The sequence below is a fragment of the Pseudoalteromonas sp. OANN1 genome (assembly GCF_024124685.1).
GTDB classification, from domain to species: Bacteria; Pseudomonadota; Gammaproteobacteria; order Enterobacterales; family Alteromonadaceae; genus Pseudoalteromonas; species Pseudoalteromonas piscicida.
In genome coordinates this window covers 1-57671 of record NZ_JAMXSE010000008.1, presented here as the reverse complement: position 1 = coordinate 57671, position 57671 = coordinate 1, and the positions used below count along the sequence as shown (strand labels likewise).

48 protein-coding genes, 5 tRNA genes and 1 other RNA gene (1 of these 54 running past the window's edge) are annotated in these 57671 nt (G+C 43.4%); 25 read left to right on the top strand and 29 right to left on the bottom strand.

Annotation, left to right across the window (positions count from 1 at the left end; all coding sequences use genetic code 11):
• Window positions 1–1936, top strand: partial view of a DNA repair ATPase gene (locus NH462_RS09030; RefSeq protein ID WP_253105461.1) — the 3' end only. Its footprint begins 3563 nt before the window's first position; only the last 1936 of its 5499 coding nucleotides appear in the window; the start codon falls outside the window, past its left edge; it ends in the stop codon at window positions 1934–1936.
• A gap of 272 nt (window positions 1937–2208) precedes the next feature.
• Here the strand turns inward: NH462_RS09030 and NH462_RS09025 are convergent, their stop codons facing one another.
• From NH462_RS09025 to NH462_RS09010, 4 genes are read right to left on the bottom strand one after another with little or no spacing between them, the layout of a single operon-like run.
• On the bottom strand, window positions 2209–3123 hold the full coding sequence (locus tag NH462_RS09025) for a Dyp-type peroxidase (protein ID WP_010372296.1): 915 nt from the start codon (window positions 3121–3123) through the stop codon (window positions 2209–2211).
• A 30-nt stretch (window positions 3124–3153) separates the two neighbouring features.
• Entirely contained in the window at window positions 3154–4185 is a 1032-nt protein-coding gene (locus NH462_RS09020) for an ABC transporter ATP-binding protein (protein WP_253105459.1), read from the bottom strand.
• A complete protein-coding gene (locus NH462_RS09015; RefSeq protein WP_253105457.1) occupies window positions 4185–5816 on the bottom strand; it encodes an iron ABC transporter permease in 1632 nt (543 codons plus the stop codon). The genes NH462_RS09020 and NH462_RS09015 overlap by 1 nt, the downstream gene beginning before the upstream one ends.
• Window positions 5816–6769 (bottom strand): Fe(3+) ABC transporter substrate-binding protein, encoded by a 954-nt coding sequence (locus tag NH462_RS09010; protein ID WP_086009217.1) that lies wholly within the window; start codon window positions 6767–6769, stop codon window positions 5816–5818. The genes NH462_RS09015 and NH462_RS09010 overlap by 1 nt, the downstream gene beginning before the upstream one ends.
• An 827-nt stretch (window positions 6770–7596) precedes the next feature.
• On the opposite strand from NH462_RS09010, the gene NH462_RS09005 reads away from it, so the two are divergent.
• Window positions 7597–7773 (top strand): hypothetical protein, encoded by a 177-nt coding sequence (locus NH462_RS09005; protein WP_017216422.1) that lies wholly within the window; start codon window positions 7597–7599, stop codon window positions 7771–7773.
• 372 nt (window positions 7774–8145) lie between these two features.
• On the opposite strand, the gene NH462_RS09000 is transcribed toward NH462_RS09005, so the two are convergent.
• Complete coding sequence (locus NH462_RS09000; RefSeq protein ID WP_017216423.1) at window positions 8146–8811, bottom strand: DTW domain-containing protein; 666 nt, start codon at window positions 8809–8811, stop codon at window positions 8146–8148.
• A gap of 137 nt (window positions 8812–8948) precedes the next feature.
• Here NH462_RS09000 and NH462_RS08995 point away from each other — a divergent pair, with 137 nt between their 5' ends.
• On the top strand, window positions 8949–9491 hold the full coding sequence (locus tag NH462_RS08995; RefSeq protein ID WP_010372310.1) for a GNAT family N-acetyltransferase: 543 nt from the start codon (window positions 8949–8951) through the stop codon (window positions 9489–9491).
• Window positions 9492–9542: 51 nt separating this feature from the next.
• On the opposite strand, the gene NH462_RS08990 is transcribed toward NH462_RS08995, so the two are convergent.
• The 3 genes from NH462_RS08990 to zntR form a co-directional block, all read right to left on the bottom strand.
• Complete coding sequence (locus tag NH462_RS08990) at window positions 9543–10637, bottom strand: 1-acyl-sn-glycerol-3-phosphate acyltransferase (RefSeq protein ID WP_253105455.1); 1095 nt, start codon at window positions 10635–10637, stop codon at window positions 9543–9545.
• Between the two features lie 167 nt (window positions 10638–10804).
• Entirely contained in the window at window positions 10805–12079 is a 1275-nt protein-coding gene (locus tag NH462_RS08985; RefSeq protein ID WP_010372316.1) for an SO_0444 family Cu/Zn efflux transporter, read from the bottom strand.
• On the bottom strand, window positions 12072–12479 hold the full coding sequence (gene zntR / locus NH462_RS08980) for a Zn(2+)-responsive transcriptional regulator (RefSeq protein WP_010606066.1): 408 nt from the start codon (window positions 12477–12479) through the stop codon (window positions 12072–12074). Before zntR ends, NH462_RS08985 begins: the two co-directional genes overlap by 8 nt.
• Before the next feature lie 91 nt (window positions 12480–12570).
• Here zntR and NH462_RS08975 point away from each other — a divergent pair, with 91 nt between their 5' ends.
• Window positions 12571–13518 (top strand): D-2-hydroxyacid dehydrogenase, encoded by a 948-nt coding sequence (locus NH462_RS08975; protein WP_253105453.1) that lies wholly within the window; start codon window positions 12571–12573, stop codon window positions 13516–13518.
• Between the two features lie 197 nt (window positions 13519–13715).
• Window positions 13716–14096, top strand: coding sequence for a DUF3192 domain-containing protein (locus NH462_RS08970; RefSeq protein ID WP_010606064.1), 381 nt, complete (start codon window positions 13716–13718; stop codon window positions 14094–14096).
• A 68-nt stretch (window positions 14097–14164) separates the two neighbouring features.
• Here the strand turns inward: NH462_RS08970 and NH462_RS08965 are convergent, their stop codons facing one another.
• The 4 genes from NH462_RS08965 to NH462_RS08950 form a co-directional block, all read right to left on the bottom strand.
• Window positions 14165–15067 (bottom strand): diguanylate cyclase, encoded by a 903-nt coding sequence (locus NH462_RS08965; RefSeq protein WP_010372328.1) that lies wholly within the window; start codon window positions 15065–15067, stop codon window positions 14165–14167.
• Between the two features lie 9 nt (window positions 15068–15076).
• On the bottom strand, window positions 15077–18718 hold the full coding sequence (locus tag NH462_RS08960; protein ID WP_253105451.1) for a response regulator: 3642 nt from the start codon (window positions 18716–18718) through the stop codon (window positions 15077–15079).
• Between the two features lie 122 nt (window positions 18719–18840).
• Window positions 18841–20241, bottom strand: coding sequence for a PhoH family protein (locus NH462_RS08955; protein ID WP_010372335.1), 1401 nt, complete (start codon window positions 20239–20241; stop codon window positions 18841–18843).
• 89 nt (window positions 20242–20330) lie between these two features.
• Entirely contained in the window at window positions 20331–20537 is a 207-nt protein-coding gene (locus NH462_RS08950) for a hypothetical protein (protein WP_039493807.1), read from the bottom strand.
• On the opposite strand from NH462_RS08950, the gene rapA reads away from it, so the two are divergent.
• The 4 genes from rapA to NH462_RS08930 all read left to right on the top strand — a co-directional run bounded on the left by rapA (window position 20536) and on the right by NH462_RS08930 (window position 26520).
• Window positions 20536–23433, top strand: coding sequence for an RNA polymerase-associated protein RapA (gene rapA / locus NH462_RS08945; RefSeq protein WP_253105450.1), 2898 nt, complete (start codon window positions 20536–20538; stop codon window positions 23431–23433). The two genes, NH462_RS08950 and rapA, sit on opposite strands and share 2 nt — an antisense overlap.
• A 103-nt stretch (window positions 23434–23536) precedes the next feature.
• Window positions 23537–24190 carry a bifunctional tRNA pseudouridine(32) synthase/23S rRNA pseudouridine(746) synthase RluA gene (rluA, locus tag NH462_RS08940; RefSeq protein ID WP_253105448.1) on the top strand — a complete coding sequence of 218 codons (654 nt, stop codon included), beginning with the start codon at window positions 23537–23539 and terminating at the stop codon, window positions 24188–24190.
• Window positions 24191–24584: 394 nt separating this feature from the next.
• Window positions 24585–24767, top strand: a non-coding RNA gene (gene ssrS / locus NH462_RS08935) — 6S RNA.
• 394 nt (window positions 24768–25161) lie between these two features.
• Complete coding sequence (locus NH462_RS08930; RefSeq protein WP_253105446.1) at window positions 25162–26520, top strand: L-cystine transporter; 1359 nt, start codon at window positions 25162–25164, stop codon at window positions 26518–26520.
• Between the two features lie 42 nt (window positions 26521–26562).
• Here NH462_RS08930 and NH462_RS08925 read toward each other — a convergent pair whose 3' ends face one another.
• Window positions 26563–27012, bottom strand: coding sequence for a response regulator (locus tag NH462_RS08925; RefSeq protein WP_017216435.1), 450 nt, complete (start codon window positions 27010–27012; stop codon window positions 26563–26565).
• A gap of 79 nt (window positions 27013–27091) precedes the next feature.
• On the bottom strand, window positions 27092–29422 hold the full coding sequence (locus tag NH462_RS23010) for an ATP-binding protein (RefSeq protein ID WP_253105445.1): 2331 nt from the start codon (window positions 29420–29422) through the stop codon (window positions 27092–27094).
• A gap of 156 nt (window positions 29423–29578) precedes the next feature.
• Here NH462_RS23010 and yacG point away from each other — a divergent pair, with 156 nt between their 5' ends.
• Window positions 29579–29821, top strand: coding sequence for a DNA gyrase inhibitor YacG (yacG, locus tag NH462_RS08915; RefSeq protein WP_026000869.1), 243 nt, complete (start codon window positions 29579–29581; stop codon window positions 29819–29821).
• A gap of 83 nt (window positions 29822–29904) precedes the next feature.
• Here the strand turns inward: yacG and NH462_RS08910 are convergent, their stop codons facing one another.
• Window positions 29905–30213, bottom strand: coding sequence for a helix-turn-helix transcriptional regulator (locus NH462_RS08910; protein ID WP_017216438.1), 309 nt, complete (start codon window positions 30211–30213; stop codon window positions 29905–29907).
• Window positions 30214–30584: 371 nt separating this feature from the next.
• Complete coding sequence (locus tag NH462_RS08905) at window positions 30585–31046, bottom strand: Spy/CpxP family protein refolding chaperone (RefSeq protein WP_253105443.1); 462 nt, start codon at window positions 31044–31046, stop codon at window positions 30585–30587.
• Window positions 31047–31253: 207 nt separating this feature from the next.
• On the opposite strand from NH462_RS08905, the gene NH462_RS08900 reads away from it, so the two are divergent.
• The 3 genes from NH462_RS08900 to NH462_RS08890 are packed head-to-tail and all read left to right on the top strand — an operon-like array spanning window position 31254 to window position 34270.
• Window positions 31254–31940: a response regulator gene (locus NH462_RS08900; protein ID WP_253105441.1), complete on the top strand. Its 687-nt coding sequence runs from the start codon at window positions 31254–31256 to the stop codon at window positions 31938–31940.
• A gap of 3 nt (window positions 31941–31943) precedes the next feature.
• On the top strand, window positions 31944–33305 hold the full coding sequence (locus tag NH462_RS08895) for an ATP-binding protein (RefSeq protein WP_045963353.1): 1362 nt from the start codon (window positions 31944–31946) through the stop codon (window positions 33303–33305).
• 2 nt (window positions 33306–33307) lie between these two features.
• Window positions 33308–34270 carry an alpha/beta hydrolase gene (locus NH462_RS08890; RefSeq protein ID WP_253105439.1) on the top strand — a complete coding sequence of 321 codons (963 nt, stop codon included), beginning with the start codon at window positions 33308–33310 and terminating at the stop codon, window positions 34268–34270.
• Here the strand turns inward: NH462_RS08890 and NH462_RS08885 are convergent.
• Entirely contained in the window at window positions 34222–35067 is an 846-nt protein-coding gene (locus NH462_RS08885; RefSeq protein ID WP_290442393.1) for a cation diffusion facilitator family transporter, read from the bottom strand. The genes NH462_RS08890 and NH462_RS08885 overlap by 49 nt on opposite strands.
• Before the next feature lie 325 nt (window positions 35068–35392).
• Here NH462_RS08885 and trmL point away from each other — a divergent pair, with 325 nt between their 5' ends.
• The gene (gene trmL, locus NH462_RS08880) at window positions 35393–35857 is read left to right on the top strand and encodes a tRNA (uridine(34)/cytosine(34)/5-carboxymethylaminomethyluridine(34)-2'-O)-methyltransferase TrmL (protein WP_017216443.1); all 465 of its coding nucleotides are present in this window, start codon (window positions 35393–35395) and stop codon (window positions 35855–35857) included.
• A 103-nt stretch (window positions 35858–35960) separates the two neighbouring features.
• Here the strand turns inward: trmL and NH462_RS08875 are convergent, their stop codons facing one another.
• Both NH462_RS08875 and NH462_RS08870 read right to left on the bottom strand, forming a co-directional pair.
• Window positions 35961–36554 carry a CBS domain-containing protein gene (locus NH462_RS08875; protein ID WP_010606047.1) on the bottom strand — a complete coding sequence of 198 codons (594 nt, stop codon included), beginning with the start codon at window positions 36552–36554 and terminating at the stop codon, window positions 35961–35963.
• A gap of 47 nt (window positions 36555–36601) precedes the next feature.
• Complete coding sequence (locus NH462_RS08870; protein ID WP_045987718.1) at window positions 36602–36877, bottom strand: hypothetical protein; 276 nt, start codon at window positions 36875–36877, stop codon at window positions 36602–36604.
• Between the two features lie 417 nt (window positions 36878–37294).
• Between NH462_RS08870 and cysZ the strand changes: the two genes are divergently transcribed.
• On the top strand, window positions 37295–38020 hold the full coding sequence (cysZ, locus tag NH462_RS08865; RefSeq protein WP_010372387.1) for a sulfate transporter CysZ: 726 nt from the start codon (window positions 37295–37297) through the stop codon (window positions 38018–38020).
• Window positions 38021–38098: 78 nt separating this feature from the next.
• Window positions 38099–39316 (top strand): glycerophosphodiester phosphodiesterase family protein, encoded by a 1218-nt coding sequence (locus NH462_RS08860; protein ID WP_253105435.1) that lies wholly within the window; start codon window positions 38099–38101, stop codon window positions 39314–39316.
• Window positions 39317–39423: 107 nt separating this feature from the next.
• On the opposite strand, the gene NH462_RS08855 is transcribed toward NH462_RS08860, so the two are convergent.
• The 6 genes from NH462_RS08855 to NH462_RS08830 form a co-directional block, all read right to left on the bottom strand.
• A tRNA-Phe gene (locus NH462_RS08855) sits at window positions 39424–39499 on the bottom strand.
• A gap of 72 nt (window positions 39500–39571) precedes the next feature.
• Window positions 39572–39647, bottom strand: a tRNA-Thr gene (locus NH462_RS08850).
• Window positions 39648–39659: 12 nt separating this feature from the next.
• Window positions 39660–39735, bottom strand: a tRNA-Phe gene (locus NH462_RS08845).
• Between the two features lie 151 nt (window positions 39736–39886).
• Window positions 39887–39962: transfer RNA gene (locus NH462_RS08840), tRNA-Thr, on the bottom strand.
• Window positions 39963–40025: 63 nt separating this feature from the next.
• A tRNA-Phe gene (locus NH462_RS08835) sits at window positions 40026–40101 on the bottom strand.
• 306 nt (window positions 40102–40407) lie between these two features.
• Window positions 40408–41616 (bottom strand): serine hydrolase domain-containing protein, encoded by a 1209-nt coding sequence (locus NH462_RS08830; protein WP_253105434.1) that lies wholly within the window; start codon window positions 41614–41616, stop codon window positions 40408–40410.
• A 266-nt stretch (window positions 41617–41882) separates the two neighbouring features.
• Here NH462_RS08830 and NH462_RS08825 point away from each other — a divergent pair, with 266 nt between their 5' ends.
• From NH462_RS08825 to NH462_RS08800, 6 genes are all read left to right on the top strand, one after another.
• Window positions 41883–44765 (top strand): ATP-binding protein, encoded by a 2883-nt coding sequence (locus NH462_RS08825; protein WP_253105432.1) that lies wholly within the window; start codon window positions 41883–41885, stop codon window positions 44763–44765.
• Between the two features lie 577 nt (window positions 44766–45342).
• A complete protein-coding gene (locus tag NH462_RS08820; RefSeq protein ID WP_017216449.1) occupies window positions 45343–46779 on the top strand; it encodes a peptide MFS transporter in 1437 nt (478 codons plus the stop codon).
• Window positions 46780–47197: 418 nt separating this feature from the next.
• Window positions 47198–48244, top strand: a complete 1047-nt coding sequence (hppD, locus tag NH462_RS08815) for a 4-hydroxyphenylpyruvate dioxygenase (protein WP_045987722.1) — start codon at window positions 47198–47200, stop codon at window positions 48242–48244.
• Between the two features lie 132 nt (window positions 48245–48376).
• A complete protein-coding gene (fahA, locus tag NH462_RS08810; RefSeq protein ID WP_010372399.1) occupies window positions 48377–49690 on the top strand; it encodes a fumarylacetoacetase in 1314 nt (437 codons plus the stop codon).
• 142 nt (window positions 49691–49832) lie between these two features.
• Entirely contained in the window at window positions 49833–50915 is a 1083-nt protein-coding gene (locus NH462_RS08805; RefSeq protein ID WP_253105430.1) for a M23 family metallopeptidase, read from the top strand.
• A gap of 37 nt (window positions 50916–50952) precedes the next feature.
• Window positions 50953–51348, top strand: coding sequence for a polymer-forming cytoskeletal protein (locus NH462_RS08800; protein ID WP_253105428.1), 396 nt, complete (start codon window positions 50953–50955; stop codon window positions 51346–51348).
• Here the strand turns inward: NH462_RS08800 and NH462_RS08795 are convergent.
• The gene (locus NH462_RS08795) at window positions 51345–51815 is read right to left on the bottom strand and encodes a hotdog fold domain-containing protein (protein ID WP_253105426.1); all 471 of its coding nucleotides are present in this window, start codon (window positions 51813–51815) and stop codon (window positions 51345–51347) included. The genes NH462_RS08800 and NH462_RS08795 overlap by 4 nt on opposite strands.
• 163 nt (window positions 51816–51978) lie before the next feature.
• Between NH462_RS08795 and NH462_RS08790 the strand changes: the two genes are divergently transcribed.
• From NH462_RS08790 to yghU, 3 genes are all read left to right on the top strand, one after another.
• Window positions 51979–53157: a multidrug effflux MFS transporter gene (locus tag NH462_RS08790; RefSeq protein WP_253105424.1), complete on the top strand. Its 1179-nt coding sequence runs from the start codon at window positions 51979–51981 to the stop codon at window positions 53155–53157.
• A gap of 241 nt (window positions 53158–53398) precedes the next feature.
• Window positions 53399–55237: a S8 family serine peptidase gene (locus NH462_RS08785; RefSeq protein WP_253105422.1), complete on the top strand. Its 1839-nt coding sequence runs from the start codon at window positions 53399–53401 to the stop codon at window positions 55235–55237.
• Window positions 55238–55448: 211 nt separating this feature from the next.
• Complete coding sequence (yghU, locus tag NH462_RS08780) at window positions 55449–56321, top strand: glutathione-dependent disulfide-bond oxidoreductase (RefSeq protein WP_017216456.1); 873 nt, start codon at window positions 55449–55451, stop codon at window positions 56319–56321.
• A 234-nt stretch (window positions 56322–56555) separates the two neighbouring features.
• Here yghU and NH462_RS08775 read toward each other — a convergent pair whose 3' ends face one another.
• From NH462_RS08775 to NH462_RS08765, 3 genes are all read right to left on the bottom strand, one after another.
• Window positions 56556–56921 (bottom strand): hypothetical protein, encoded by a 366-nt coding sequence (locus tag NH462_RS08775; protein WP_253105420.1) that lies wholly within the window; start codon window positions 56919–56921, stop codon window positions 56556–56558.
• Window positions 56922–56945: 24 nt separating this feature from the next.
• The gene (locus NH462_RS08770) at window positions 56946–57116 is read right to left on the bottom strand and encodes a hypothetical protein (protein WP_253105418.1); all 171 of its coding nucleotides are present in this window, start codon (window positions 57114–57116) and stop codon (window positions 56946–56948) included.
• A 91-nt stretch (window positions 57117–57207) separates the two neighbouring features.
• Window positions 57208–57555: a TIR domain-containing protein gene (locus NH462_RS08765; protein ID WP_253105416.1), complete on the bottom strand. Its 348-nt coding sequence runs from the start codon at window positions 57553–57555 to the stop codon at window positions 57208–57210.
• Window positions 57556–57671 lie beyond the last annotated feature (116 nt).

Sequence of the window (57671 nt, the reverse complement as noted above, 5' to 3'; positions counted from 1 at the left end):
AATGGGCCAACACCCACGTATCGAGAACCAAGTGCTACGCCTAGATTATGCAGACTTTTTTGCCCGTAGTAACGAGTATCTCACGGTTCATGTTCCGGCCTACAAACAGTATCAACAGTTAAAAGCACAAGTGCTTGAGGCGCAAAAGCAGCGCTTGCAATTGGATGAGTTTAAACCTAGACCGCTAAGCTCATTTGTACGTAACCAGCTGATTGATAAAGTCTACTTCCCTATTATTGGCGATAACTTAGCAAAACAAATAGGGGCTGCAGGAAACAATAAACGCACCGACTTAATGGGCATGTTGCTGCTTATCTCCCCACCGGGCTATGGTAAAACCACGTTAATCGAGTATGTGGCTAACCGCTTAGGACTCACCTTTGTTAAGGTCAACTGTCCATCCATTGGTCACGACCAAGTCTCTTTAGATCCTGCTCAAGCCATCAACGCGACCGCCGCAAAAGAAATTGAGAAGATCAACCAAAGCTTTGAGATGGGCAATAATGTGATGCTGTACCTTGACGATATTCAGCATACCAACCCCGAGTTTTTACAAAAATTCATCTCTTTATGTGATGGTTCAAGACGCATAGACGGTGTGTGGAATGGCCGCAGTAAAACTTATGATCTGAGAGGCAAAAAATTTGCCGTTGTGATGGCAGGAAACCCCTACACCGAATCCGGTGAATCCTTTAAGATCCCAGATATGCTTGCCAACCGCGCCGATATTTACAACCTCGGTGACACCCTCAGTGGCTGCGAACAAGAATTTGCCATGAGCTTTATTGAAAATACGCTCACTTCCAATGCGGTGCTCGCGCCACTTGCCAATCGTGGTATGGAAGACTTGTACAAGCTAGTACGCATTGCCGACGGAGAAGACATCTCCATCAATGAATTGGAATTTAATTACTCTCAAGCGCAAGTGAATGAAGTTGTCAGCGTACTGAAAAAGCTGCTCACCATCCGCAACACCGTGCTCAAAGTAAATGCCCAATATATTGCCTCAGCAGCGCAAGATGATAACTATCGAACCGAGCCGCCATTTAAGCTACAAGGCAGTTACCGGAACATGAATAAGATGGCTGAAAAGGTGGTTGCTGCCATGAATGACAGTGAACTTGAAAACCTAATTCAAGATCACTATCGCGGTGAAGCACAAACGCTTAGCAAAGGCAGCGAAGAAAACTTACTGAAACTGGCTGAATTACGCGGTACCTTAACGGATGAAGAAGCAACGCGCTGGCATGAAATCAAGGCCGAATATGCCCGCCTGCACCGCAATAGCGATGAGGGAAGCCCTGCGCAATTGGCAGTTGAACAGCTAAGCTTTGTCAATAAATCCCTTTCGCAAATCGCCGCTAAACTCGACAAAGAGCAGCTTAGCTTTGATTACAGTGCGCTATTGCAACAATTGGCTCAAGTGCTTAACGAGCAAGAGTTTGCCACGCAGTTAACTGAGCTACGTGAGGCCTTAACGCAGCAACCTTACGCTACACCGCTAAAACAATTGATAGCTTCACAGCAACAAGTCGCTGAGGAAATTGCGGGGCTGCAAAACGCTATCAAACACACCGCGAACAACGAGCAGCTACTCACTAACCTTGGCAAACTCAATGACTTGCTCAGCACCCAAGCGCAAATACAACAAGCATTGGGCCAACAAGGTCAGCAGCAAAATACGTTATTTGAAAACCTGTCTGAGCGCTTAGAAGCGGTGGCACAACCGCATATTCAAGTCGACAATCACATTGATGATAGCAGTGCAAAAGCGCTTGAAGCCGTCACCACTTTGCTAACAAATACCTTGGCAAACTCAAGCGCTGAACAAGTCCAGCAGCAACAGCTAAAAGACATTTTACAAAAGCTAGAGGATATTCAATCAAGGCCTGTAGTTAGTAATGGTTCACCAGCGAAAAACCCGTATATGTTGTAACGGGGAAAAACGCTTACGAAACAAGTCAAAGTCCATGGATGGGCTTTGGCTATGTAGAGTTAAAAAACCTGAACTCGGGATAACAACTTGTTCTCTAGCAGCTGTTATCCCTTACTACTACGTTAAATTTGCTTGCAATAGGCCAGCTATTGACGCACAAATTTGCCTTGTATTAAGAAATAACTTCTGGCTAGAGTGATAATACGCTTTTGAACTTAGGTATTTTAGTAGCTTAACTAACTTCTTACCCCGAGTTCAGGTTAAAAAATAACTTACTCCGGCATTTTTGCCATCACCGCCAAAAACTCTAGTGAGGGTGCAAAAAACGCAGAGCCCATATCGGCACTAGAATAATCCAATATGGGGTCGTATTCATCCCCTTCCCCCAATCGGCTTCTTAGCACCAGCTCAAAAGCATCGCCCTTGGCACTGCAACTTAGCGACAAGCTTCCTTGTTCAAATACATCACCAAATGGCATGCTTTGGTTAAGCAGTAGCGCATTACCGTTTGCGTCTTTCAATTCGGTTAATGCCGCATGATTACAGGGTTCGCAATCTTCAATTAGGTCATTGTCGAGACGCGTACGCCCCATTAATTGCTCTTGCTCAGCAAGCGGCAACGCCTGCCAGCGCAGTAAATCAAACTTCACCCGCTGTACGTGAATATAACTACCAAGGTGGTCGGCTGCATTTGGGTTGTGCACAAGTGCAACTTCCCGTTTATTGCGCCCTCTAGGGATGTCTGCACCATAAATAAAGCCATTAAAATCACGACCATCTAAGAAACGGAAAGCGCGCACATGTGCCACCATTTCGACTAGGCCATTTAGCATGTGCAGCACACTTTGAGCAAAGATATGATTAACGTCTTCTCGGTCGGAGCGGATCACGTAAAGCAAGTCAAAAGGCTGAGTATGCACGGTGTGCTCAGCCTCAACAATATGTGGAAAGCTTTTTAACTCTTTAGGAATAAACTCAGGATAAATGTGCGGCCAGTATTGCGCACCAACCGCGACAAAGCTCGACAGCATAGACTCGGAGAATCTGTCTTCCAACTCCTCTTGCAAGCGTCCACAATTTGCGAGCGCCGCTCTTAGCGCCTCGTCTTGCCCTTCAAGCACATTGAAGAACAAGTGTAAGCCGTGCAAATTGGCTTCAGCACACACACCTGATTGGGCAAGCGCCATGCTCTACTCCCTGCGTTTATTCATTTGCTATTAAGAAAAGAAATTTACAGCATGTGCCTTAATTTTTAAAGAGATTGGTTGATTTAAGTCGAGCGGTTCATGCGCTGGATGCGGTACTTCGAGCTCTTGACCCTCTAATGCAACACGGTAAATGTACTCTGTTCCCATAAAGCGCTGATTGAGTATTTTAACGCTGCCAAGCTCGGCGTTTTCTAACGTAATGTGCTGCGGCCTCACATACATTTCACCCTTCGCGTCGATATTACCGAGCTCAACGAGTGATTTTACGGCACCAAATTGGGTTTCTACCGAAGCGCCATTCACTCGTTGTGCAGGAATATAAATTCCCTGACCCAAAAACTCGGCAACCATTTTGCTCTTTGGTCGTTGGAATAACGTTCTCGGCTCACCCACTTGTGCGATTTTCCCTTTATCCATTATTGCCAACCGATCGGCAAAAGCAAAAGCTTCTTCTTTCGAGTGACTAACAAAAATCGCGGAAACTTGCTGATCTTTGATTATACGGCGAATATCGTTAATTAACTGAAACCGCACTTGAGCATCTATATTTGAAAACGGCTCATCAAGCAGCAACAGATTTGGCTTGTACGCCAGTGCTCGCGCAATTGCGACACGTTGTTGTTGGCCACCTGAAAGCTCGTGTGGAAAACGGTCGCTATAGTCTTGCAGCTGCACCAAATGGAGCATTTCAGCTACTCGGTCTTGACGTTCACGCTTGCTTTTTAAGGTTAAACCAAACGCCACATTTTGCGCCACAGTGAGGTGTGGGAATAGCGCATAGTCTTGAAACATCATGCCAATATTGCGTTTTTGTGGAGGTACAAAAGCGCCATTACCATTCATGGCGTTGCCTAAAATACTCACCGAGCCTTGAAATGGTTCTATCAAGCCCGCTATCGCCTTCAGCGTGGTCGTTTTACCGCAGCCACTGGCACCAAGCAAACAAACAATCTCGTTTTGTTCTACAGTCAGATTTAGGCTATCCACAACGGCTTCACCGTCATAACGATAAGAGAGATTTTCAAGCACTAAACTATGCATTAACTTCGCTGCTCCATAGAACGGTTTACAACATAAAGCGGAATTAAACCAACCAACACAATAAATAACGCAGAGACAGAAGCCAACTCCAGCTGCTCATCACTCACATATTGGAAAACGTGTGTTGCCAGTGTTTCATAATTAAAGGGTCGTAATAACAATGCCGCTGGAAGTTCTTTCATACACTCAATAAAAACCAACAGTGCTGCGGTTAAAATACCACGACGCAGCAATGGCAAATGTATTGATAACATGGTTTTGAAACGATTGCGACCCAACGAAAAACTTGCCATATCTAGACTTGGACTGATCCGCTGATAACTCGATTCGACCGCACCTTGCGCAATCGCATAAAATCGTACAACGTAAGCAAAAACCAGTGCAAAAATCGTCCCGCTGAACAGCAAACCAGGCTCAAATGAGGAGCCTTCAAGCCAAGTATTTAGCTTGTCGTCTAATAAAGTGAGTGGAATAAGTACTGCAATTGCCAGCACAGTGCCCGGTAGCGCATATCCGGTACTCGCAAGCTTGCCCGGCAGCGTGACGCGTTTACCACTGCTAACTCGCTGGTTAAACACCACCAGCATGCTCATGATAATTAATACCACACTTACCCAAAACGCTATTTTTAAACTTTGCCACGCATACAAGAAAAAGTCGTCATTCCAAGCTTGTTCAAAATAGTCGATGGCGTAATCTGCAAGCACCCATGTAGGCACAATAAAAGCCGCAATAAGAATAAGCCAACAAAAAGCACTAGCGAACCAAGCCTGCGCGCCTTTAAGATGATAAAGCGTGGTACTGTTAACACTCGATTGGCGCTCATGCACTACCTGAGTTGGGCGGCTTACTCGCTCCAGTGTTAGGGCTAAAAATAAAAACAGTAGCATGATGCCTGAAATTTTAGCCGCAGCAGTAAGTGAATAATAACCCAACCAAGTATCGTAAACGGCGGTGGTTAGTGTACTCACGGCAAAGTAATGTACGGTTGCAAAATCTGCCATGCTTTCCATGGCGATCAGTGCCAGCCCCGCCACAATCGCCCCTCGCGACAAAGGTAAACTTACCTTAAAGAAGCTCTGTGAAGGCGACTTACCCATCAATTGGCTGGCTTGCACCAGCTTAAACGACTGCTCTCTTAGCGCCGTTCTAAAAATCAAAAACAAATAAGGATAAAGCACCAGTGCAATCATCACGATAGCACCTGACAAAGTGCGAATATCAAAGAACCAATAATCGTCTGGGGATTGCCAACCAAACCACTCTCGCAGCGCTATTTGTACAGGCCCAGCATAATCCAGCAAATCGGTATACACGTAAGCAATCAAATAGGTTGGCATCGCAAGGGGTAGCATCAACGACCATTCGAAAAAGCGCCGTCCAGGAAACTCACAGTACGCGGTTAGCCAGCCAAGTGGTAGCGCGATTAAAGCGCAAAGGATGCATACACCTACAATCAGCCAAATCGTATTGCGGACATAGTCCCACAAAACGGTGTTCCAAAGGTGAGCAAAGACTTCGGAGTCAGGTTGTAGCGACTCAAAGATTAAAAACATCAGCGGGACTGATAGGCTAAGCCCTATCAGCCACGCAAAACTCTGCCATTTAGACAGTGAAAATGATAATTGCATTAAAGGTCAAATTTTACCTCATCGATTAGCTTAAGCGCTAACGGACGGTATTTACTGATCTCTGACAATGGTAGGCTGTCTTCCTTAAACTCACCCCAAGATGCCACAAGTTTCGATAACTCGACGCCAGGTTTAACCGGGTATTCCATATTCATCGACGCATACATATTTTGCGCCTTATTGTCGGTCATAAACTCAATGAGTTTCAAGGCATTTTCTGTATTTTTAGCGTGCTTGGTCAAGACAACACCAGAAACGTTGATATGAGAACCACGATCTTGTTGATTTGGGAAGTTGATATATACCGCTTCAGCCCAGGCTTTTTGCTTTTCATCTTCCATCATCTTACCGAAGTAATAGCTGTTTCCGATGGCCAAATCACACAGTCCTTCTTTTACTGCTTTGACTTGTGCACGGTCGTTACCTTGAGGCTTACGAGCTAAATTTTTCTTCACACCTTCAAGCCATTCTTTGGTCTTTGCTTCGCCATGATGGGCAATCATAGACGCCACTAAACCAAGGTTATAGGGATGCTTACCTGAGCGTGTACAAATTTTACCGCGGTATTGTTCATCCGCTAGCGCTTCATACGTAAGCGCATCTAACTTGCCTACACGGTCTTTTGCAGAATATACATTGCGTACACGCTTAGTAAGCGCAACCCACTGACCTTCAGGATCTCTGAAGTTCGCTGGGATATTCTTGGTTACAGCTTCGCTGTTAATTGCTTGTGTTAGGTTTTCGTCTTCAAGTTGAATTAGCGCACTGAAGTTTGAAGTGAGTACGAGATCAGCACGGCTATGCTTGCCTTCACGCTTAACACGCTCGATTAAGCCTTTTTTTGCAAAAACCACATTGGTCTTGATACCGGTTTGCTTGGTGAAGTCATCCAAAATAGGTTGGATCAGAAAAGGTTGTCTAAACGAGTAGATATTAACTTCCTCTGCAGCCATTGCTGGTAGGCAAGTAAGCGTTGCCAGTATAGTAACAAGTGCTTTTTTCATAAAGACTCCATTAGGTAAACAATAATTATTATCAACTAATTCTACCTGTAATTGTGCCGTTTTACACCCTGAATATTTGAAACTACGCTCAAGATAAAATTAGCGTTGTAGAAAACGGGAGAATTACCTGTGAGATATATCTCACTTAGCTACCAGAAATTGAGTAAAGACGTGCTGAAATAACACCCAGAATTAAACTAAGCAATTAAAAAATATAAAGTTATTTATTATTACTAGAAAAAGACGCAAAAAAGATTGATTTTCCCTGCTCCCGATTTTTTTTAGTCTGCTTATACTTAACAACATCTCAGGAAGAGAGATAAAGGATACACGGGATACGCTCAGGGCAGGATTTGCTAATGGATAAGCACCCACTTAAAGGAATATAGGGAAAAGCGAGCGAGATTGTATGTCACATGGTGTGATTACATTAAAGGACAGGGATTAAAGGTTCATGATGAGCCTAAGGATTGCTTCAGGGGAGAGGCTAAACGTTGAGGGATAACGTTACTGCATTGGATATGCAGGTGGTTAAGGATGAGGAAGGAAGGTACATCGGATGTACTGGTAAAATGTGGCTTAGGAGATGCCAATTGTTGCAATTAACAGTGCAACACCTAGCTTGAAGCAACACGTTCAGGCTACCAAGTGCCAAGGTAAAAAAGTGATGATTGGCACTGCTATTTTGGAAAGTAGCAAATAGGGACAATTAGAACAAGGGCTTGTTCTTAGCAAGTGGATGGCAATGGATAAGACATCGGACGTGTAAAAGGAAGATGGACACAGGGCAAGACGCCTTTATTCGCAAAACGAGAACACCAAGCGATGCCATGGAAGAGGAAAGATTCAGGACGTTGAACTACTCAACTTTGCAGGATGCATTTAGAAGATTCCGTAAGCGCGACTCAGCAATGGGTCGCGCGCTTCTTATTTTGTTCCTATTTATCGCGTGATATTACGTTTGTGTTGTCGAGATAAATCTCGACCTACCGCCGTCTTGCTCGCTGTACCGCGTAAACAATTCAGCTTTTTGTCGAAATAAATTTCGACCTACCGTCATCTTGCTCGCCGCATTTAGTAAACAATTCAGATTTTTGTCGAAATAAGTCTCGACCTACCGGCATCTTGCTTGCCGTATTTCGTAAACAATTCAGCTTTTTGTCGAAATAAATTTCGACCTACCGGCATCTTGCTTGCTGTATTTCGTAAATAATGCAGCTTTTTGTCGAGATAAATCTCGATCTACTATCATCTTGCTCGCCATATTTCGTAAATAATGCGGTTATTTTGTCGAGATAAACCTCGACCTACGGTTAGGGCTCAGCCTACAGTTTACTGCGCTTACCCTTTAAGTAGGCATCTCTGAAATCGATAAAATGCGCGGTTAATTTAGCTGCCGCATCCTGCTCGCCGCATTCGGCAAACAACACACACGCAACTTCTGCCGTACCAAGCTGATGTTCATGCGGCGCGACTCGTAGCTTGTAATCCGAGAGCTTTTCAGGGGCGATGGATAACACAGGTAAACTATCGAGGTAGGGGCTCTTTCTGAACATTTTCTTAGCTTCACGCCATGTCCCATCCAAAAAGATAAATAGTGGTGTTTTATTTTCAGTGCGAGTCACCTTAGTAATTACCCGTTCAGGCTCCACGCCTTGCTCTGGGAAAACGACTATTGGTGCATATTGCTCGTCCAAAAGAAGCGCTAATAACGCAGCGTCAGGCTCAGTTCTGTCCCAACGAAAGGCATGATTATCTGGGATCACATCGGCAATCAAGCGTCCGGTGTTGGAGGGCTTAAAGCTTTCATTATGATACATAAGCAAACACACCGCACAGTCTGCTTTGGCCACTTCGACTTTATCGCAAATACATAGAGTCGTGGCTAATAAGCAGCATTCACAACGCGCAAGCTTTGATCCCCTTGCCTTATATTCGCGTTGAGCCGCAGCGATTTGACGCTGTCTAAGCGCTAGTACTGAATTATTCACTCTGTTCCCCATCTAAAAATGCCGGCGTATTTTAGTAAAGCGCTCGGCTGGCGTCTATGCAAACTTATGCAACATCTTTACTCATGACATAAGCTTTTGTACTCTAAAGTTTTATTGGGTTTCATTAGGAGTAAAAAATGCAAGTAAAGGACTCTGCAAGACTGAGTTATCGCCTACTCACCTCACAAGATGCACAGCTGCTCGCCGATCTTGATAGCGACCCTGAGGTAATGAAATACATCACAGGCGGTCAGACTAACTCACTTGAAGAAGTAAAAACTGTATATATTCCACGTTTAACAGAGTTTACCGATGAGATCAAAGGTTGGGGGCTTTGGGGTTGTTTCGAGCTGCCAAACAAGGCATTTATTGGTTGGATTTTGGTTCGCCCTGCTAATTTCTTTTCAGAACAAAGAAACGATCAGGATTTAGAGCTTGGTTGGCGTTTTAAACAAGCCTCTTGGGGCAAAGGGTTTGCAACAGAGGCCGCACAACATATTATTCCAGACCTAATAGCAGCCAATCCTACCTTGACGCACTTGAGCGCTATCGCTGAAGAAGAGAACCTTGGATCCATCAAAATTATGCAGAAACTTGGGATGAATTATGTGAAAAAAGGGCTTCACAAAGATATTTTAGGAGATATGGAAGTCGTTTATTATCATAAAGTTATTAATTAAACGAATGAAAGCGCAACCACCTAAGACTACGGTTGCGCTTGCTCACTGCTATTAAATGCCTTTGCGACGCAGTGGTTCGGCATACATGCTCAACACCAATTGCTTCAGCTCTTCCGGTACAGACTCTAGTTTAGAGATAAAGTCCTCTTTATCTTCTGGACTCACTTGCGCATCATCACCTGCTGCTAGGTGATTGGTTGAATGCAGATAGTATAAATCTAAAATCTGTTTATCAATGACATTCGCCAGCTCATCTGGGTTTTCAACATCCGCAGTGATAGGATCGCCAAATGCGATATGCACATGGCCTTTATCTGAACTAAAGCCCTCGACAATGCTAGCAATGTCTTCGCCTTGTGCTTTCACATATTGGCCAAACTGCTTTTTATGGTATAGCTCTTTAGCCTTAGCAACCGCGCATGGCTCATATTGATAGGAGATGGCAACGGGCACTATCCTGAGCTGCTTTACATATTCTGAAAAATCTAGCTTCTGTTTGCGACCATTGAGCTGTAGCATTTTTAACAGTGCTGGATCGGTTTGATCTACTCCATCCTTTGCACGCCCCTCTTTTTGCGCAATCCAAATGGAGTTACCTTCACTCAATGAGTCAAAAATATAGGCAGAAAGCTGGGTTAATGCTTTTAGCATTTCTTTCGGCGCCTTTGCCGAACGTTTTACTATAAAACTCTTATTAAGGCGCATAAGCTCAGTGATATAAGGTACTTGTAGTAAGTTATCACCAATAGCGATACGCACCGTACGCATATCTTGCTGATGCAAGCCCCAGTTAACAAGCGCAGGGTCTAATACGATATCACGGTGATTTGAAATAAATAAATACGAGGTATTCGAGTCCAATGTTTCAAGGCCAGAATAAGTCACTTTAGACGTCGTTTTATTGATTAAAATTTGTAGATAGTACGCCACTTCATCTTGTACTTGTTCAATCGTACAAAAATCTCCCCACTTCTTTTTTAGTTTCATTCTTACGAGTGGGCGTGCAATAACAGGCCAGGCATTCAACCAAGTTGGCAGGTTATATTTGGCGATCACATCAATGAATTGATCATCACCTAGTAGACGTGCCAATGCTGGCACTACTTCATCATCATTATACGGTCTAATGTCAGCGTATTTATCCACTCTACTTCTCAAATTGTCGGATTAACGAATACTGGAACGCATTCTACCGTGTCAAATAAACAGACGCTAAGCATTTCATGTCTGACCACCAAGGCGATATACCAAGTTGGAACATTTAATGCTTAAGCGTCATGCAATTGTAATACGGTAAAAAGTACCACAATTGTTTATCTTCTAACAACTTTACCTAATTTGAGTATAGCTAATCTTAGTAAGAGTGCTGCTAATAATGCGCCCATCGATACTGTTAACCAATGTGGTAGCACTTCGTGCTCCTCACCTATCATCGGCGTTACTACAAAACCGTAAGTATTAACTAAGTAATCAGTTAAATAGCCAAAGATAAGCGCAACCCCGATAACGCCGCCCAAATAGGCAAACACGGCACGACGCCCTAATTCTTTACCTACCACCCCAATTGTGGCGATGTTAGTTGCAGGACCTGCGAGCATAAATACCAATACCGCACCAGGTGAAACACCAGCCATTAATAAACCCGCAGCGATTGGAGTTGAAGCGGTGGCGCAAATATACATTGGGATACTGATAAGAATAACCACTAGCATGGCAATAATACCGTCGCCCCATTGAGATAAGAAAGATTCAGGCACAAAGGTTTGCACTAACGCTGCAAAGAATAAACCGATAAGTAGCCAAACAGCAGTGTCGGACAGTAATTGATTACAGCTGAACTTAACAGCTTCTACAATTTTGCCAAAAACCCCTTGGTTTTCAGGTACGGGGGCTGGCTCACAACAACTTGTCGTGGCTGATGAAGCATCGCAACAACTGGTTACGGTAGGCTCCGGAGTATCACAACAAGACATATTCGCCCCTGCCATTGCTAATTGAGGGCCTGCAGGCGCACAGCAGCTTGAGCTTACTTTTGCGGTTTCCACTTTAGTGCTGGCGCAACAGCTATCATGGCTGTGATGCTTTTCAGCAGGCTTTGGCTCTGAGTGATGATTAGCGTCACAACAACCGCTAGTCGCGCTTGATTCCTCTGAGGTATTAAGGTGCTTTAGCGACACAGGCTTATCATCTTTCTCACTGCCAACGAGCAACCCAGCCGCAATTGCGCTAACCACAGCCGCAATTGGCCTAATTATCGCCATAAAAGGACCAAGTAGCACATAAGAAACCGAGATAGAGTCCACGCCAGTTTCAGGCGTTGAGACTAAAAATGCGGTTGTCGCACTTTTTGAGCCGCCCGCTCTTCTCAGTCCCACTGCAGCTGGAATAACGCCGCAAGAGCAAAGCGGCATCGGCGCCCCAATCAGTGCTGCCTTTATCGTCGTCCAAAATCCTTCTTTCCCTAAATGCTTTTGCAACAAATCTTTTGGAATAAATACATTAAGTAACCCGGCCAATATTAGGCCAAGCAGTAACCACGGGGCAGATACTAAAAATAGCTGCCAAAAATTTACTATCAGTTCATTCATCGATAGCCTCCAAGGCCGTTAAAATCGAGCAGCTCACAGCCGCTTCCTTACCGCCGCAGCATTGCTCTGCTAGCGTCGATAACGATTGTTCAAATTTTTGTAACTCAGCGATACGCGCTCTCACTAAATCTCGTTTAGTGATAGTCAGTGTTTTCACTTCTTCACAACTGTGCTGATGCTTTTCAAACTTTATCTTCAGCAAGTCTTGCACTTCTTTGAGGCTGAACCCCACTTCCTTCGCGCGAAGAATAAAGCGCATTTGCTTTTCACTTTGCTCATCAAACAACCGATACCCGCCCTCGCTCCTTGTGCAAGGGTGTAGGAGATCGTTTGCTTCATAATACCTTAACGTGTCAGTTGATACGTTAAGCCGCTTTGCCAGCTCACCAATCTTTACCACTTTACACTCCCAAGTCCTGAAGATTATCCTAGTCGACATCACAAGTATAAACCTTAGAGTTAACTCCAAAGTCAAGAAAAGGATAAAAATAATGCGAATCGTGGTATTAGACGCTAAAACCCTTGCAGGAACCGATCTTTCCCTCATTGCCAAACTAGGCACATTAACGTCTTACGACACCACATCCAGTGAGGACATCATCACACGCTGTAAAGATGCAGCAGTCATCATCACCAATAAAGTACAATTAACTGAAGAAACGATCGCGGCGTTACCGCAATTACAACTGATTTGTGTTGCGGCCACAGGCGTCAACAACATCGACTTAGCAGCCGCAAAAGCCCATCGCATTGCGGTTGCCAATGTGGCTGGTTATTCGACGCCTTCTGTCGTGCAGCACACCTTTACTATGCTTGGTAACTTAATGACAAATATTCATCGTTACCAGCAAGACTGCCATGCAGGGCTTTGGCAGCAAAGTGACATGTTTTGTCGTTTGGACTACAGCATCAATGAAATTGCAGGCAAAAACTTTGTGATCGTAGGCCATGGAACGTTAGGAGAAGCCGTTGCAAAAGTCGCACAAGCATTTGGAGCTCAGGTAATTGTTGCCGAACGTAGAGGCGTAACTGAGGTTAGAGCAGGACGAATGGCTTTTGAAGAAGCACTGCAGATTGCGGATATTGTATCGATTCACTGCCCGCTTACCGCTGAAACAGAAAACCTGATTTCAAGTGCTGAGTTCGCCCTACTTCCAAACCATGCTTATCTTATCAACACCGCAAGAGGCGGAATAGTCAATGAGCAAGCGCTGGTGGATGCACTAACTAACGAGCAAATAGCTGGTGCTGCTGTGGATGTCCTCACACAAGAGCCGGCACAAGCAAGCAACCCACTCGTTCAATACCAAGGGGAAAACTTGCTTTTAACACCGCATACGGCATGGGCAAGTAAAGAGGCCATCGAACGTTTAGTCGGCGAAATTGCCATTAATATTGAAAGTTTTGTGGCTGGGACAACGAGAAACCGAGTGGTCTAGATTATTGTTTTAGTGAGTGATATAGCCAAATGTTAGTGAAAATCATCAACTACAAACTGATTAAAAACCAACAACAAACTGATATTTATAAACTTTATTAGTTGGCAAAGAGTTTGCACCTCTGGGATAATTCAAGCAAAAAACAAATGGCTGTTTGCATTATTTGCTCAGCAACAAAATTAAAAAGGAAAACAACAATGAAAAAATTAATGTTAGTGGCTGCGCTTAGCTCTACTCTATTATCAGGCTGTATCGTTGCTGTATCCGACGGTGAAGTAGAGCATGGTTGGGCTTCTGAATACAACTCGTCTAACTGGGAACATAAACAGCGTAAAAATCGTGAGAAGATTGCCAACCTTGAAATGGGCGCGTCTTACTCATCAGTAAAAGACATGTTTGCAACCCCTGATTTTAGCGAGTTGGTGTCAAAAGACGGCGACAACTATCAAGTGCTTTACTATGCAACCAACAGCAAACACTCAGACGGCAAAGTAACAAAAGATGAGTGCACGCCATTGGTATTCAAAAACAACCAACTGGTTGGCTTTGGCGACAACGCACTAAAACAAATTCAGTAAGACCTTATTGCACCAAGGATGGTGAATAATGCGGATACGCTCTTTTCCCTGCATGTGGCTTTAGATATTTATAACGCTTTAATAAATACCGTGCTTTGCTGCTTTTGTGCAACGGCAAGGGCACTATCTGCCATTTTGATCAACTCACCAAGCTCACTACTACAGTGATTTTCAATATGAACTGCACCAATGCTAACGCTCACATGAGCACATATCGGTGAGGCAATATGGGGGATTTTTAACGCATTAACCGAGTCATGCAACGCTTCTGCTATCTCATTAATTACATCGATATTATGCTGAGTTAGCACCAACGCAAAACGAGTACCATCAAAACGGCCAATAAATAAAGAACGTCGGGTTGCGCCTTCTTCTAGCGCTTTGGCGACCTTAAATAAACAATCATCACCATGCATGTAGCCATAATGCTCATTAAACGTTTTAAAATAGTCCACCTCAACCAGCATAACGGTAAACGCACTGCCATCAGCTTTTGCGATTTCTAATGCTGATTTCATCGCTTCATCTAGATATCTACGATTGGGCAACTCCGTTAAACCATCGATAGAGGCTAGCTTTTCTAGCAGATCATTTTTCTTTTTTATTGCTAAATGGTTTTTGATTCTGGCTTTTACAATCAAAGGGTTAAAGGGTTTAGTAATATAATCCACGGCCCCTAACTCCAAACCTCGTGCTTCATCTTTAAAGCTCACACTACCGGAGATCACGACAACGGGAATACCGTAAGTGCTCGCATCCTTTTTTAGGCACTCTAAAACAGAAAACCCAGCGCCGTCAGCCATTAACACATCTAAAATAATAAGGTCTGGTTTGCTTGCTTTTAGTTCATCAATACATAACTTAGTGTCAGTGCTATGGGATAACCGATGGCCATCACCTAATGTATTACTTAGGACCATCTTATTTATTGGGTCATCATCAATAATAAAAATGTGCTCAGCTTGCTGCATCTTATGACGCTACCTTTTTAGCTCGATAAAGCACACCACCTGTGAAAGTGCATTTGTTAACACATCCAAGTCAGTGCGATTTGCTATTGTTGTGATCGTTTTGCTTTGCGTTTCAAGGTCTTTCGCAACTTTCGCTAGTCGCTTAAAGCCCAGACCTGCTGCAGCGCCCTTAATTCCGTGTGCTAACTCGAATAATGCTGAACCTTGCTCTATTTCAGCAACCTGTTCTAGGTAATCATGGCAAAGTTTAGCAAATTTATCTAACATTGTTTGCAAAAACGTTTCATTTTGCATCATTTGTGATAAAGCAAACTCATAATCAAAAAAAGCTTCTTCTGTTTTATCTGACTGGAAAATATTACTTGCCAATGCCTTGCACGCCTGTGTGCTATTAATTGGTTTTACCAAATAATCATTCATGCCAACGGCTGTGGCTTTCGCCCGCTCTTCTTTGCTTGCATTGGCGGTCAAGGCAATAACGGGTAGCTCAGTTTCAGACCACACGGCTCTGATCTGCTTGGTCGCTTGATAGCCATCAATGTTTGGCATATGGATATCCATCAGGATGATGTCGGGTTGCAGTGAGCGACAAACTTCCTCAATATGTTCGGCGCTTTGTAGCCCTATGGTAGAAATACCATTCTGCTTCAACATATTTTCAGTAATATCTAAATTTAAGTTGTTATCGTCGACCACCAAGCAAAGCGCACCGGCAACCTGCATACACACGTTGTCGACGGTTTGCGTCATATGGGCAAATTCAGCAAGCCAAGTATAGGCTGATTGGTAAAACACACTTTGATTAAGCGCAATATGGTTACTTTGCTCAGGAAACTCCCCTTCACTATGCAGTAGTAATGCGGTATTTCCAGGTAGCGCATAAGCGGGGTCAAGCGCTGCTTCTGGTGGAATAACAACAATAGACTTGTCGAGCTGAGCATGCATCGCGTGCAATCGCTCAACAGATAAAGGTTCCGCAAGACCTGCAAAATAGCTTGGTAAGCTATGCGCTTCGGTGGTGAGACAGTAAACTTCTTTGTGACTATCCACGACTGGACAAGCGCCTTTATCTAGCACCAATTCGAAGAAAAAGCAGCTTCCTTCGTTCGGGGTTGAGTTAACCGCAATATCGCCACCTAAGAGTGCAACTTCTTGCTTCACAATCGCAAGCCCCAAACCAATGCCTTCGTGACGACGAGTGAAGCTTTCATCACCTTGGGTAAATGCATCAAAAAGGTGTTCAATTTCTTGCGATTTGATCCCAACTCCAGTGTCCCAAACAGCAAACTTTATGGTTTGTTTTGCAGCTCTATCATTAACTAACGTTACCTTCAAACCAACCTTACCTTGATTGGTATACTTTACAGCGTTACCAAGTAGGTTTACTAAGATTTGCTTTACCTTATCTTCATCACTGTACAGGTAAGGCCAAACTTGAGGGTCGACCTGTAACTCAAATTCCAAACCTTTTTGTATACATAAAGGCTTAATCAGTGATTCTATCGTGGTAAATACATGGCAGGTCTGAAATGTCTCGTATTGAATTGTGCCTTGATGACTTTCGACTTTAGCAAACTCTAAAATACTATTGAGCATGGTAAGCAGCTCGTTTGCAGCTCCAGAAAGCTGCTGCAATTTTTTATTCTGAACTCGAGTTAGTGACTCACTTTTGATCATATCCGCCAGACCTAATATGGCATTAATTGGCGTTCTAATTTCATGGCTGATATTCGCGATAAAGCGGCTTTTGGCAAGCGTTGCGCGCTCAGCATCTTGCTTTGCTAACAACAAACCGGTGATATTTTGAATATGGATCACGTAATACTTAGGGCGCTTATTTTTATCCCAAACTAAAGAAATACTCAATTGTAACCAGCGGTGCTTACCCGACTGTGAGATCATGTGTTCAACGACTTTCTTTTGCTCTTTTAATAGCCCAGCCAAGACAGGCTTTAGCTCTTGCCAGTTTTGTTCATCAAACAAGCGTTCCAGCTGCTTTTCTCCCGTATTCTTATCAAGTGACAAGTAACGTTTGGCAGCCTTGTTCATCTCCAAAATTTTACCGCTGATCGCAGCTAAAATCACGCCATTAGGTGCAAACTCAGTCGCAGCCCTAAAGTTTTCTTCAGAGTCTCTTAGGGCATTATATGCCTCTTGTGCGGCAGTAATATCTCTCGCAACCCCCAAACAACCGATGAGCTTTCCAGTTTCCGATTTCAATGGCGTGATTGTCAAAAAGTAGGTATTCGCCCCAAGGACAAAGTTAGTTGCCACTTGTTCTTGCGAGCGCTCCATCGCCGCTTCTTGCTCAAGTAATATGGTTAATCCAGATGTCACTTCAGGCTGGGTTTTCGCAACTAAATCCGACTTATCAACCCCCATAAACTCTTCAAACGCGCGATTACAGCCTATGAATGAACCGTCTATATTTTTGAAATAGATAATATCGGGCACAGAGTCAAGCACTGCATTTAGCAAAGCAGCTTGACGCTCTTTTGCCTCAAAGCTTTGCTTTAATGCCTGTTGTTTACGCTTAATTTCGTCGTCTAGTTCTTGATTATGTTGCTTAAGGGCATGCATTAAGCGCGATTTTTGCTCCACTACCTGCTTAATTTGTATAAACCAAGGTTGCCATTCTGAGGGGATGGGATAGTTTAAAGTGGCTTGTGGTGTATGCTCTTGCAAAGATAGATAATTCACAAAGTGCTTTAGAGGTCGGACAAATATTTGTCCGCTTAACCACACAATAGTCACAAAGGTAAAAAGAATAAAAAACAGTAATAGCGCAAGTTCGAGCAAGATCTCCCGCTGTAGCGGAGCGGCAAACTGCTCATAGCTTTCATGATAGTTTAAACTAATAGGCTCTTTGGCGGGTTTTGCAATAAAGTGTAGTCCGTACTGCCAAGGTGCTGATGAGTTTACAAGCCCATCGTGGTCGTGATCATAGCGCTCCCCCGCGATAATCTCATCACTTTGGTTTTTAAATTCCATCGTACCATCTAAGGAGCCGATGTTTAACAACCATCTATCAATAATATCGCTATCATAGATCATCAATACATGAGCGTTATCCACCGTTGATAGTTTCTTACCAAGCGCAAACATTTGTCTATCGAAAAACGCCACGGGTGGACCAACGACTATATTGCCCAAACTAAAGTCGGGTTCGAACTTACCTTGAACTAGCCGCGTGATAAAATGGCTGCTTGAGGCTTCTCGACGCTTAACATACGCAAAGCCGTCATCTTCTATGTATGCGACCGCATACAATCCACCTTGCAACGCGAGCGCGGCATCAAAAGCGGTATTAAGCGACAATACGGTTTGCCATCGTTTCGTGGCAAAAAGCGCTTCACTAACTTGCCCACGACCAACAATCTCTCCACCATTGTTTGGTAACGCATGATAATAATGTTCAGGGTGTTGCTCTATATCTTCTAACCACTCTGGTGGCTTTTGAAAAGAAATGGGCTGCGCTAGGTTAACGGCGATACTATCAAGAACGACATGTGCAGCATAAAACTCTTGTTTCAGCTGCTGAGAAACATATTCATACTGGCCAAAACGCACTTTGTACTGGCGTTCGAGTTTAATTTGATAGAGATGGTAAGCTAAGACGAGGACAAGTAGGATGGGTATTATTACCGCCACTAAAATTCCCTTTCGGTAACTTTTTAGTGGTAAAAATTCTTTTGTCGCATCCATTTACTGGCTCGTTCCCGTTTGCACACAGTGTTAGCAAAAGAGTAACGAGCCAGTCGGCTCAAGGCAAGTTATAAATTTTCTTCAGCAAAACTTGCCAAGCGGCTTCGTACTACACCGTTTAAGTTAATGGTAGCGCTACCTTCAAAGTCTTTAAAACGCTCGACAATATAGGTTAACCCTGATGTCACAGGGGTGAGATAATTACTATCAATCTGGGCGAGGTTTCCCGTACAAATCAATTTAGTCCCCTCACCGCAGCGAGTGATGATGGTTTTTAACTGTGATGCCGTTAAGTTTTGGCTCTCATCTAAAATAACGACCGCATTTTGAATACTTCGGCCACGCATAAAATTCACCGATTTGAACTGAATGTTCGCCTTTTCCATAATGTAGTTACGGCTAGTCACGGGGCTTTCATCGTGTTTGTGGAGCACTTCTAAGGTATCTGTGATTGCCGCAAGCCAAGGGGCCATTTTCTCTTCTTCCGTACCCGGTAAAAAGCCGATGCTCTCTGCAATTTCAGGCGTATTTCGCGTCACAATTACCTTATCGTAAATTCCTTTTTCGATGATCATTTCAAGCGCACTGGCAAGCGCCAATAAGGTTTTTCCGCACCCTGCAGGCCCGGTTAGTATCACCAGTTCAATGTCAGTATCAAGTAGTGCATCCAGCGCCATACCTTGGTTGATATTTTTCGGTTTCACTCCCCATGCTTGACGGTGCATCAAACGTTCAACGCCTAAGTCTTTTAATCGAATGTGCTCAGAGTCATAACCCACAACCCGAGCTGCGAAGTGATTAGTATCGTCTATCAGATACTCATTACAGAACACATCAGGTACGAGTGATTTTGGCACATCATGAACCGTGTATCGTCCTTCCTGCTGCGTTTGACACTCACCAACATTCTGCCAAAAATCTCCTTCAACCTTTTTAAAGCCACTGGTTAACAGTGCAATGTCGTCAATTAGCTGATCGGTACGATAATCTTCAACATACTTGAGTCCAGCGCCCTTCGCTTTCAGTCGCATGTTAATGTCTTTGGTAACCAGCACCACTTTTTTGTCGCTGTACTGAGTTTGCAAATGTACCGCACAATTAATAATGCGGTGGTCATTTTCGTTGCCGGGTAACCCGGAGATGGAATCAGGAAACAGGTGATCGTTTACAATAATCAATTTACCTGAACTGGGCGTCCGGTGACTTTCAATCCTCAATGTTGGTAGCGCTACCCCCTCTAGCATTTGCTCTGGTGTTGCATCGCGAAGCACATCATCTAACCCACGAATGGCAACTCTTGCGTCTCGGCTCACGTCACTCTTTCGATCTTTAATGTGATCGAGTTCTTCAAGGACAGTCATCGGAATAACAACATCGTGTTCTTGGAAGGAAAGGTAAGCGAGTGGTTCATGGAGAAGTACGTTGGTGTCGAGCACGTACACTTTATGGTCTTTGTCTTGTTTTACCATAGCGCATTCCTGTTGTTTACAGATTATTATGCTATACCCAATACACAACGATGTGACTGATTATGTTTTGGGTATAGTTCAAGTTTAGTCTATTTGTCACAAAAGTCGCTTTTATGACAGTAGAAAATCCAACTTGCATATTGATAAAAAACAACTAGTTGGCGATTGCCATGCCAACTAGATAGAAAAAGCGCCAGCACTTGATAAATAAAGGCCTGAGTCACTGTTGTGTATTGAACAAACCGACATGAATAGGTAACATAGCCGCCTTTTTTCTGCATAGACGAGATAACCATGAATTTTTCCTTAGGTCAGCGCTGGATCAGTGATACGGAATCAGATTTGGGATTAGGTACAATAGTGGCACTTGAGGGGCGTCAAGTGACTATTTTATTTCCCGCTAGCGGAGAAAACCGTGTTTACTCAGTACAGGAAGCACCTGTAACTCGAGTTGTATTCAACCCAGGCGATGTGATCCGCCATGTTGAAGAGTGGGAACTACGTGTTGACAGCGTGGAAGAGCAAAATGGACTATTTTGCTATCATGGTACTCGAGTTGATAATGAAGAAGAGACTTCATTCAAAGAGACCTTTCTTGATCACTTCCTCAAGTTCAATAAACCTCAAGATCGTCTATTTGCAGGCCAAATCGACCGTTTTGATCGCTACACGCTGCGCTATCAAACTTGGCAACACCAGTTTGATAAAGAACAATCTCACCTTAAAGGGTTGATAGGTCAGCGCGCTAGCCTTATTCCGCACCAGCTTTATATTGCCGATGAAGTCGGTAAGCGCTTTGCACCTCGCGTACTTCTGTCTGATGAAGTAGGCCTAGGTAAAACCATTGAAGCGGGCATGATTTTACACCAGCAAATTCTCTCAGGTCGTGCCAACCGTGTGTTGATCGTGGTTCCAGAGAACTTACAACACCAATGGCTTGTAGAGATGCTACGCCGCTTTAACCTGCACTTTTCGATTTTTGACGAAGAGCGTTGTAGCGAAGCGTATGCAGATGCACCGAATGTATTCGAAACAGAGCAACTGGTACTGGTTAGCCTAGAGTTTATTACCAAAAAGCGCCGCTGGTTTGAACAAGCCACACTCGCTGATTGGGATCTACTGATTGTTGATGAAGCACACCACCTGACGGTCACAAAGGAAAAGCCAAGCACCGAATATCAACGTATTGCTGAGCTTTCTCAGGATATTCCTGGACTTATCTTGTTGACTGCAACACCTGACCAACTTGGTCACCGCAGTCACTTTGCGCGTTTACAGCTACTCGATCCAGACCGCTTCTACGACTACGACGCATTTGTTGAAGAAGAAAGTCATTATAAAGAGGTTGCAGAAGCCGCTAACAACTTACTACAAGATAAAAAGCTAGATGCAAAAGAAGAGCAAACACTTTGTACACTGCTAAAAGAAACCGATATTTCTGAGCTTCTAGCAAAGGCACAAAATGGCGATAGTGATGCCAAAGCAGAAATCTTGTCTATGCTATTAGACCGTCATGGTACTGGCCGTATTCTATTTAGAAATAGCCGCAGTGGCATTGATGGCTACCCAAGTCGTTTGTTACATCAATACCCAGTACCTTTACCTAAGCAATACAAAACAGCAATGTCGGTAATGGGTAACATTGGCGGTATTCAAAGCCCTGAATTTAATGCGATGCGTGCGTTATTTCCTGAAAAGATCTTCCAAGAGTTTGAAGGTGAGGGAAGCGGCTGGGCACAGTTCGACCCCCGCGTTGAGTGGTTAATTGCTAAATTGAAAGAGTTAAAGCATGAAAAAGTACTGCTTATTTGTGCCAAAGCAGAAACCGCAATTAGCCTTGAGCAAGTATTACGCGAACGCGAAGCCATTAAAGCTGCGGTATTCCACGAAGGCATGTCGATCATTGAGCGCGACCGCGCGGCAGCGTTTTTTGCTGATGAATATGATAGCGCGCAAGTATTACTCTGCTCTGAAATTGGCTCTGAAGGTCGTAACTTCCAGTTCTCACATCACTTGGTGCTATTTGACTTACCGCTTAACCCTGACTTACTTGAGCAACGTATTGGTCGTCTTGACCGCATTGGTCAAAAGCACGACATCAATATTCACGTGCCTTACTTTGAAAGTACCGCACAGGAAGTATTACTACGCTGGTATCACGAGGGCTTAGATGCATTCGAAACCACTAGCACCACAGGGCAAATGCTGTATAAGTCTTTTTCTGATGATTTGTTAGCGCTGATCGCTGAACACAACTGTGACGAAGACGAATTAGATCCTCTATTGGAACAAGCCGCAAAAGAAAATGCTCAGCTGCGCACAAAGATGGAGCAAGGTCGAGACCGCCTACTTGAGCTTCACTCAAGTGGTCAAGGTAAAACAGATAATATCGTTGCTGAACTTGAAGCACTTGATAACGATGTAATTTTACCTGCGTTTATGATTAATGTGTTTGATACTTTTGGTGTTAACCAAGAAGACAAAGGCGAGAATACGATTATTCTCAAGCCGACCGAGCACATGCTAAATCCTTCTTTCCCTTGTTTGAAAGACGATGGCATCACAGTGACTTTTGACCGTAACACCTCACTGTCACAAGAAGACGCGCATTTCATCAGCTGGGATCACCCAATGGTCAGCGGTGTAATGGATATGATCTGTAACGATGACTTTGGTTGTGCGTCAGTGGCACTGCTTAAAAACAACAAGTTACCTGTCGGTACTTTCTTCGTTGAAATGATCTTCGTTGCAGAAGCTTCTGCGCCTAAGTCTCTTCAAGTGGGCCGCTTTTTACCGCCTACACCAATTCGCGTCCTAATGGATAAAGGTGGCAATGACTTAGCCCAAAACGTTGCGTTTGACGCATTCAATCAACAGCTTTCTGCCGTTGGCAGACAAACAGGCAGTAAGCTGGTTAATGCCCTGCAAAGTGCTATTCACCCGCTTATTACTCAAGCTGGCGATATTGCACAGGCTCAACTTGAAAGCATTCAAGCCAATGCTATGGATAAAATGCTAAAGCAATTAGGTGATGAGCAAGGTCGTTTGCAAGCACTTAAAGCTATCAATCCGAACATCCGTGACGAAGAAGTTCAAGTATTTGATAAGCAAAGGGCTGAGCTGAGCACACACATTGAAAAAGCGCAGCTTAAGTTGGATGCGATTCGTTTAATTGTAGTTGCCAACCAGTAAACCTCCCACACTGAAAGAGAGCCGAGGCTCTCTTTCTCGCTACCGCTCACCTAGCAACTCATATATAATACGCGGCTTCGTTCTGTTCATGCTGAGGCAGCTGGTGTTACTAAATTACACTCCCCCCCTTTCTCCCTATCTTGATATTTTGTACCAAGATGAAGATATGTTGGTGCTCAACAAGCCAAGCGGATTACTCACCGTACCGGGTAAAGATCCGAAGCATTGGGACAGCGCTATCGCAAGAGTGAATTTTGTCTACCCTACGGCAAGAATTGTGCATCGCCTCGATATGGCAACATCCGGCGTGCTGTGCCTTGCGATGAATAAAGCAGCGCATCGCCATCTAAGTATTCAATTTCAAGACCGGTTAACCCACAAACACTATATCGCCCGTGTTCATGGCAAACTACAGCTGCAAACGGGTTCTGTTGATTTACCACTAGTGTGTGATTGGCCTAATCGCCCAAAGCAAATGGTTTGTCATGAGACCGGAAAACCTTCATTAACGCATTTTGAAGTCATGGAGTATGAATCGCAGGCAACACGCGTTAAGCTAACCCCCATTACAGGACGTTCTCATCAACTCAGAGTACATATGCTTTCGCTTGGACACGTTATCCTAGGTGATAGACTATACGCTACAGGAGAGGCGTTAACGGCGGCTTCACGTCTACAGTTGCATGCAGAGATGCTGCAAATTTCACATCCAAAAACTACTGAGATGATGACCTTTACCGCACCGGTTCCTTTCTAAGTAACCTGAGCTTCAGATAATTAATGCCTTTCTAGCAGCCAATTTTAGCGCTAACTGCGTTGAATTCACTTCCAATAGCCAGCTATTGGTGCGTAAATTCGCCTTGTTATCCCCAAAACTGTCTGGCTAGATAAGGGTATAATTTAATGTGGGCTTAAAAACAATGAGTTAGCTCATTCCTTATCCAAACCTCAGGTTAAATAGCGTTTACTCTGTTAGTTAGAAACGGTTTAGACACTGTGGCCTTCGAAAATTAAGCAAATTTAGCGTTGCCGGCTAACGCTCAGATTAACGTTTGATTAGTCACTAAACAAAGCGAGTAAAAAGCACGCGGTTAACACATAAATTGCATTACTATGGTTTCGTGATCGGCAGATGTTTTATATACTGTAATTGTTCCCTAGCTCGTAGGACAGCTGATTAAGTCCCTGAGCCGATAAATTTCGTTTAGGATAGCAGTTTGTTTACTATTGAGCATGCTCGGCATGTACCGAGAAGCCTACGGTAGGCTGTTGCTCTCCGCCTTGAACCTCAGGGTTCAAGGGCTGACATCGGCATCCGCGAAGCCGGGGAACAACCTTTCCCACTCTACGCATGTCATTGCCGTAGAATTAACTCGCTTTTACACATACTCAATAAACCACACCTCCAACTCGATACTATAAATTCGGCTACACGGTTAACGTCGCAAAGCAAAAGAAATCGCGAAATAGACGCTCGAAAAGAGTCGCGAGATAAACTCGCTGCTACGAAAGATTATTGTAAGCTATGCTCATATCTCAGTGTTTTAAATTACTATGAGTTAGTACCAACTCACTACAAGACATCTTTATATGAAAGGAAAAGCCATCAAAAACTTTCATTTTTATTGATAACCTTTTGTTCTATTCCATAGTCAAAGAATATTTTAGCGCAATCAACAAAACCTCTATAGTAGCGCGTTATTTTCATACATTTCGAAAGGTATTTTGATGTCTTTTGCTGTTATCGCCGCGTTGGTGGTTTTTATTGCCATACTTTTCGGTCTTTACCGCTTTCAACAGCGCTCCGAAACCCTGTCTCGAACAGTATTATTAGGCTTAGTTGCGGGTAGCCTATTTGGACTCGCCCTACAATTTGTTTTCTCCAGTGACTTAACCACTAAACAGACTGTACTAGATTGGGTTGCGATTGTTGGTAGCGGCTATGTCAACCTTCTAAAAATGGTCATTATGCCATTGGTCTTAGTTTCTATGATTGCCGCGGTCGTAAAATTAGATAATCAAGGCTCACTTGGAAAGATCTCATTTATCACCATCGCAATTTTAGTTTTTACCACGGCCATTGCGGCGCTTATTGGTATTTTTATCACTCAAGCATTTGGGTTAAGCGCTCAAGGCTTAGTTGAAGGTGCACGCGAAACTGCCAGAATAGCGATACTTGAAGAGCGTGCAACAACCGTTGCCGATTTAACCATTCCACAAATGCTGCTTAGCTTTGTACCAACCAATCCGTTTGCTGATTTAACTGGCGAGCGCTCGACCTCGATTATCGCCGTAGTGATTTTTGGTGTGTTAACTGGTATTGCTGCTCGTAGAGCCATCATGGAAGAGTCAGATTTAAGTAGCCCAATAAAAAATGCAGTTGAAGGCGCACAGGCCGTTGTACTGCGATTAGTACGTATGATCATCGCCCTCACACCTTACGGTGTAGCTGGCTTGATGGCCAAAGTGATCGCCACATCAAGCATGGCTGACATTATTAGCTTACTCGGTTTTATTATTGCCTCTTACGTTGCCATTTTACTGATGTTTTTGGTGCATGGTTTGCTCGTTACTTTGGTTGGTGAAAACCCAAAGCATTTCTTCCAAAAAATTTGGCCTGTTTTAACTTTTGCTTTCACCTCAAGAAGCTCCGCGGCAACCATCCCATTGAATGTTGAAGCGCAGATCCACAAGCTTAATGTTCCCCCTGCGATTGCAAACCTTTCTGCATCGTTTGGTGCGACAATCGGACAAAATGGCTGCGCTGGCATTTATCCTGCTATGCTTGCTGTAATGGTTGCGCCGACTGTAGGAATTGACCCGTTCGCACTCGACTTTATTGTCTCATTAGTCGCTATGGTTGCAATTAGCTCGTTTGGTATTGCGGGTGTTGGAGGTGGTGCCACTTTCGCGGCGTTGGTGGTACTGCCTGCGATGGGACTACCAGTGACAATTGCAGCGCTGCTTATTTCTATTGAGCCATTAATTGATATGGCAAGAACAGCACTCAATGTATCGGGCTCAATGACCGCAGGTACAGTGACAAGTCGCTTGTTAAAGCAAAAGCATACCAACAAAGCAATTTAGTGCTATAACAGCATAAGGGCCAGCTATTCTGGCCCTTCACTTCTAATCAATCACGAGCTTTGCAGTGCCAAGCCAAAAAGACAGCAAGGACTTCATTGAATCCACCAGCTCATGATATTGGGATGGTTTGGTCATATAAGAATTTGCCCCAAGCAAGTAACACTGTTTTATATCTATCTCTGAGTCCGATGTACTGAACATAATAACCGGAATATGCTTAAGGTTTGCAGCCCCTCGCATCTCAGCCAATACATCTTTACCGCTTTTTCGTGGCATATTTAAATCAAGAATAATAAGGCTAGGCAATAGTTCGGTGCTATTGAGTTTTTCAATCAACTCGACGCCATCACTTACAAATTGTAACTTAGCCTCCATCACACCGTTGTCTTCAAATGCATCACGGATTAATTCTTGGTCGTCGAAATCATCATCTGCAACCAAGATATAGTTTACAGAGTGAAGCTGTTTAATTAATTCATGATGATGACCCATACACACTCTCCTTAAACTCGCATTAAACCTCGAGTTTGTATGCTGATATCAGAACCGCATCAATGGCTCTACAGCTAAGTTAAATCGCTTGCGCTGAAATCGGCAAGCTAAAATAGAAAGTAGAACCTTGCCCCACTTCCGTTTCGACCCATATGCGACCATGATGTCTTTCGACGATTTTTTTACAAATAGCAAGCCCAAGCCCAGTACCGGCATATGCGCTACGACCATGTAATCTTTCAAAAAGATTGAAGATCTGCTCACTAAATTCGGGATCAAAACCAATCCCGTTATCCTTAACGGCAACAATCAGTTCATTTGCTTTACGTTCGCTGCTAATCGAGACCCTCGGCGCTCTTTCTGGCGCACTAAACTTAATCCCATTATTAATTAAGTTTAGCAGCACACGCTGCAACTGCCTGCGATCTCCAAATACGTCGCCAAGCCCCGTGGTATCCACTTGTGCGTTTGATTCTTTAATAACTAACTCAAGATCCAGTAAGGTTTCAGCTAACGCATTATCGCCATCAAATGATTTAAATGACTCACCTTTACGATCAATCCGTGAAAAGCTTAGTAATCCTTTGATCAACTTTTGCATTCGCTCCGCAGAATCCATCATACGCTTAAGGTAGGACGCATGTCTTTCATTTAGTCCCTCTGCAGAACATTGGATCCGATCACCGAACATTTGGATTTTTCTAAGCGGCTCTTGTAGATCATGGGATGCTAAAAAGGCAAAACGCTCCAGCTCTTGATTCGACTCATGTGCTTTCTCAAGTGCTATCGTCAGTAATTGCTCAGCAGTGCGACGCGAAGTGATCTCATTTTCCAACGCTTCGGTACGCTTGGTAACTTTTTGCTCTAGAATTGCATTAAGCTTTTTATATCGCTCAGATTTAGCCAGCACATAATTAACCAAGGTATTACGAAACTTCAATGCACAACTTACTTCGGCTTCCGTCCAAGGGTGAGATTTGCACTTCACATTCTCGACCCACAACTTAAACGAACTACGCGGCATTAAACGGTGGCTACCATCATCCAAAAACTCAATGGATTTTTCAGGCTTCCCTCCCCAATTTTTGGTTTGAATAACTTCCTTTCTAAACCACATGATGAAATGATTAGCATCCGCTGAAAGTGGCATCAATAGCACCCCACTCGCAGTTTTCGCAAAGGCTTTAAATGTTTCGTTAAGCTCACCTAAATTATGGCAATAAAAAATGGAGTCATCGCCAAGTTGATGCTCTGCAAGCCAACGGTAAATACTCTCAATATCCGCTTTTGCGGGAGTTTGCCCGTAGCACTCCAAATCATTCTCAACGCGCCACGCGACACCTGTAGCTTTCATCATCTCTTGTAGTGCCGCGGACTCGTAACGTAGCCCATCAACAAAAAAGATTTCTTTTGCCATGCGCTCTGTGACGGAGGAGCTCAATGTCAGTGCATTAGCTTCTGCCATTGCTTCTAAGGATGAGGTTTTGAGAGAGATCAGATAAGACAACATCAACCCCATATACTGGGCGACTTCACGAGTGTTAAATGGAACTATGTGCTTTTCGTAGTGGTGGCAGGCAATCAGTCCCCATAATTTACCAGCAACAATAATACTGATAGACATGGTTGCCTGAACGCCCATATTGCGTAAATACTGGCAATGAATAGGCGAAACACTACGTAAAATACAGGCGCTTAAATCAATCGCCCTGTCTTGCGGATAAAGCGGTGAGTTTTCGCCATCAACATCGGCAAGCAAGCGGATCGGATTTCTTAGATACAGTGCTCTTGCTTGTTTTGGAATATCAGACTCGGGAAAATGCTGATGTAAAAAGGAGTTAAGTCCACTGCGCTTAGCTTCTGCAACCACCTCACCATTATATTCATGGTCAAATTTATACAGCATCACTCTGTCAAACCGCGTTAATTCTCTAATTTCTTCCACAGCCATCTCGAACGAAGCCTGTAACGACTGAGAATCCACCATACTAGACAACGAATGCTTCATAAGGTGTTGCATTGAATGATTGATTTCAACGTCATGCGCCGTGTTTTGCTCAAGTTCTAAAATGAGCCCTGCTTCGTTTTGACTAGCGACTACGGAGAATTCAACGCATGTTGAGTCCTCAGTTTTTATGCTGGCTGTCATCGGATTCAAACGATGGATATCAGAGGACTTACAGTTGCAGGCAAGCAACTCAGAAAATGGAGACGCAAAAATCGTTTCAGCATGAGTATTGACCAAAGCACTAGGCTCAAGTCCTACAAGTGCGGCAAAGTTTTCGCTAAAATAGCGTAGTGTTAATGTGTTGGTGTCGAATAGCAATAAATAGCCATGCGGCTGAATTGAACCTGGAATATGAATTGGCTCTTTATGACAGTTGTCTAATGTTGCTTCGAACTTCTCCACCTTTTGTACACCTTTTTCCTTAGTTTACCTCGCAGTCTCATCCTATCATGGATCCCTACCTAGTATGCAAGCAACAGAGTAAGTAAGCACTCGGTTCACAAAGCAATTAAATGCGATTAGACTTAAGCTATTAGGAAGTAAAAAAGTAAGTGTATGATGACAACCACAGTAAAGTGTCCAACCTGCCAACAGGCTGTTGAATGGTCTGATAAAAGCCCATTTCGCCCGTTTTGCTCAAAACGCTGTCAATTAATTGATTTAGGTGATTGGTCTGACGAATCAAATACGATTTCAACACCGATGAAAAGCGGTGAGCTCACGCCTCAAGATGCGGAAAGTTTGATTGAAGATATAGAAGCGATGCTGGCAAAAAACGACGACAGCTTTTTTAAAGAATAAACCTGTGGGCCGATTTCCTCGGCCTTTTCCTCTCATTAGCAACTTGTTTGGCAAGACAAACAATTCAAACTCAGCAGCTTGTACTAGCGCTCTATTTCCGTTTGATCTTGTTCCGTCTTTTGCTCTGTGTTTCTCACCTCATTTTGATAAGTTTTAGCTATATGCCCCGCCCCTTCCAAAATATCACTTAATTGGATCCGGCAAATTTCCGACAATTTAATTAAGGTACCTAAGCGAAATGAGCTTGTTCCGTTCAGGTAATCGTCTAGTGTGGTGAGACCTATTCCGAGCTTCTGGCTAATGGTTTTTTTAGTATAGCCTTTACGCTTTTTGAGTTCTTTTAGCAGTTCTCGGATCCTAAGTGTCACCTCGTATTCTTCAGGTGTCTGCATGTCTCCCTCAGTGATACCTAGTAACAAACAGCCAACAACAAAGAATACCCTTAGTTACTCTGAAGAAAACAAAAGTTATTGGAAAGTTTGTGCGCGTAAATTAAGAATTTTTCAATTCAACACTATTTCAAAGAGTTGTCCGCAGACTCGCAAGATGCACTCTTAATCGAAAAGTACCACAACGAAAACATGTTATCAACATGTAACTTAAATCAGTACAAACAGTTGTAATATTTTGTACACTAATCCCAATTGGCCACTACTCTTGGTCAATTTGGAGTACCAGCTCTCACTATTCAAAAGTGATTGGCAAGAAATGATAAAGCCCTTACCGGAAAGGTTAGGGCTAAGTTGGAGAGAAACATCGAGACTTAATCTGCTTTTTTATGGCTTTTGTGACTACGACGTGATTTAAGTGCTTGGAGCTTATCGCGCTGCTCTTCATTCAATACATGGAATACTTTGTGGCGAGTTTCCATTGAAAGTAGTGCCCACGCTTGCTTTTTATCTTGGCCTTTTTCCAGTAAAAGTTGCGCTTGCACCTTATCAAAGGTTGGCGCTGCCATAAGTGCTTTCATTTCCTCACGATAAGCTGAATGTGCTTCTTTCCCGCTTTCTTTTAGCGCTTTTTTTGCAGTTTTGTAATCTGCGTAAATTGTCTTTAGTTGGCCTTGCTGCGCTTCTGTCAACTCTAATAACTTCTGGCCTTTATCTGATAGTAGCAACCTTGCTGAATGCTCAAGCTGCCCGCCCATAGATCCCGCGTTTGCAGTGAAGCTGAAAGTCGATACGCCAAGTGCTGTAACTAATGCTAAAGTAGATAGTAATTTCATGGTATTGGCTCCTTGTTCGCCATTGCTTTGTCACTTCCAAATTTAGCAAGCACAAAGAAAAGGAACGTCAGACAGAGGTAAAGTTTTGTCAGTGCTTTGCAAAAAAAAGCAAAGGCAATTTACATAAGGCGTTGAAGTAAGGTGTAATATGCTAGCGCCGAACTATTCAGGCCAACGCCAATCAACAATGCTGGACTAAGTATGACAATGAAACATTCCATTTTACTTATTGATGACGACCAAGAACTTTGCGGCCTGTTAACAGAATACTTTACTGCAGAAGGCTTTGAAGTGGCGATGGCCCACACAGGAACTGAAGGTCTACAGCTGGCATTAAAGCAAAATTTCGACCTGATATTATTAGACGTAATGCTTCCCGAAATGGATGGTTTTGAAGTACTAAAAGCGTTACGTGTCCAGAAGATGACACCCGTTATTATGCTAACAGCAAAAGGCGATGACTTTGACCGCATCTTTGGTTTGGAACTAGGTGCTGACGATTATATTCCAAAACCATTTAACCACCGCGAGCTACTCGCGCGCGTTAAAGCCATTACCCGTCGCGTCGATCATTATAAGCAACACAGCCCGGATGATACCTTTACTATCCATCAGCTGCGTTTAGATGTAGCTTCAAGAAGTGCTACTGTTAATGGCGAGGTGCTGTCACTGACGGGCACCGAATACGAGGTGTTACTCTTGCTGGTCAGAACCGCAGGAGAAGTGGTCGACAAGCAGACTATTTCGCGACAAGTACTAGGCCGGCCACTTGTGCCTTATGATCGCTCTATCGATATGCATGTCTCTAACGTTCGCAAGAAAATTGCCGCATTAAGTGAGCACACTTATATCAAAACGATCCGCGGCGCTGGCTATATATTTCTAAAGGCATAATGAATGAAGCGGTACTTACTTGTTAAGGTTTTTGCCTGGTTTTGGCTCACTATCATTGCCACTATGTTGTTGTTGCTTGGGATCAGCATGCTACAACCTGATGTTGTAGAAACTCACCGTATCTCAAAACCCATGCTGCAAAATCTAAAACAATTAGAGCAAGCGCTTATACGCGCAAGCGAGCGTCCTAATTTTGAGTTGAATAAGGTCGCCAAACTGCGTAAAAGAAAAGCGCGAAATATCTACTTGAGCCACCGCGATGCCGAAAAAAGCGTTGCCGCCGATCCCAATATAAAAACGCTGAATTTAGATTTACTCAGTTTTACCGAAGATGCCAAACCGGCCGCTATTTTTACCCCAGAGTACAAGGCTTTTGGCCCCCTAGAACTTACACTTCAAGGTGAAAGTTATCGTCTTTATTTAATTTTTGAAAACCATACCCCAAGTGCGCTCATCAAATTAAGAACTCTACCGCTTTGGGTAAAAATCGCGGTGGTGCTAGGCGCAAGCTTATTACTGTGTTTTTGGTTTACTCGAGATCTATTGTCGCCAATTAAAGAGCTACAAAAAGCTGCTGCAAAACTTTCTCGTGGAGAATTGTCGAGCAGAGCCAATATAAATACCAAGCGCCAAGATGAACTCGGTCAACTGGGTCATGATTTTAACTTAATGGCAGATAAGTTAGAGTCTTTAGTTAATAATCAAAAGCGCTTGCTTGCTGATATATCCCATGAACTACGCTCACCGCTCACCCGCTTACAAATGGCCACAGGCCTCGCTGCCGGTCATGCCACAGCGCAAAGCCAAAGTTATATCGAGCGCATTGAGCGTGAAGCTCAGTTAGTTGAAAATATGCTCAGTGATATTTTGCATTTATCTAAGCTCGAAGCGGATCAAGTGCCAATCGATATGCAGATAATTAAGCTCAATGAACTGCTCGACCCGATATTGGAAGATGCACTGTTTGAAGCACAACAATTAGGGAAAAACCTTATCGTCACAGCACTACCCGAGGCAACACTTTATGGCGACCCAATGCTACTTAACCGCGCATTCGAAAACATTATTCGTAACGCGATCAAGTATGCGACTAGCCTTATTAATGTCGATATTGAGAGTGATGGTAATCAGTTGCTATGCACTATCAGTGATGATGGTAAAGGCGTAAGTGAAGATATGCTCGACAAGCTTTGTATTCCATTTTTCAGAGTATCGAGCGCACGTACGCCAAGCAAAAATCAAATGGGCGGGTTTGGGCTGGGTCTTGCCATTGCGCAGCACGCGTTAAAAGTACATGACGCTCATATCGAATTTAGTAATAATGTTGGTTTGCAAGTCAGCATTCGAATTCCATTACACAGGTAGCCATGTTTTATAGCCAAAGTCAGCAACTTGAATCACATCTTCCGGAAATTGATAAGCACTGGCAAGGCTGCCAAAATGGCTTTTTTGATACCCCTCATGGTAGGCTATTTTACGCCTACCACATTCCAAAAAAGGCAACCTTCAGCCTGGTATTGGTTAATGGTCGTATTGAATCTGCTCATAAATACAGAGAATTGCTGTGGGAGTTTGCGCAAAACAACATAGCGGTATTTACCTATGACCATCCAGGACAAGGCTACTCGCCGCGATTACTTAAAGACAAGCAAATCGGCTATGTTAGGCGCTTTGAAGATTATGCAGCAACACTGCACTGCTTTATGGATCAAATCGTTGCCAAGCAAAATACCTTGCCACTTTTTATATTGGCGCATTCAATGGGTGGCGCCATTACCTGCGACTATTTATCGTTATTTTCGCCTCACAACATAGAGGGAGTCTATTTATCAGCCCCGATGCTTGGGATCAATACGACTCCCTACCCGGCTTGGTTTGCCGAGGGGCTGGCAGGCGCAGCTTGTTTATTTGGGCTTGGTAAGCATTATGCACTGGGACAGGTGCACTACCACAATAAACCTTTTCAAGATAATGACCTTACTGATTGTCCAATTAGATATGCGCTTTTTAGAGGTTTGTACGATCAATTTCCCGAGCTACAACTCGGTGGTGTCAGCTTTGCTTGGTTATACACGGCGCTACATAAATGCCGCTCGTTTCAAGATATTAAGCTAGATCTGCCAATCCGTATCGCGACAGCCAGTGAAGACAGCATTGTTGATAATCAGGCACAAGTACACTTTGCCGCGCACAGAGACAATGTGACAGTTACAGAGTTTATCGGGAAACATGAACTACTTTGCGAGCAAGATAATACCCGCAAAGCCGTGTTAGATGATTTTTATGCGTTTACAGTCGAGCTACTTAGCGCTAAAGAAACTGGGTCTTGATGGATGAGTACGTCCATCTCACAATCAAACTCTTCTTTAATGCTAGCAACCACCTCATCCGCAACTTGATGCGCTCGCATCAGCGGCATATCGTCATCAAGCTCTAGATGCAGTTGAATAAATTTGATTTTGCCACCTTGCCTGGTACGCAAATCATGTACTCCGTAAACGTCCTCATGACTCGACGCAATAAGTATGATCTGTGCTTTTTCTTCGTCTGGCAGCTCTTTATCCATTAAGTGCGCAGCACTTTCCTTGGCAATATCCCAACTGTTATAAAGTAAATACATCGCCACCAAAATACCAAAAATCGGATCGGCGTAACCTACGCCGTAAAAGTTAAGCAATACCGCTAGGAGCACCGCGAGGTTTAATAAAATATCGCCCTTATAATGTAACGAGTCGGCCTTAATGGCGATGGACTGCGTGCGTTTAACGACTTGATACTGCACCGCAACCACCAACAAAGTACAAACTATCGCAAATAAACTCACCCACACACCAAACAATGAATGTGGAATGTGGGTTGGATTGATAATGCGCTCTACACCATGAAAAGCCAATAAACTCGCAGAACCCGCGATAAAGGCCGCTTGTCCAAGCCCAGCTAATGCTTCAGCCTTTCCATGACCAAATCGATGATCATCATCCGCAGGACGCAGTGCGTAGCTCAGTACAAAGAAATTCATTAAAGAGGCGCTAATATCAAGCAGTGAATCAGTTAAAGAGCCGAGCATAGCGGCACTCCCTGAAGACAGCCAAGCCCAACACTTAGCTGCGATCATCAATCCCACCATTATGATGGTAAAGACACTTGAAAACCTAACCCAAAACTCATAACTGCGATCCACTGGCACCTCATTTTTTCATGTTATTTAATCTGACGCTTGGATAACTGAAATTCTAATTAGTCGTCAAACCACTCGCAAAATGCTACGGCATCGCGATGCTGCTATATTACAGGGTAATGCTTTGAAATGAAAAACAGATTACGGTTGTATAGTTTTTCACAAGAGTCGTACTTTAAAAACTGGGTATACCTTTCACTCTATCAAGCGCAGCACATATAAATATCGACAAGTATCAGCTATACTGCCGGGCAAAATTTAATTGAGGCCTATCATGTTAGATATCGTTTTATACCAACCCGAGATCCCGCCTAATACAGGCAATATTATTCGTTTGTGTGCCAATACAGGATATTCACTACACCTGATAGAGCCGCTAGGATTTGAGTGGGATGATAAACGGGTAAGACGTGCCGGCCTTGATTATCATGAATTTAGCGAAGTAGAGCGCCACCCAAACTTTGAAGCATACTTAGCCAAACGAAACCCAAAGCGAGTATTTGCTTGTACAACAAAAGGTACCAAGTACCATCATGAAGTTGCCTATGAAGCTGGTGACTGTCTACTGTTTGGCCCTGAAACTCGTGGTTTGCCAGAAGACATTATTTTTTCACTGCCTGAGCCGCAACGAGTCCGTATTCCAATGCGCCCCGATAGCCGCAGTATGAACCTATCTAATGCTGTTTCCGTTTTTGTCTATGAGTCTTGGCGACAACTTGGGTTTGCTGGCGCAAAGTAAAAATTGCTCCTAGCTTCTGCTGCATAGGGGCAAACTTGAGGCACAAAAAAGGCGCCTTACGACGCCTTGCTAACTTTAATTTACATTAACTATAGGGATTCTTTTAAATTTCTGCGTGGTGCAGAATCGTACCAACAATATCACTGAATTTATTTGCCGGTTTCATTGAGTTTACTGCACGTCCACAGGCTTTCATCATATCGATTAGGTCAAAATAACCAACTGGATGCTGAGTCACTTCATCAATAACAAGTAAAAACTCAAAGCCACCTTCTTCCATTGTTTTTAGCACATTGCCAACCACAGTTTGGCTAGTTTGTTTTAAGGTGATTTGACGAAGATCTGATAGTGGGATCATGACATCATTGACGTTTAAATCACGTCTTGTACAACCACGTCTTTCTGCAATACTCAACACGTAGCGACTGCCAATTCTTGCATTAGAGATCATACCAACAAGCTTTTCTTTGCTATCAACGACAAAGCTTGCTCTGCGGTGTGTTTTGTCTAGTACTAACGTAGCTTCATCTATGCTACTGTTTTCATCAATATGTTGCATTGGTGCCAAATGTAAATTGTGCATTAGGCAATGTGCTGGCGCTTGCTCTAGGTTGTCAGTGTTACAAGCTGGGAAGTTATTTTCAGCAAGTTCATAATTTGCAACAGGTTGAGTTTTCAATACTGTGTAAGTGTTCATAGATCACCTCTATCTTTAAAATTAATTAAGCACGGAAAAGGACTAAATTAATTTGCGACAGGTGGTGCTCTAATAGACTCGCATACTGAGTTTGAATAAGAATAGGTGGGTTGTGATTGCGCTATGATAAAGCTACTAGCAACCACGAAACGATGAGTTGTTGATACAACGCAATCATCTAAGTCAGGGCTGGAGTTAGAATTGTCTAGGTCGACAACGATAGGCGCGATTGAAAGCGTGGTATCACATTTAGCAGCATCGGCCGTTGACACTGTCAACAGACTCAACATACAAAATGTAATCATCCAACGAACTAACCGCATAGTATTCTCACTTCTACTGCCTTACTTTGAGTGTATGGGCAGTTTCTTGCGTTTACAAGTATTATTTCTAATCTATTTACTAAGCTTCTAAATATACTAAGGTTAATTTTCATACACACTCAGGCACTGTGTGAGCTGAGATGAATTGTTACTAATCTCCTATTTGTAGCCCGCCGTTTAGCGTTATACTAACGCCAACATTTTTGATATGTGTCTTAAATCAAAAGAATTAAACCATACCAATTTTCTTAATTAAGGTGATCTACTTTGAGGCGAGAAAATCTTGTCGATAACCAGGTGAAAATTTTGCTATTTAGTTGTTCTAAATGAGAAATTTTTAACGCAGTTAGCGTCAGATTTGCTCCTTCAAATTGAGCAAGTATTAAGACTAATTGGTATTACAACACGAGGTGTACAGTGCAACTATCACGCGGTATCGAGTACTTTATTGCCGGCTTTTCTTTGATCACCCAAAAAGGGTTAAAACGTTTTGTATTTATTCCTTTAACAATCAATGTACTGCTATTTGGTGCATCACTCTTTTTTCTTTACGACTGGCTGACTCAAGGATTTACTTATCTCAACGGATTATTACCAGATTGGCTCAGTTGGCTGGAATGGCTAATGTGGCCAATTGCTATCTTAGTGATACTTTTCAGTTATAGTATGATTTTCACGGTGATAACCAACTTTATTGCCGCGCCTTTCAATGGCTTACTCTCCGAAAAAGTGGAACTTTACCTGACCAACCAACACATCAATGATGATAAGCTAATTGATACCATAAAAGATGTGCCGCGAATGTTGGGTAGAGAATGGACCAAACTCTGCTATTACCTTCCACGTGCACTTGGCTTTTTCATCTTACTTTGGATACTGCCTATCGTTGGGCAAATTTTATGGATTATGTTTACGTGTTGGATGTACAGTGTGCAATATAATGATTACCCGTTTGATAACCATAAAATTCATTTCAAGCAAATGAAAGACGATTTGAAGAGTAAACAAGGGCTGTCTTATGGCTTTGGCTTTGCGGTGTTTGTACTGACCTCAATCCCATTTGTTAACCTCATCGTGATGCCCGTTGCCGTTTGTGGCGCCACTAAGTTGTGGGTAGAGAACTATCGTCAGCAATATCGGTAAGATGCTCGTATGACTGACATCTAGCTGTCAAAAACTCATGCTTTACTTACTTTTTTGCAAGTATTCAGCGGAGTCGCTATGCGCCTAACATTAGGCCTTATCTGGTTAACGGTATTTTTAACGGGGTGCCAGGCAACAAAACAGTTTGATGTCGGTACACGGCCTCAATTTTTAGTCTCGCAGCTTCCAGATGGTGAGCTTAAAGAAAAGCTTGCAAGCTGTTTAGATAAACCAATCAAGCGCACACGTTTTTCCATAGGACATCGCGGTGCGCCACTTTTCTATCCTGAGCACACCAAAGAATCATATATAGCCGCCGCAAAAATGGGAGCAGGCACGCTCGAATGTGATGTTACTTTTACGAAAGATAAGACCTTAGTTTGCCGCCATGCACAATGTGACTTACACGCAACGACAGATATCTTACTAAAACCCCAGCTTGCGGCTAAATGTAAAAAGCCTCTCACACCAGCCAATCCAGACACGAATGAGCCCGCTTTTGCAGAGTGTTGTACCTCAGATCTCACATTAGCGGAGTTTAAACAGCTAACCGGTAAAATGGATGGCGTAAATAATAAAGCCACAACTGCCGCCGAATACGTAAAAGGCACACCGAATTGGCGTACAGATCTTTATGCAAGTTCTGGTACATTAATGACCCACAGTGAAAGCATTATTTTATTCAAGCAGCTGGGTGTAAATATGACTCCTGAGTTAAAAGCGCCAGAAGTGCCAATGCCCTTTAATGGGTTAAGCCAAAGTCAGCTCGCGCAAAAAATGTTGGACGAATATGCTGAGCACAATGTCCCCCCATCTCAAGTTTTTCCACAATCCTTTTCGTACCAAGATATTCAGTACTGGATAAAGCATGTACCAGAGTTTGCAAACCATGCCGTATTTCTGGATGGTAGAGAAGCTGGCGAGCATTTTGATATTAACAAACCAAGTACTTGGCAACCGTCAATGGAAGACTTAGTCAAAAATAAGGTAAAAATTATCGCTCCACCAATTTGGATGTTAATTAGCGAAGATAAAAACGGCGATATCATTCCGTCGCAGTACGCCCTAGCCGCTAAACGTGCAGGATTAAAAATAGTTGCTTGGTCTTTAGAGCGCTCAGGCCCTTTAGCGAACGGCGGCGGTTGGTATTATCAATCTGTAAAAAACGCAGTTAAGCATGATGGCGATATACTTAGGGTGTTGGACATATTGGCAAAGCAAGTTGGCGTAGTTGCTGTATTTAGTGACTGGCCTGCGACTACCAGCTTTTACGCCAGCTGCATGGGAATTGAGTGATAGGCTAATAAGAGTTGTAGCTTAGTGTAGGTAGAATCCCGCACTAAGTTATGATTTGCAAATACCAGAAAGCAAAAAGCCTCGCGATTGCGAGGCTTTTTAAAGGATGGTGCCCAGAGGCGGAATCGAACCACCGACACGAGGATTTTCAATCCTCTGCTCTACCGACTGAGCTATCTGGGCAAATCTTTTTTAGTATCTGAATAACTTACTAACTAAGCTATCCAGAAAACACAGGCTAACGCCTAAATAAAGTGGTGCCGACTATCCGAGTCGAACGGATGACCTACTGATTACAAGTCAGTTGCTCTACCAACTGAGCTAAGTCGGCACACTAAATTATTGGTGCCCAGAGGCGGAATCGAACCACCGACACGAGGATTTTCAATCCTCTGCTCTACCGACTGAGCTATCTGGGCAAATCTTTTTTAGTATCTGAATCCTAAAAGGGATTTTCAATACAACTCCAAGCAGCTCTACCGAATGAGCTATCTGGGCAAATCTTTTTTATTCTCTAAATAACTTAATAACTAAGCTATCTATAATACACAGGCTGACGCCTAAATTAAATGGTGCCGACTATCCGAGTCGAACGGATGACCTACTGATTACAAGTCAGTTGCTCTACCAACTGAGCTAAGTCGGCACACTAATTCGTGTACCATGCAGTTTCTGCATGCACCACATTGCTAATGCAATGATTTTAATCTGGTGCCCAGAGGCGGAATCGAACCACCGACACGAGGATTTTCAATCCTCTGCTCTACCGACTGAGCTATCTGGGCGTGCGGCGTATTAAACGGGTTTTGCGGTTCTAAGTCAACCCTTTTTTTAAATACATTTATCGTTTGCACAGTTTTCAGACAAAGCGGTTAAAATACCGCTTTTTCGCTGAAAAAACACCCGGCTAACCATGTTTTACTGTATTTAACGGCTGATATCTATGAAGCAGGCAAACCACTTTAGACCTACAACAAAGAAAAAGGCACCACTTAAGAGAAATATGTGCTTAAAGGAATAAAATAGAATGGCGATACATATTCTATCTCATTCCTATAGCGAAGCTCGGCAACAAGGTTTATCAATCCTGTTTAGAGATTGTCTTTATGTTGCGCTTCAAATCTTTGTTGCATGACCAGTATCGCTTTTTCTACCGCTTGCTTTGCATTACTCGTATCGCCGTTTGTTACCGCTAATATCGCTATGTTCTTTTCTGGCAACACTAAGTTGTCTAGATAGAAGGTCCCAGTAAAGCCATTGTGATGAAAGCTACTGTTGTTTGGAGTAAGGATCCAGCCTAAGCCATACTCTGGGCTAACCGGTGTGAGCAGTCGCGTATATGAATTAGCACCAATCAAATTATCACCACCTCTGGCGCCCGCGAGATAAGCACGTAAATAGTATGACAGATCGGTCAAGGTCGTACTGACTAACCCAGCAGGTCCAACAACGTTTGGTAGATCGACCCTATCGGCCGGTGTTATTGGATGCCATTGCCCTTCTCGCATCTGATGACCACTCGGCTGTCCTTCTGGATTTCCATAGCTAGCAGGCCCAAATCCAATATTTTCCATTCCAAGAGGAATGAATACCTCTTGCTTCACTAACGCTTCCCATGATTGCCCTGTCACACGCTCCAACATATGCCCTGCAACAACATAACCTGCATTGCTATATAGATAGGTTCCGTAAGTCACTTCTGGTTGCGTCGTTAACACCTCTTGAGTCCACGCATATCTTTGCTCGACCATCCCACGTTGATCTAAATGCCACTTACCAGAATACATGGAGTCAAGATCACGCTTTAAGCCTGAAGTCATCGAAAGCAGTGCCGTTAATGTAACAGACTCAAATTCAGGGTTAATTTTTCCGATTAACTCAGGAAAAACATCACTCACCCGACTGTCAAATCGAATTAACCCCTGCTCAACCAAGCGAGCAGCTACGGTTGCTGTCATGGATTTACTGAACGAACCAATCGACCACTTATCAAGTTTGGTGACCAGAGCTTGCCCTGTGCTCACTCGCACACCAGCTACATCAAGCTCAATCAACTCATCCCCATAAACGATAAATCCGCCAAGTGCGGGCATAGCAAACTCAGCTCGGATTGCTTCCAGTTGTTCGTTGAGTAGCCCGTCTCCCACCTTGCCATAGCGCGGCGGAGTGACGGCTACGTCTTCGCTAGCGCTATTTTCAATAGCAATAGAATTGTCACTGTTATTACAGCCAGTTAGTAAGGCGCAGCCCAGCAGTGTGATAAGCCAACCAAACGCCAGCCGACTTTGACGTAGAAACATGAGATATCCTTATAAGTATTAGGTTGAACGAATACTACTTTATAAAAACGTTACGTAAAATTTAATTTTTATTAAAGTTTAATGCTTTACACATCGCAGGCGTGGTTAAAATTATCGAGATAACAACCTGATTATTTTAAGATTTAAAACAATCAAGTGTTCTCAGTGTATTGCCACTATTGATTGAAAAACGAGAGGTAAAAACTTGCCGAAGGTGATAGGATTGCTACAACTAATAAGTATAAATAATTCTTTCAGGATTAAGCATGCCAAATAGCGCGAATACCAATGCAAATGGACGGATACTTTTTTTATTTATCGCAATACTGATTGTTGGACTATGTAGCGCCGCAGGTGCTTATCTACTACCAAAGCAAGCTGACGTCCCTACCGCACCAACCGTGAACCTACAACAACAAGCAACAACGGTTGCAACTCCCCTTGCTAAGGTGGTCACACAACACGGTTTTGACAGTGCCAAACAGATCGTATCCGCATTATTAGCATCTAACGAGCATTTGGGCGCCTATTTGTACGTCAATACGGGGATGGGGCAACCAAACCTGGTATTTCAACAAAGTGCAGGAGAGCAAATCATTGCACTGAATCGCGAAGAGTCCTATAACAAAGACACAATGCAGGTTTACCACATGCCACTGCGACTAGATGAGCAAAACGTTGGTGAACTCATTTTGACTTATACCCCCCCCGTTGCTACTACATCATCAGGCGATCCATTCATTGCCTATATACTGCTCGCTGCCGCTATTATTTGCGCCTTGATGATTGTTGTAATTGCGGCTCGTCGGCTTTCTGGCGCATCAAGTAACGATACTGAAGAGCTTATCTCAGAAATCAATCATCTAACGATGGATAAAAACTACAAGTCGACTGTTGGTACTTATTATAGTGGCGGTCTGGCTGAGATTGCTGAAGCAATAAATGCGCTGTTAAAGCAAGTGCAATCATCCATAGAATCCGATCAAGCAACGCAAAATGAGTTAAAACAGCTTCAAGAAAGTCTCGAAACTGAAGTTCAAGCCCGCACGCTGGCGCTAGAAAAAGCGATTTTAAATGCGGAGCGTGCTAGTGATGCTAAAACCACTTTCTTAGCCACCATGAGCCATGAGATCCGCACACCAATGAACGGCGTCATTGGTACTATTGATTTACTGCGTCAAACCGATCTTGACGGTGCTCAACATCGCCTCACCACGATTATTCGCGACTCGGCTTTTTCTTTACTTGGTATTCTCGATGATATTCTCGACTTTTCTAAAATTGAGGCTGGTAAATTACGCATAGACAATAGTGCTTTCTCGGTGGCTGAAACCACAGAGGAAGTCGCACGTGTGCTTTCATCAGTAGCGAAAAAACGTAAGTTAGACTTACAACTGTTTATTGCTCCTGACATTCCAACGAATTTAGTTGGTGACACCGTGCGCGTTAGGCAAGTACTTTATAACCTGTGCAGTAATGCCATTAAATTCACGACTACAGATGACTCAACCCAAGGTTATGTAAAAATCTCCGTTGAAGTTGCACAAAACACCTCAGAGCATTACACCTTACGCTTTACCGTCACTGACAATGGTAAAGGCATGACAAAAGCTCAGTTGAGAGAAATTTTTAATCCGTTTATTCAAGCTGAGGGCTCTATCACCCGAGAATTTGGCGGTACTGGACTTGGCCTTTCTATTTGTAAAAGCTTAATCGAACTTATGCTAGGTAGTATCCATGTTAATTCGGATATTGGCATGGGAAGCGAGTTTGTTGTGGAATTACCATTTAGTGTGGATGGCAAAGTCAATTACGCAAATAAGCAAATGTTAAACGGCCGCACTGTTGCCCTACTCACCCCAAATAATGAGAGACGCACTATTTTAAATCGCTATCTTTCATTCATGGGTGCGAGCGTGGTTGCTATCGATGAAAGCGAAATAACCGAACACCAGCACGAAGATAAACTTATTTGGGTGCTAGATGGTTTAGACGGCATGGACAAGGTCAATGAAGAGCTAAGAACCGTAGTTTACTCGCTTGAGAAAAACGAACAGCAAGTTGTTGTCCTAAGTAAAATGGACGAAGCCGCCCTTAATCACAAAAATATTTTCTATCTCAATGCATCACCGTTATGTAAGTCTAGCTTTATGACGGCTATCTTGGTTGCTGCAGGTTTGCATAAACCAAAGGAAATTAAACCATCACGCACTATCAACGACTTTTTAAGCGTTGATGAAGCAAGAGCAACCAACAAACTGGTGTTGTTAGTTGAAGATAACGTATTAAATCAGCAAGTGCTGACCGACCAATTACACCTGTTAGGCTATGGTGTCGAGGTTGCGGAAAATGGTGAGGAAGGCCTAGAGCTTTGGAAAAAAGAGCACTTTCCAATCGTATTGACCGATTTACATATGCCGAAGATGTCGGGCTACGACATGGTCAAACATATTAGAGACTATGTAGAAACCGCAACAGATACCATTGAACAACCATACATCATTGCCGTGACCGCTAATGCACTCAAAGGTGAAAGAGAACGTTGTGAGGCTGGTGGTATGAATGACTATATCACCAAACCAGTAGAGTTAAATGTATTAGAGGCAACACTTAATAAGTGTATAGAAAGCCTACCAAAAGCACAGCAACCGAAACCAAGTGCTGAGCCATCAGCTGCTGTACCAGCAGCCGCTAGCCAAGTACAGCCGGGATCAGAGCAAGAAACAGAGCTAGAGCCTAAGGTTGATGAAGTTATGGTTGCAGAGCCTAAAGCTATTGAAGCTGAGGCCAGCGAACCAGCTCCCGCTATCAATATGGACATGCTCAACAAGTATGTAAATCATGATGAAGCGAAACGAAATCGCTTTTTTCGAATGTACTTAGAGCAAAGTAGCCAGTTAACACGTGATGTAAATGGTGCGGTGATCACGATGAGCCAAGAAGAAATCATTGAAGCTTGTCATCAACTTAAGTCCATTTCTAAAACTATCGGTGCCGAAAAAGTAGCTGAAACAGCCATAGAGTTTGAAACTTTATGTAAGGAAGGCACACTTACCACCGATCAGCTGATCCAGATGCGTGATAAATTGGAGCAGGACTTTTTAGCCGCAACCGAGTTTATCCAACAATATTTGAGTCAAGAAGCCTAATGATGTGGGGGCACAGCCCCTCGCAAATCCTGTCACCACTAGGGGGCAGGCACTTTCTCAGTCAAGTAAAGATAAATGGATCGCAGGGCCGACTTGCTCCTACACCTGCAATGAATGGGAAATATCGCGATATTAATGCTCACGCCATTCATTTAGATATCACCGCCATCTAAATGAATGATCATTCCCTGAATCACTGACCGCATTTTATGCGCTTTCTGACTCCAAACACTTCCCCTATTAATTCTCACTGAGTATACTGACGCACTTTTTTAAATTAGTTAGTCGTTACATACAACAAACGCTAGTTGAAATAGGTACTGGTCACCCGTTCAAAAAAAGTACAGGCATGCCTGAGTTCATACAAGCAAATATCTGATTAAGATTTTTACTCGGTGACTCGATGAGCAATGCCAATCTGCATTGAAAAGTGTTCTATTTACCGCACGTCGTTTCAAACGTTGCACGCTAAGTACATGGCTCATTATTCAGTGTTGATTGAAAAACATTAGATGCAATAACGCATCCTTTATAAAAATGACCAGATACAACACATTGATTAGATTAGGAAGTACATATGAATTCAGTTCCGAAGGCCGGAGAATTTCTGGGTCACCCTAAAGGCCTCTTCTTATTATTTGGTACCGAAATGTGGGAGCGCTTTGGCTACTACGGTATGCGTGCCATCTTAGTTCTTTATCTTGTAGCACAAGTTCAAAATGGTGGCTTCGGTTGGAGTAATGCCGACGCACTAAGTCTTTACGGCACATTTACGATGGCCGTTTATCTCACCCCTCTATTTGGCGGTTGGCTTGCAGATAACGTATTAGGTCAGCGCAAAGCCATCATTATTGGTGGTATTTTAATGGCTGCTGGCCATTTTATTATGGGTATTCCTCACAGCGTTGTGGCAGGACAAGAAGTAAACGTCTTCTACCTTGGCTTGGCATTGCTTTGTTTAGGTAATGGTCTATTCAAGCCAAATATCTCAACGATGGTTGGCGATTTATACCAAGAAGGTGACAAGCGCCGTGACGGTGCATTCACTATCTTCTATATGGGTATCAACTTAGGTGGTGCACTAGGTCCACTTGTTGCGGGTTATGTAGCAGCGGTCGTGAACTGGCAGGCAGGCTTTATCGCAGCAGGTATTGGTATGATCATTTCTGTGGTTATGCAGCTTATCTTAAGCCAGAAATACCTTGGCGATATCGGTAAAGTACCTTCTGCTAAACTTTCTCAACAGATGTCTGACTCACAGACTAAAGAACCGCTTACGAAGAAAGAAAAAGATCGTATCCGTGTTATTTTCACCATGAGTGTTTTCTCAATTATCTTCTGGATGGGTTTCGAGCAGGCTGGTGGTCTGATGAACCTATTCGCAAACGACTATACCAACCGTATGTTTATGGGCTTTGAGATCCCGGCTTCTTGGTTCCAGTCGCTTAACTCTATCTTCATCATTGTATTTGCGCCATTAGTAGCGATGATCTGGTTAAAGCTAGATAACAAAGAGCCGAACTCTCCAGTGAAGTTTGCAATTGGTCTAGTATTCTTAGCACTTGGTTTCTTAACCATGATGCTAGCGCTTGCAACAGAAGGTGGTGAAGCGGGTGGCACACTTCAGATCAGCATGATTTGGTTAGTATTGTTCTACATGTTCCACACACTTGGTGAACTATGTTTATCACCAATCGGTCTTTCTATGGTAAGTAAACTGGCACCGCTACGTTTAGCATCACTGCTAATGGGAATTTGGTTCCTGTGTACGGCCGTTGCAAACAAACTTGCTGGCCTTGTTGGCTCTTTCATCGGTGAAGGCCAAGAAGCAATGGAAAACGCGATGAGCATCTTCATTGGTTTAGGCGGCGTTGCCTTGCTATCTGCTGTGTTAATGTATCTATTAAGCAACAAGCTTGTAGATTGGATGCACGGCGCTGAGGGCAAGCACGAACCTCATACGCAAGAACATTACCTTGCGGAAGAGCTAGAAGTATCCGCTGAGAAGCAATAATATTTGCTGTAAACCACGCTAATTTAGCGTGGTTTACCTCTCCCACAATAGCCATACGTAAAGATTTAAATACACTTGGCGTCATTTTCACTCTCAATTTAGCCGTGTGATAAAAATCCCCCCTCTCATATAGTCCATCAACTAAAAACATAAAAACCAAATAAAATCATAGTCATAAAAAACAAATTCACGAAATCCCCCGCAAAACACCTTGCTGTTTTTAGTCAAAATTTAAGCAAAAATAATTATCGTCACGCCTGTGTCAATTTTGTGTCTTTTACATGGCAATTGTGCAACTAAATTTACAAAGTCTCCTACTGCTATTTACTGCCTCTAACTTCCCCTTTGCAGTAATTTGATTAATCATCCAGTCATAAATACTAACAAGTCACCCAGTGCTTAATACGGGAGTAAAACAATGAGTGAAGTAAATAATCCACTAGGCCTAGTCGGCATCGAGTTTACAGAATATGCAACACCAGACGCTGATTACATGGATAAGGTATTCACTGACTTTGGATTCTCAAAACTAAAGAAATTTAAAGACAAAGATATCGTTTACTACAACCAGCACGATATTCACTTTTTGTTGAATAACGAGCGTGAAGGCTTCTCAGCACAGTTTGCCAAAAGCCACGGCCCGGCAATTTGTTCTATGGGCTGGCGTGTAGAAAATGCGCAAAAGGCGTTTGATACTGCGGTTGAGCGTGGTGCAAAACCTGCGACTGACTCAACACACAAAGACTTACCATACCCAGCGATTTACGGTATTGGCGATAGCCTTATCTATTTCATCGAAAACTTTGGCGATAAAGGGTCAATCTTCGAGCAAGATTTCGTTGACCTAGAAGAGCAAAAGATTGTTGAAGACAAAGGCTTTAAGCGCATCGACCACCTAACGAACAATGTTTACAAAGGGACGATGGAAACTTGGGCTAACTTCTATAAAGACGTATTTGGTTTTACTGAAGTTCGTTACTTTGACATCAAAGGTCAAAAAACGGCGCTGCTTTCTTATGCACTTAAGTCACCATGTGGCACCTTCTCTATTCCAATCAACGAAGGTAAAGACGACAACAACAACCAGATCGATGAGTACTTAGATGAGTACAATGGTCCAGGTGTACAGCATTTAGCATTTTTAACTGACGATTTAGTTGGCTCACTAGATAAACTGGACAAGAGCACCATTGCCACCTTAGATATCGTAGATCACTACTACGACACTATCTTTGACCGTGTGCCTTGGGTTAAAGAAGATAAAGAAAAGATCAAACAGCACCAAATCCTAGTAGATAGCCAAAGCGAAGACTGCTACCTACTACAGATCTTCACTAAAAACCTGTTTGGCCCAATCTTCATCGAAATGATCCAACGTGTTGACGATGGCGGCTTTGGTGAAGGTAACTTCCAAGCGCTATTCGAGTCAATTGAACGCGACCAAGAGCGCCGTGGTGTAATCTAAACACACACATCAAATTAATAAAGAAGCAGCTAGCGATAGCTGCTTTTTGTGGTTTATCAAATTGCTATTACGACTTGAGTTTTTCACTTTTGACCATAACTCAAGTTGAAAGCCAAAATTAAAGGAAAGGCAATGTCTCAAATTAATGAAACACACGACATCCAATTAACAAGTTGGGTAGCTAGTGCGAATGCGACTGGAACTGATTTCCCTATTCAAAACTTACCTTTTGCAGTATTTCGTCGTAAGAACAGTAATGAAGAGTTTCGTGGCGGAGTTGCGATTGGTGATCAAGTACTAGACCTTGGCGCAGTTGTTGACGCTAACCTATTTTCAGGCGACGCCGCAGAAGCAGCCGAAGCTGCAAACGCCCCAGCATTAAATGAATTTATGGGTATGGGCCAACAGTACTGGTCGGCTCTTAGACTTGCCCTGTCTCGTGCATTACGTGAAGGTTCTGAACTGCAATCAAGCCTTGAAGGCGCATTGGTTGCACAGGATGACGTAGAATACGCTTTACCTTGTCACATTGGCGATTACACTGACTTTTATACCTCAATCTACCACGCAACAGCGGTAGGTAGCCTGTTCCGTCCTGATAACCCGCTGCTACCAAACTACAAATGGGTACCAATCGGTTATCATGGTCGTGCATCGTCTATTGGTGTTTCAGGTCAAACTTTCCCTCGCCCTAAAGGCCAAACCAAAGCACCTGATGCAGATACGCCGTCATTCGGTCCTTGTAAGCGGCTAGACTACGAATTAGAGCTAGGTATTTACTTAGGTAAAGGTAATGAACTTGGCGACTCTATCGCAATTAAAGACGCTGAAGATCACGTTTTTGGTTTCTGTTTATTCAATGACTGGTCTGCACGTGACTTGCAAGCTTGGGAATATCAACCATTAGGTCCATTCCTTGCGAAAAACTTTGCTTCAACGGTGTCTCCTTGGGTTGTAACCACCGAAGCACTTGCACCATACCGTACTCAATGGCACCGTGATGAAAACGATCCACAACCGCTGGAATACTTAGAATCAACGCAAAACCGCGAGTCTGGTGCTATTGATATTCGCATGGATGTCTTACTAGAGACTGAAAAAATGCGTAGCGAAGGCGCTAAACCAAGCAAACTGTCTGAATCCAGCTTCAAGCACAGCTATTGGACAGTTGCGCAAATGGTTACGCACCACACAGTGAACGGCTGTAACTTCCTACCGGGTGATATGCTAGGCTCAGGCACGCAGTCAGGTCCTGAGCATGTAGAAGCGGGTTCATTACTCGAACTATCACGCGGCGGTAAAGAAACCATCACGCTTGCAAACGGCGAAGAGCGTAAGTTCCTAGAAGATGGTGATAAAGTAATTATGCGCGGTTGGTGTGAAGCCCAAGGCTACAACCGTATCGGCTTTGGCTGTGTTGAAGGCACTGTACTTCCAGCAAAATAATCGCAATTATTCGTGAGTTAATCGCATTTTTATTTACTTTTAAATCAAAGGCATGATGATTTCATGCCTTTTTTTAGTTCTAAAAACTGGAAATTTGACTAAAAATTGTTAGAGTGTAGCGCTGATTTAAATTTGAGGTTGAATGTTGCAAGTACTCAAGCGCCTATATCTAAAGCTGTTTAAGCCGACTCAATTAATTGTTCGTCAAGACGCAACTGTCAAGATGCTGAAACTGCCATCTTGGGTTCAAGCTTGCTCGATTTTGATTCTGCTTGCTGTCGCCATTTGGATAGCCAATGCCTCACTCAAATTACAAGAAAACGGTGACAAGCTTACTAAAGAGCAACAAAACTTAGCGCAGCTACAAGCTAAGTGGCAAAAAGAAAAATCACAGCTTCAAGCACAATTAGCGCAGCAAAAAGGCATGCTTGACCAACTGTCACAGCAGCACAGTGTGCTTGAGTCATTGGTTGACTCGACTCAAACAACTGACGACAACGTAGTGGAAGGCGAGCTAGAAGAAACACCGACAGACCTTAACAGCTCACAACCAAGTACCACAACCGAATTTGCTCCCCAAGCCAGTTACCTACTCATCCAACAACGACAGCTCAGCGAACAACTTGGGCAATCGTTCAGCGCTGAAATTGCAGCGATGCAAGAATCCATCGACAGTGCGGGATTACAACTATCATCTGACTTCTCAGAAGCACAAGGTGGTCCCTACTTCCAAGCCGACTTAGAATTAGTAGAAGCCAGCTTTATTAATGCCATTGACCAATACGCAGTTTATGCGCAATTATCTACGATGATTGGCCAACTGCCAGACACATTACCTGTCGCTCAAGAAAAATATTATGTTTCTAGTGCCTTTGGTTTTCGTAAAGACCCAATAACTGGCCGTCGTGCTTATCATAAAGGTATCGATCTCGCAGGTTGGCACAAAACACAGATCGTAGCCCCAGCCTCTGGCACCGTTAAACGAGCGGGGAAAAATGGCGGTTATGGCAATTTTATTGAAATTGAACACGCCAATAACATCACCACACGCTACGGCCACCTTCACACCATTAAGGTAAAAAAAGGCCAGCAAATCAATAAAGGTGAGGTAATTGCACTAATGGGCAGCACAGGAAGAAGTACGGCTACACACTTGCACTATGAAGTGATTCAAGGTAAAAAACACCTAAACCCAATTAAAATCGCCCGCGCATTCAATAAGTAACATCTAATTGCAATTACGCTGCGATAGTGAGGCATTCGTGTTTAACTCTTTTAAAAACCAACGAAACGACGTCCCAGCCATTATTGCTCAAAGCACTAAAGTCACGGGCGATATTGTCTGTGAAGGTGAACTGCAATTAGATGGCACCGTCCATGGTAACCTCGACATAGAAAAACTAATCATCGGCAATAAAGGTTTAGTACAAGGTAATATCCAGGCCAATGAGCTGACGATATTAGGCAAAGTGGAAGGTAATATTCAGGCTAAACAAGTCACGCTGCTTCCTAGCGCTCAAGTTTTTGGCAACATCGAACACGAAACCCTAACGATCGAAGCCGGTGCGCACGTCGATGGAAAACTAACACACCGTAATGAGCGAGCCAATAACGTCACGGCAATTGACTCTTCTGGTGATCAAACCATAAACAATTAAGATCTTTTCACGCTGATATACATATTAATATCGGCGTGGAATACCTTCTCCCCTGCAGTATTAAAGACCTCCACCGGTACAACTAATTCTTCTTTATCTTGCCATGCTCTTGGGTACTCTATTTGCGCTACGGCATGAAGATCGGTCTCAGCTTTGGCTAAATATTGCACTGACATCCCCTTTGGGATCCAGCGGTGGGTTTTATGATCGATGGTTGCGTCTGTCATGACTCCTGCACATAGCTCCGCAAGATTACACTGTGCAATCGCATGAACCGTACCTATGTGGTTATGAATGGCTTTACGGTTGCGGATGGTCGCCCTACAAACGCCAGGCTTCAATTGTGTGATTTTAGGCTTGATGGTACCAAAGTAAGGAGCTTTACGACATACCGCCTTACTGAACATCCATTTACCAAATGGCAACCAACTCATCCTTTTATAAATTTTTAAAAGTGGTGCAGACATAAGATTTTTCTAAAATGATTTTGCTTAAAATTAACACATCTGACCAGTTAATCAACCATCTACAATTATCAGCGAATAAAATATCTTAAAAATTTGCTAAATCGGCGCTTTGTCCTGTCTTTTCTCATTCTCCACAATACAATAACGGCCAAAAGGAGACGCCATGACCCAATCAAATTCAAAAGCACTGATTTTTATTCTCGCTTTACTTGTTATCTTTTGCCCTTTAGGTATCGATCTCTATCTACCTGCATTTGTGGATATGCAGTCCAGTCTTCAAGTATCGGAAAGCCAAATTCAACAAACAGTGAGTATCTATATGCTAGCTGTGGGTCTTGGACAGTTGATAGCAGGTCCGCTTGCGGATAAATATGGTCGTAAGCCGATTGCGCTAGTTGGAATAATTTTATTTGCGCTTGGTGCTATAATGGCAAGCTATGCCTCCACTTGGCCGCTCATGATGGTAGCTCGAGTGCTACAAGGTCTGGGCGCTTGCGCCACTTTCGTCAGCGCTTTTGCTATTGTTCGTGATAGCTTTGGACACAAAGGCAGTGGCCAAATGATCACTTACCTCAATGGTATTGTATGTTTTATCCCAGCATTAGCGCCTATTTTAGGTGCGTGGTTAACCGTCGAATTTGGCTGGCAGAGTAATTTTAGCTTTTTGTTTGGCTTTGCCGTTGTTGGCCTCATCTTAGTTTCTCTTATTTATAAAGAGACTCGCCCCGAAGATACGCATTACAGTGGTCATATCCTAGATTTGAGACGTTTTAAGCCGATGCTCAGTAGCTCGACTTTCATATACAATGCCGCCTTAGCGATGCTTGGTATGGCTGCAATGCTGGTATTTGTGATTTCGGCTCCGGGGTGGATCATGGCAAAAATGGGCGGCAGTGTTTCCGACTTCACATTTTGGTTTACTGGCAATGCGGTACTGAGTATTGTCGCAAGTTTTATTGCTCCCCACTTCATCAAGCGCAATAGCCAGAAATCGCTCACCTTTGGCCTTGCCGTTTTTAGCTTTAGCGGTCTGTTGTTACTAGCTTTGCCACAAACTGAAATAGCGCATTTTGTACTGCCTATGTATATGGCATCAGTCGGCTTTGCATTTACAATTGGAGCCGCGGCAGGTAAAGCGTTATCTGGCTTTGCGAAACAAGCTGGGACGGCTTCAGCGCTGATTGGGGTACTACAGATGAGTGGTGCAGGGGTGCTTGCAACCATGACGCAACCACTAGCATTGGATGCCCCGATGCAACTCGCGTTGCACTTACTACTCGCACTACCTTTCCTGCTATTGCTGGCTACGAAGCACCGTCACCAGCTTCACAGTGCAGCTTAATTAGAATTGATGTAATAGCAATTATCAGTACAGTTCCTTTATTAATAACTACGATGTATGGTTAGACGTCCTGTCATAACCATACATTATATTAAAGTAATTAAACATTCTTATTAATTTCAAAAATCCGCATAATTTACTCTTTACGAGTTCTTGTTATTGGTTATATGCTAACCACCGTTAAGAAGTTGTTAGTTTTTATTAACAACAATATTCACGCAATGTAACTGAGAAAATAACAATGAAATTAAACAAGTTAACTGGGGCACTACTCATCGCTGGCGCCTGCGCTATGTCACAAGCACAGGCATCTGAGGATCGATACATCATTCAGGTCGACAATTCGAAAAAAGGCGTCGTAAAAGCACTTGCTAAAAAGCTTGGCGCTGAGCTGCACGTTGATAGCGATGGCTTCTTCGCTGCAACTTTTACAGGCAAAGATCTTAGTCAAGTAAAGGGCTTATTAAACAACCCACACATCAAACTCGTTGAAGCAGACCAAAAGCGTTACCCAATGGGGATTTATAACGACGACACAGGTAACCCAATGCAGCAACAGGTTACGCCTTATGCAGTTTACCAATCACAAGCTGATCAACTTACTTTCGATGCCAATGCAGGCATGAAAGTATGTGTGATTGACTCAGGTCTTGACCAATCAAACCCTGATTTCATTTGGGGTAATATCACCGGTGATAATGACAGCGGCACAGGTAATTGGTATGAAAATGGTGGCCCACACGGCACACACGTAGCCGGTACTATCGGTGCTGCTGACAATAATATTGGTGTTATCGGCATGGCACCTGGCGTGCCAATGCACATTATTAAAGTATTTAACGCAGAAGGCTGGGGCTACTCTTCTGACCTTGCTCACGCGGCAAACCTATGCTCACAAGCAGGTGCAAACATCATCAATATGAGCTTGGGTGGTGGTGGCTCAAACAATACAGAATCAAACGCATTTGAAAACTTCCGTAATGCTGGTGGCTTAGTTGTTGCTGCAGCTGGTAACGATGGCAACAATGTTCGTTCATATCCTGCAGGCTACCCATCAGTAATGATGATCGGTGCAAACGATGCAGATAATCAAATTGCAGACTTTTCTCAGTACCCAAGCTGTACTTCTGGTCGTGGAAAGCGCGCGACTAACGACGAGCATATTTGTGTAGAGGTAACTGCAGGCGGTGTTGATACGCTTTCAACTTACCCAGCAGACATGGCGACCTCTTCAAGCATGACCGCTGATGGTTCAGCGTTTGCAAGTTCAGCAATGGAAAATAGCGGTAACGCTTCAGGCTCGCTTTACTTTATGGGCACAGCTGAAGCAACCGATGGCGCTGCAAGCGGTAAAGTGTGCCTAATTGACCGTGGTAATATTTCATTCCACGATAAAGTAGCAAACTGTGAAGCATCTGGTGGTATCGGCGCGATTATCGTAAATAATGAAGCTGGCATGCTATACGGCACTTTAGGTGATACTAACAGCACATCAATCCCAGCGGTTGGCGCTGCATTTGAAGATCGCACAGCGTTGATGGCCGCTACAAACGCGAACATCAGCATTGGTACGAGTGATTATGGCTTAATGAGCGGCACGTCAATGGCAACTCCTGCTGTTGCAGGTCTTGCAGCACTGGTATGGTCTAACCACCCAGAGTGTACTGGTGAAGAAATCCGTAGTGCATTAAAAGCAACCGCAGCAGATGCTGGCGCTGCAGGTAAAGACGTGTACTTTGGTTACGGTATCGTTAAAGCAGCAGATGCGAGCGCTTACTTAACCGCTAATGGTTGTGCTGGCGGTGGTACAGGTTCAGGTGACGGTGATAACACAACAAGCGTTGAGCTTTCAGCTTCGGGTTATAAGCAAAAAGGTAACAGTTATGTTGACTTAAGCTGGAATGGTGCAAGCACGTCACAAGTCGATATTTATCGCAACGGTAGTAAAATTGTCACAACTAGCAATGATAATAGTCATACAGACAGCATCAGTGTTAAAGGCGGCGGTACATACGGCTACCAAGTGTGCGAACAAGGTAGCACTGCGGCCTGTTCAGCAACACAAACTGTTGTGTTTTAACTCCCAACCAACCAATTCAAGAATGCCGGTCTTTTGATCGGCATTTTTTTATTCTACTACTCCCCCCTCATCTTTTGTTGATAGCTTGTTCGGCTCCCTCTCTTAAGATCTGGATAAAGCGGGTAAGCCTATGACCATAGAGATTTGTTCATTTCCATTTCACTTCTACACTCTATAATGGAGTTGGACAGTCACAGAAGGAGTTCATGAAATGAGTACATCGGGTTATACCCCACCTAAAGTTTGGCAGTGGCCATGGCAAAGTGGCGATGGTAGTAAATTCGCGAATATCAACCGCCCTACTGCAGGCGCAAGATTCGAAAAGTCCCTACCGCAAGGCAAACACCCGTTACAACTCTACTCCCTCGCGACCCCAAATGGCGTGAAAGTGACTATCTTGCTAGAAGAGCTTTTAGCTGCCGGGGTAAAAGAAGCAGAATACGATGCCTTTTTAATTAATATCATGGAAGGTGAGCAATTTAGCTCAGGATTTGTTGCACTTAATCCAAATTCTAAGATCCCCGCGTTATTAGATACCAGCACCAAGGAACCAACCAAAATCTTTGAATCTGGCTCAATTTTGCTTTATTTAGCTGAAAAGTTCCAAAAGTTCATTCCTCAAGATCCCACAAAACGCACGGAGTGCCTCAACTGGTTATTTTGGCAAATGGGGGCTGCGCCACTACTTGGTGGTGGATTTGGTCACTTCTATGCCTACGCACCAGAGCACTACGAATATCCAATCAACCGCTACACGATGGAAGTGAAGCGCCAACTGGATTTACTGAATCAACACCTAGCCACAAGAGAATATATTTGTGGCGATGAATACACTATCGCTGATATGGCAATCTGGCCGTGGTATGGCGTGCTAGCCCAAGGACACCTATATGATGCGGCAGAGTTTTTAGACGTCAATGGCTATGAACACGTGATCCGCTGGGCTGGACTCATCGCCTCAAGAGAAGCGGTCAAACGCGGAAAAATGGTAAATAAAACATGGGGAGAACCTCATGAGCAGCTTCATGAAAGGCACGACGCCAGCGACTTTGATACCAACACCCAAGACAAACTAGAGCCATAACCTTACCTTGGTTTAATTCTTGGTTTAACAAGGGTTAGCTTTATCTTTCGGGTTTGATTAATCAGATTTAATCAAACCCGATTGTCTGTATGTCAGAAAGGAATGGTGTTAGCACCTTGCTAGAAGCGCTAAACGCTTTCGCTGGTATTCTTCAACGGATTTTTAGCACTTTAGTCAGCACGTTCTTATTAGAGCATAGAACACACCTGCATTAGAATTTACCCAAAGAAGTGTTTACCCAAAGATATGAAATCCACTTTGTAATCTTCCGACGATCGCGACTAAACCGCTTCCCATTATCACACCTATAAGAAGCGTTCCGAAAATAAGACATACATAGAGTAATGTCCAAGCACTGGAAGATTTTGATCTCGCCTGCTCGTCTGAAATATTGTAGGAACATCGGTAGATTCTACGCAAACTTCTTTCCACCCCAAAAACGGTGCCACCGATCAAGCCAAAAAGCAGTGCGACCGCGAAAGTAATAACCCGATACTCTGCATTCTCAAAACCATCCCATAAAAGAATTGCGCCGTTGATCCAAGCTAAACCAGTACAACCCCACGAGGCAAGTAGATAGATTGTCAGCATGCGTGTCATTGATTACCTACTTCGGAGAAACGACTATTGAAAATAGTCTATCAGTTCTAATGATTGCGATTCAGTTTTATATGCTTCAATATCGTAAAACTTAACCACGCTTTCGTCGGAAAAAATAGCTAACAAAGCAAGACTGTCATCTCTAGATAGCTTATTAAGAATTAACCGAGATGTTTCTAATTCTGGAAATTTCATCTAAATTCTTTTTGAATTAACGCCGTGCTCTGGGGCAAACCGTAGCGGAGCGTAGGTTTGTCCCTAGGAGCGCTTTGTTAGCATTCTTGGTCTATAAACCATTTACAAAGCTTGCAATACCAGCCCATGTCCAGTTGATCTTTTTAACGCCATTTAATTCCGCTGGAGCATCGTTGGCAGTAGCACCCCCAATATAAACGCCTATCAAGGGTATGCGTTCGTCCTTAGCACAATTAATTTCCCATATTGCACCGTCAGCCTTCTTTAGGTTCTTTGTAATAAGCACAACTACACCATCGCAACCTTTGATCCTAGTCCGGCATCTAGTTTTCCATGAATCGCTCCAAGGCTCTTTAACAGACATATCAACTAATTCATATGGAACATTCTCCTTTCGTGCCTGACCTACAAAAAGGTCACGCATCCCCTGTAGTGGCATAGTTAATTTGGCCACCCATTAAGAAAGAAATGTTATGCTATTTGCATACAAATTTGGGTGAAAAAATGACGAAATTAAAACGCGCAACCTATTCTGCGGCAATCAAATTAGAAACA

Bases quoted from the DNA above. Each gene is read 5' to 3' on its own strand.
- NH462_RS09025 (WP_010372296.1), bottom strand. From the start codon at position 3,123: ATGGCGCTTGCCCAATCAGGTGTGTGTGCTGAAGCCAATTTGCACGGC.
- NH462_RS09020 (WP_253105459.1), bottom strand. From the start codon at position 4,185: ATGCATAGTTTAGTGCTTGAAAATCTCTCTTATCGTTATGACGGTGAA.
- NH462_RS09015 (WP_253105457.1), bottom strand. From the start codon at position 5,816: ATGCAATTATCATTTTCACTGTCTAAATGGCAGAGTTTTGCGTGGCTG.
- NH462_RS09010 (WP_086009217.1), bottom strand. From the start codon at position 6,769: ATGGCTGCAGAGGAAGTTAATATCTACTCGTTTAGACAACCTTTTCTG.
- NH462_RS09005 (WP_017216422.1), top strand. From the start codon at position 7,597: ATGGACACAGGGCAAGACGCCTTTATTCGCAAAACGAGAACACCAAGC.
- NH462_RS08995 (WP_010372310.1), top strand. From the start codon at position 8,949: ATGCAAGTAAAGGACTCTGCAAGACTGAGTTATCGCCTACTCACCTCA.
- NH462_RS08985 (WP_010372316.1), bottom strand. From the start codon at position 12,079: ATGAATGAACTGATAGTAAATTTTTGGCAGCTATTTTTAGTATCTGCC.
- NH462_RS08975 (WP_253105453.1), top strand. From the start codon at position 12,571: ATGCGAATCGTGGTATTAGACGCTAAAACCCTTGCAGGAACCGATCTT.
- NH462_RS08970 (WP_010606064.1), top strand. From the start codon at position 13,716: ATGAAAAAATTAATGTTAGTGGCTGCGCTTAGCTCTACTCTATTATCA.
- NH462_RS08965 (WP_010372328.1), bottom strand. From the start codon at position 15,067: ATGCAGCAAGCTGAGCACATTTTTATTATTGATGATGACCCAATAAAT.
- NH462_RS08955 (WP_010372335.1), bottom strand. From the start codon at position 20,241: ATGGTAAAACAAGACAAAGACCATAAAGTGTACGTGCTCGACACCAAC.
- rapA (WP_253105450.1), top strand. From the start codon at position 20,536: ATGAATTTTTCCTTAGGTCAGCGCTGGATCAGTGATACGGAATCAGAT.
- NH462_RS08950 (WP_039493807.1), bottom strand. From the start codon at position 20,537: ATGGTTATCTCGTCTATGCAGAAAAAAGGCGGCTATGTTACCTATTCA.
- NH462_RS08930 (WP_253105446.1), top strand. From the start codon at position 25,162: ATGTCTTTTGCTGTTATCGCCGCGTTGGTGGTTTTTATTGCCATACTT.
- NH462_RS08925 (WP_017216435.1), bottom strand. From the start codon at position 27,012: ATGGGTCATCATCATGAATTAATTAAACAGCTTCACTCTGTAAACTAT.
- yacG (WP_026000869.1), top strand. From the start codon at position 29,579: ATGACAACCACAGTAAAGTGTCCAACCTGCCAACAGGCTGTTGAATGG.
- NH462_RS08910 (WP_017216438.1), bottom strand. From the start codon at position 30,213: ATGCAGACACCTGAAGAATACGAGGTGACACTTAGGATCCGAGAACTG.
- NH462_RS08905 (WP_253105443.1), bottom strand. From the start codon at position 31,046: ATGAAATTACTATCTACTTTAGCATTAGTTACAGCACTTGGCGTATCG.
- NH462_RS08900 (WP_253105441.1), top strand. From the start codon at position 31,254: ATGAAACATTCCATTTTACTTATTGATGACGACCAAGAACTTTGCGGC.
- NH462_RS08895 (WP_045963353.1), top strand. From the start codon at position 31,944: ATGAAGCGGTACTTACTTGTTAAGGTTTTTGCCTGGTTTTGGCTCACT.
- NH462_RS08890 (WP_253105439.1), top strand. From the start codon at position 33,308: ATGTTTTATAGCCAAAGTCAGCAACTTGAATCACATCTTCCGGAAATT.
- NH462_RS08885 (WP_290442393.1), bottom strand. From the start codon at position 35,067: ATGGTGGGATTGATGATCGCAGCTAAGTGTTGGGCTTGGCTGTCTTCA.
- trmL (WP_017216443.1), top strand. From the start codon at position 35,393: ATGTTAGATATCGTTTTATACCAACCCGAGATCCCGCCTAATACAGGC.
- NH462_RS08875 (WP_010606047.1), bottom strand. From the start codon at position 36,554: ATGAACACTTACACAGTATTGAAAACTCAACCTGTTGCAAATTATGAA.
- NH462_RS08870 (WP_045987718.1), bottom strand. From the start codon at position 36,877: ATGCGGTTAGTTCGTTGGATGATTACATTTTGTATGTTGAGTCTGTTG.
- NH462_RS08860 (WP_253105435.1), top strand. From the start codon at position 38,099: ATGCGCCTAACATTAGGCCTTATCTGGTTAACGGTATTTTTAACGGGG.
- NH462_RS08830 (WP_253105434.1), bottom strand. From the start codon at position 41,616: ATGTTTCTACGTCAAAGTCGGCTGGCGTTTGGTTGGCTTATCACACTG.
- NH462_RS08825 (WP_253105432.1), top strand. From the start codon at position 41,883: ATGCCAAATAGCGCGAATACCAATGCAAATGGACGGATACTTTTTTTA.
- NH462_RS08820 (WP_017216449.1), top strand. From the start codon at position 45,343: ATGAATTCAGTTCCGAAGGCCGGAGAATTTCTGGGTCACCCTAAAGGC.
- hppD (WP_045987722.1), top strand. From the start codon at position 47,198: ATGAGTGAAGTAAATAATCCACTAGGCCTAGTCGGCATCGAGTTTACA.
- fahA (WP_010372399.1), top strand. From the start codon at position 48,377: ATGTCTCAAATTAATGAAACACACGACATCCAATTAACAAGTTGGGTA.
- NH462_RS08805 (WP_253105430.1), top strand. From the start codon at position 49,833: ATGTTGCAAGTACTCAAGCGCCTATATCTAAAGCTGTTTAAGCCGACT.
- NH462_RS08795 (WP_253105426.1), bottom strand. From the start codon at position 51,815: ATGTCTGCACCACTTTTAAAAATTTATAAAAGGATGAGTTGGTTGCCA.
- NH462_RS08790 (WP_253105424.1), top strand. From the start codon at position 51,979: ATGACCCAATCAAATTCAAAAGCACTGATTTTTATTCTCGCTTTACTT.
- NH462_RS08785 (WP_253105422.1), top strand. From the start codon at position 53,399: ATGAAATTAAACAAGTTAACTGGGGCACTACTCATCGCTGGCGCCTGC.
- yghU (WP_017216456.1), top strand. From the start codon at position 55,449: ATGAGTACATCGGGTTATACCCCACCTAAAGTTTGGCAGTGGCCATGG.
- NH462_RS08775 (WP_253105420.1), bottom strand. From the start codon at position 56,921: ATGACACGCATGCTGACAATCTATCTACTTGCCTCGTGGGGTTGTACT.
- NH462_RS08770 (WP_253105418.1), bottom strand. From the start codon at position 57,116: ATGAAATTTCCAGAATTAGAAACATCTCGGTTAATTCTTAATAAGCTA.
- NH462_RS08765 (WP_253105416.1), bottom strand. From the start codon at position 57,555: ATGCCACTACAGGGGATGCGTGACCTTTTTGTAGGTCAGGCACGAAAG.